At 50.6% G+C, this 50637-nt stretch carries 48 protein-coding genes and 1 riboswitch (1 of these 49 cut by a window edge); of the genes, 15 read left to right on the top strand and 33 right to left on the bottom strand.

What is annotated here, in order from left to right; all coding sequences use genetic code 11:
• Nucleotides 1-140: 140 nt before the first annotated feature.
• The 6 genes from apaH to lptD are packed head-to-tail and all read right to left on the bottom strand — an operon-like array spanning nucleotide 141 to nucleotide 6889.
• Entirely contained in the window at nucleotides 141-992 is an 852-nt protein-coding gene (gene apaH, locus M975_RS15590; RefSeq protein ID WP_064560839.1) for a bis(5'-nucleosyl)-tetraphosphatase (symmetrical) ApaH, read from the bottom strand.
• Between the two features lie 4 nt (nucleotides 993-996).
• The gene (apaG, locus tag M975_RS15585; protein ID WP_064560838.1) at nucleotides 997-1374 is read right to left on the bottom strand and encodes a Co2+/Mg2+ efflux protein ApaG; all 378 of its coding nucleotides are present in this window, start codon (nucleotides 1372-1374) and stop codon (nucleotides 997-999) included.
• A 2-nt stretch (nucleotides 1375-1376) separates the two neighbouring features.
• The gene (gene rsmA, locus M975_RS15580) at nucleotides 1377-2201 is read right to left on the bottom strand and encodes a 16S rRNA (adenine(1518)-N(6)/adenine(1519)-N(6))-dimethyltransferase RsmA (RefSeq protein ID WP_064560837.1); all 825 of its coding nucleotides are present in this window, start codon (nucleotides 2199-2201) and stop codon (nucleotides 1377-1379) included.
• On the bottom strand, nucleotides 2198-3187 hold the full coding sequence (gene pdxA, locus M975_RS15575) for a 4-hydroxythreonine-4-phosphate dehydrogenase PdxA (RefSeq protein ID WP_064560836.1): 990 nt from the start codon (nucleotides 3185-3187) through the stop codon (nucleotides 2198-2200). The genes rsmA and pdxA overlap by 4 nt, the downstream gene beginning before the upstream one ends.
• Nucleotides 3180-4472 (bottom strand): peptidylprolyl isomerase SurA, encoded by a 1293-nt coding sequence (surA, locus tag M975_RS15570; RefSeq protein ID WP_064560835.1) that lies wholly within the window; start codon nucleotides 4470-4472, stop codon nucleotides 3180-3182. The genes pdxA and surA overlap by 8 nt, the downstream gene beginning before the upstream one ends.
• A gap of 53 nt (nucleotides 4473-4525) precedes the next feature.
• Nucleotides 4526-6889 (bottom strand): LPS assembly protein LptD, encoded by a 2364-nt coding sequence (gene lptD / locus M975_RS15565; RefSeq protein WP_064560834.1) that lies wholly within the window; start codon nucleotides 6887-6889, stop codon nucleotides 4526-4528.
• 307 nt (nucleotides 6890-7196) lie between these two features.
• Here lptD and djlA point away from each other — a divergent pair, with 307 nt between their 5' ends.
• Nucleotides 7197-8006 carry a co-chaperone DjlA gene (gene djlA / locus M975_RS15560; RefSeq protein ID WP_064560833.1) on the top strand — a complete coding sequence of 270 codons (810 nt, stop codon included), beginning with the start codon at nucleotides 7197-7199 and terminating at the stop codon, nucleotides 8004-8006.
• A gap of 32 nt (nucleotides 8007-8038) precedes the next feature.
• On the opposite strand, the gene rluA is transcribed toward djlA, so the two are convergent.
• From rluA to araB, 8 genes are all read right to left on the bottom strand, one after another.
• A complete protein-coding gene (gene rluA / locus M975_RS15555) occupies nucleotides 8039-8698 on the bottom strand; it encodes a bifunctional tRNA pseudouridine(32) synthase/23S rRNA pseudouridine(746) synthase RluA (protein ID WP_064560832.1) in 660 nt (219 codons plus the stop codon).
• Complete coding sequence (rapA, locus tag M975_RS15550) at nucleotides 8698-11604, bottom strand: RNA polymerase-associated protein RapA (protein ID WP_064560831.1); 2907 nt, start codon at nucleotides 11602-11604, stop codon at nucleotides 8698-8700. The genes rluA and rapA overlap by 1 nt, the downstream gene beginning before the upstream one ends.
• Nucleotides 11605-11747: 143 nt before the next feature.
• Nucleotides 11748-14108: a DNA polymerase II gene (polB, locus tag M975_RS15545; protein ID WP_064560830.1), complete on the bottom strand. Its 2361-nt coding sequence runs from the start codon at nucleotides 14106-14108 to the stop codon at nucleotides 11748-11750.
• A gap of 529 nt (nucleotides 14109-14637) precedes the next feature.
• On the bottom strand, nucleotides 14638-15516 hold the full coding sequence (locus M975_RS15535; RefSeq protein WP_064560828.1) for a hypothetical protein: 879 nt from the start codon (nucleotides 15514-15516) through the stop codon (nucleotides 14638-14640).
• An 8-nt stretch (nucleotides 15517-15524) separates the two neighbouring features.
• Nucleotides 15525-16004: an Hcp family type VI secretion system effector gene (locus M975_RS15530; RefSeq protein WP_064560827.1), complete on the bottom strand. Its 480-nt coding sequence runs from the start codon at nucleotides 16002-16004 to the stop codon at nucleotides 15525-15527.
• A gap of 158 nt (nucleotides 16005-16162) precedes the next feature.
• Nucleotides 16163-16858: an L-ribulose-5-phosphate 4-epimerase gene (gene araD, locus M975_RS15525; protein WP_064560826.1), complete on the bottom strand. Its 696-nt coding sequence runs from the start codon at nucleotides 16856-16858 to the stop codon at nucleotides 16163-16165.
• Nucleotides 16859-16970: 112 nt separating this feature from the next.
• Nucleotides 16971-18473 carry an L-arabinose isomerase gene (araA, locus tag M975_RS15520; RefSeq protein ID WP_064560825.1) on the bottom strand — a complete coding sequence of 501 codons (1503 nt, stop codon included), beginning with the start codon at nucleotides 18471-18473 and terminating at the stop codon, nucleotides 16971-16973.
• A gap of 10 nt (nucleotides 18474-18483) precedes the next feature.
• Nucleotides 18484-20190 (bottom strand): ribulokinase, encoded by a 1707-nt coding sequence (gene araB, locus M975_RS15515; RefSeq protein ID WP_064560824.1) that lies wholly within the window; start codon nucleotides 20188-20190, stop codon nucleotides 18484-18486.
• Nucleotides 20191-20530: 340 nt separating this feature from the next.
• Between araB and araC the strand changes: the two genes are divergently transcribed.
• Together araC and M975_RS15500 are read left to right on the top strand one after the other, a co-directional pair.
• Nucleotides 20531-21376, top strand: coding sequence for an arabinose operon transcriptional regulator AraC (gene araC, locus M975_RS15505; RefSeq protein WP_064513725.1), 846 nt, complete (start codon nucleotides 20531-20533; stop codon nucleotides 21374-21376).
• Nucleotides 21377-21587: 211 nt separating this feature from the next.
• Nucleotides 21588-22361 carry a DedA family protein gene (locus M975_RS15500; RefSeq protein ID WP_064560822.1) on the top strand — a complete coding sequence of 258 codons (774 nt, stop codon included), beginning with the start codon at nucleotides 21588-21590 and terminating at the stop codon, nucleotides 22359-22361.
• On the opposite strand, the gene thiQ is transcribed toward M975_RS15500, so the two are convergent.
• The 4 genes from thiQ to sgrR all read right to left on the bottom strand — a co-directional run bounded on the left by thiQ (nucleotide 22345) and on the right by sgrR (nucleotide 27452).
• A complete protein-coding gene (gene thiQ, locus M975_RS15495) occupies nucleotides 22345-23049 on the bottom strand; it encodes a thiamine ABC transporter ATP-binding protein ThiQ (protein ID WP_064560821.1) in 705 nt (234 codons plus the stop codon). The genes M975_RS15500 and thiQ overlap by 17 nt on opposite strands.
• Nucleotides 23033-24643 (bottom strand): thiamine/thiamine pyrophosphate ABC transporter permease ThiP, encoded by a 1611-nt coding sequence (gene thiP, locus M975_RS15490; RefSeq protein WP_064560820.1) that lies wholly within the window; start codon nucleotides 24641-24643, stop codon nucleotides 23033-23035. Before thiP ends, thiQ begins: the two co-directional genes overlap by 17 nt.
• Nucleotides 24619-25602: a thiamine ABC transporter substrate binding subunit gene (thiB, locus tag M975_RS15485; RefSeq protein ID WP_064560819.1), complete on the bottom strand. Its 984-nt coding sequence runs from the start codon at nucleotides 25600-25602 to the stop codon at nucleotides 24619-24621. Before thiB ends, thiP begins: the two co-directional genes overlap by 25 nt.
• Before the next feature lie 36 nt (nucleotides 25603-25638).
• Nucleotides 25639-25738, bottom strand: a riboswitch (TPP riboswitch).
• Nucleotides 25739-25763: 25 nt separating this feature from the next.
• Nucleotides 25764-27452, bottom strand: a complete 1689-nt coding sequence (gene sgrR, locus M975_RS15480) for an HTH-type transcriptional regulator SgrR (RefSeq protein WP_064560818.1) — start codon at nucleotides 27450-27452, stop codon at nucleotides 25764-25766.
• Nucleotides 27453-27540: 88 nt separating this feature from the next.
• Here sgrR and sgrT point away from each other — a divergent pair, with 88 nt between their 5' ends.
• On the top strand, nucleotides 27541-27702 hold the full coding sequence (gene sgrT / locus M975_RS22510) for a glucose uptake inhibitor SgrT (protein ID WP_072011208.1): 162 nt from the start codon (nucleotides 27541-27543) through the stop codon (nucleotides 27700-27702).
• A gap of 141 nt (nucleotides 27703-27843) precedes the next feature.
• Nucleotides 27844-29022 carry a sugar efflux transporter gene (locus M975_RS15475; RefSeq protein WP_064560817.1) on the top strand — a complete coding sequence of 393 codons (1179 nt, stop codon included), beginning with the start codon at nucleotides 27844-27846 and terminating at the stop codon, nucleotides 29020-29022.
• A gap of 44 nt (nucleotides 29023-29066) precedes the next feature.
• On the opposite strand, the gene hemW is transcribed toward M975_RS15475, so the two are convergent.
• The 5 genes from hemW to M975_RS15450 are packed head-to-tail and all read right to left on the bottom strand — an operon-like array spanning nucleotide 29067 to nucleotide 32386.
• Nucleotides 29067-30203 (bottom strand): radical SAM family heme chaperone HemW, encoded by a 1137-nt coding sequence (gene hemW, locus M975_RS15470; RefSeq protein ID WP_064560816.1) that lies wholly within the window; start codon nucleotides 30201-30203, stop codon nucleotides 29067-29069.
• Nucleotides 30196-30789: an XTP/dITP diphosphatase gene (locus M975_RS15465; protein ID WP_064560815.1), complete on the bottom strand. Its 594-nt coding sequence runs from the start codon at nucleotides 30787-30789 to the stop codon at nucleotides 30196-30198. The genes hemW and M975_RS15465 overlap by 8 nt, the downstream gene beginning before the upstream one ends.
• Before the next feature lie 28 nt (nucleotides 30790-30817).
• Nucleotides 30818-31108, bottom strand: coding sequence for a DUF167 family protein YggU (gene yggU, locus M975_RS15460; RefSeq protein ID WP_064513708.1), 291 nt, complete (start codon nucleotides 31106-31108; stop codon nucleotides 30818-30820).
• Nucleotides 31105-31659: a YggT family protein gene (locus M975_RS15455; RefSeq protein ID WP_064513707.1), complete on the bottom strand. Its 555-nt coding sequence runs from the start codon at nucleotides 31657-31659 to the stop codon at nucleotides 31105-31107. The genes yggU and M975_RS15455 overlap by 4 nt, the downstream gene beginning before the upstream one ends.
• 22 nt (nucleotides 31660-31681) lie before the next feature.
• A complete protein-coding gene (locus M975_RS15450; protein ID WP_064560814.1) occupies nucleotides 31682-32386 on the bottom strand; it encodes a YggS family pyridoxal phosphate-dependent enzyme in 705 nt (234 codons plus the stop codon).
• A 15-nt stretch (nucleotides 32387-32401) separates the two neighbouring features.
• Between M975_RS15450 and M975_RS15445 the strand changes: the two genes are divergently transcribed.
• From M975_RS15445 to M975_RS15440, 3 genes are read left to right on the top strand one after another with little or no spacing between them, the layout of a single operon-like run.
• A complete protein-coding gene (locus tag M975_RS15445) occupies nucleotides 32402-33406 on the top strand; it encodes a type IV pilus twitching motility protein PilT (protein WP_064560813.1) in 1005 nt (334 codons plus the stop codon).
• Nucleotides 33407-33460: 54 nt separating this feature from the next.
• Nucleotides 33461-33643, top strand: a complete 183-nt coding sequence (locus tag M975_RS22505) for a type II toxin-antitoxin system HicA family toxin (RefSeq protein ID WP_074388385.1) — start codon at nucleotides 33461-33463, stop codon at nucleotides 33641-33643.
• A gap of 23 nt (nucleotides 33644-33666) precedes the next feature.
• Nucleotides 33667-34131 (top strand): type II toxin-antitoxin system HicB family antitoxin, encoded by a 465-nt coding sequence (locus tag M975_RS15440; RefSeq protein WP_064560812.1) that lies wholly within the window; start codon nucleotides 33667-33669, stop codon nucleotides 34129-34131.
• Here the strand turns inward: M975_RS15440 and ruvX are convergent.
• From ruvX to metK, 8 genes are all read right to left on the bottom strand, one after another.
• Nucleotides 34128-34547, bottom strand: coding sequence for a Holliday junction resolvase RuvX (gene ruvX, locus M975_RS15435; RefSeq protein ID WP_064513699.1), 420 nt, complete (start codon nucleotides 34545-34547; stop codon nucleotides 34128-34130). The two genes, M975_RS15440 and ruvX, sit on opposite strands and share 4 nt — an antisense overlap.
• The gene (locus M975_RS15430; protein WP_064560844.1) at nucleotides 34547-35110 is read right to left on the bottom strand and encodes a YqgE/AlgH family protein; all 564 of its coding nucleotides are present in this window, start codon (nucleotides 35108-35110) and stop codon (nucleotides 34547-34549) included. The genes ruvX and M975_RS15430 overlap by 1 nt, the downstream gene beginning before the upstream one ends.
• Before the next feature lie 128 nt (nucleotides 35111-35238).
• A complete protein-coding gene (gene gshB, locus M975_RS15425) occupies nucleotides 35239-36186 on the bottom strand; it encodes a glutathione synthase (RefSeq protein WP_064560811.1) in 948 nt (315 codons plus the stop codon).
• 15 nt (nucleotides 36187-36201) lie between these two features.
• The gene (rsmE, locus tag M975_RS15420; RefSeq protein WP_064560810.1) at nucleotides 36202-36933 is read right to left on the bottom strand and encodes a 16S rRNA (uracil(1498)-N(3))-methyltransferase; all 732 of its coding nucleotides are present in this window, start codon (nucleotides 36931-36933) and stop codon (nucleotides 36202-36204) included.
• A 97-nt stretch (nucleotides 36934-37030) separates the two neighbouring features.
• Nucleotides 37031-37738, bottom strand: coding sequence for a deoxyribonuclease I (endA, locus tag M975_RS15415; RefSeq protein ID WP_064560809.1), 708 nt, complete (start codon nucleotides 37736-37738; stop codon nucleotides 37031-37033).
• A gap of 92 nt (nucleotides 37739-37830) precedes the next feature.
• Nucleotides 37831-38346, bottom strand: coding sequence for a SprT family zinc-dependent metalloprotease (locus M975_RS15410; protein WP_074388386.1), 516 nt, complete (start codon nucleotides 38344-38346; stop codon nucleotides 37831-37833).
• Between the two features lie 71 nt (nucleotides 38347-38417).
• On the bottom strand, nucleotides 38418-39812 hold the full coding sequence (locus M975_RS15405) for a sugar porter family MFS transporter (protein WP_064560807.1): 1395 nt from the start codon (nucleotides 39810-39812) through the stop codon (nucleotides 38418-38420).
• Between the two features lie 397 nt (nucleotides 39813-40209).
• Nucleotides 40210-41364 (bottom strand): methionine adenosyltransferase, encoded by a 1155-nt coding sequence (gene metK / locus M975_RS15400; RefSeq protein ID WP_064560806.1) that lies wholly within the window; start codon nucleotides 41362-41364, stop codon nucleotides 40210-40212.
• A gap of 471 nt (nucleotides 41365-41835) precedes the next feature.
• On the opposite strand from metK, the gene M975_RS23605 reads away from it, so the two are divergent.
• The 3 genes from M975_RS23605 to speA all read left to right on the top strand — a co-directional run bounded on the left by M975_RS23605 (nucleotide 41836) and on the right by speA (nucleotide 44149).
• On the top strand, nucleotides 41836-41931 hold the full coding sequence (locus M975_RS23605) for a hypothetical protein (protein WP_420535598.1): 96 nt from the start codon (nucleotides 41836-41838) through the stop codon (nucleotides 41929-41931).
• A gap of 72 nt (nucleotides 41932-42003) precedes the next feature.
• The gene (gene yqgB / locus M975_RS23000) at nucleotides 42004-42180 is read left to right on the top strand and encodes an acid stress response protein YqgB (protein WP_374941792.1); all 177 of its coding nucleotides are present in this window, start codon (nucleotides 42004-42006) and stop codon (nucleotides 42178-42180) included.
• Nucleotides 42173-44149, top strand: a complete 1977-nt coding sequence (gene speA, locus M975_RS15395) for a biosynthetic arginine decarboxylase (protein ID WP_074388384.1) — start codon at nucleotides 42173-42175, stop codon at nucleotides 44147-44149. Before yqgB ends, speA begins: the two co-directional genes overlap by 8 nt.
• A 57-nt stretch (nucleotides 44150-44206) precedes the next feature.
• Here the strand turns inward: speA and M975_RS15390 are convergent, their stop codons facing one another.
• A complete protein-coding gene (locus M975_RS15390; protein WP_064560805.1) occupies nucleotides 44207-45082 on the bottom strand; it encodes a LysR family transcriptional regulator in 876 nt (291 codons plus the stop codon).
• 228 nt (nucleotides 45083-45310) lie between these two features.
• Between M975_RS15390 and M975_RS15385 the strand changes: the two genes are divergently transcribed.
• The 3 genes from M975_RS15385 to speB all read left to right on the top strand — a co-directional run bounded on the left by M975_RS15385 (nucleotide 45311) and on the right by speB (nucleotide 48224).
• On the top strand, nucleotides 45311-46180 hold the full coding sequence (locus M975_RS15385) for an esterase/lipase family protein (protein ID WP_064560804.1): 870 nt from the start codon (nucleotides 45311-45313) through the stop codon (nucleotides 46178-46180).
• A 56-nt stretch (nucleotides 46181-46236) separates the two neighbouring features.
• Entirely contained in the window at nucleotides 46237-47106 is an 870-nt protein-coding gene (locus tag M975_RS15380) for an esterase/lipase family protein (RefSeq protein ID WP_064560803.1), read from the top strand.
• Between the two features lie 197 nt (nucleotides 47107-47303).
• A complete protein-coding gene (speB, locus tag M975_RS15375; protein ID WP_064560802.1) occupies nucleotides 47304-48224 on the top strand; it encodes an agmatinase in 921 nt (306 codons plus the stop codon).
• 106 nt (nucleotides 48225-48330) lie between these two features.
• On the opposite strand, the gene loiP is transcribed toward speB, so the two are convergent.
• A complete protein-coding gene (gene loiP / locus M975_RS15370; protein WP_064560801.1) occupies nucleotides 48331-49089 on the bottom strand; it encodes a metalloprotease LoiP in 759 nt (252 codons plus the stop codon).
• A gap of 265 nt (nucleotides 49090-49354) precedes the next feature.
• On the opposite strand from loiP, the gene tkt reads away from it, so the two are divergent.
• Nucleotides 49355-50637, top strand: partial view of a transketolase gene (gene tkt / locus M975_RS15365; RefSeq protein ID WP_064560800.1) — the 5' portion only. The gene runs 709 nt beyond the window's last position; the window shows 1283 of its 1992 coding nt (coding positions 1-1283); its start codon is at nucleotides 49355-49357; its stop codon lies off the right edge, out of view.

The raw sequence follows: 50637 nt of genomic DNA, 5'->3' as shown, positions 1-50637 counted from the left end.
TATATCCAAAATAATTCGAGTTGCAGGAAGGCGGCAAAGGAGTGAATCCCCAGGAGCTTACTAACGTAAGTGACTGAGGTGAACGAGAGCAGCCAACGCTCATGCAACTTGAATTATGACGGATATAACCGGGCTTTTTATTATGAAGCGATAGCCGTTTCACCATCGCCAACATCTGGCTTGCGATTCGATGGCTGAACAAAATACTTTTTATCTTCCCAGCGCAGGCAGGTTAACCCGCCACCCCAGCAGCAACCGGTATCCAGTCCGTAAATCCCTTCCGGCGTACCTTTACCTTCCAGTGATGCCCAGTGCCCGAAGATAACCGAATACTCATCGGTCACCGGCCCTGAAATAGCAAACCAGGGTTTTAGCGGTGCAGGGGCGCTTTCTGGCGTGTCTTTGCAGTACATGTCCAGTTGCCCATTCGGGAAGCAATAACGCATGCGTGTCAGGGAATTGGTAATAAACCGCAGGCGGGCTAGCCCAGAAAGCTCTGGCGTCCAGTTATTCGGCATATCGCCATACATTGCGTCGAGGAACAACGGATAGCTGTCGCTTGATAACACCGCTTCGACATCACGGGCGCAGGCCATGGCGGTCGTTAAATCCCACTGTGGCGTGATACCAGCGTGTGCCATCACCAGTTTTTTCTCTTCATCAACCTGGAGTAGCGGCTGACGACGCAACCAGTTCAGCAGCTCGTCGACATCAGGCGCTTCCAGTAACGGTGAAACGCGATCTTTAGGTTTATTACGGCTGATGCCTGCATAAACCGCCAGCAGATGCAGATCGTGGTTACCGAGAACAATACGCACGCTATCGCCAAGCCCACGCACGTAGCGCAGAACTTCAAGCGAGCCGGGTCCACGTGCGACGAGATCGCCCGTAAGCCATAAAATATCTTTGCCAGGCGTAAACTCAACCTGTTGCAGTAAAGCGATCAGTTCATCGTAACAGCCGTGAACGTCGCCAATCAGGTATGTAGACATCGTATCAGTGAATGAAGGCTGGAATTGCCAAACGGAATACAGGAATGGCGACACGGAAGGCATCGCCCTGAGAGTCGACCATTTCGTAATGGCCTTGCATAGTGCCAAGCGGTGTTTCAATAACAGCACCGCTTGTATAGCTGTATTCGTTGCCCGGTTCAATATGCGGCTGGACGCCAATCACGCCTTCGCCCTGAACTTCAGTTTCATGGCCGTTTCCATTGGTTATTAGCCAATAACGGCCAAGCAATTGCACCGGTGTTCGCCCCAGATTACGGATGGTTACGGTATAAGCAAAGACGAAACGTTCGTTCTCCGGGGAGGACTGAGATTCGATATAAACGCTTTGTACCTGAATGCATACGCGGGGCGAATTTAACATCGTTAACTCTCCTTTGGCTGCTGCGGATTGTCAGCCAAATAGTTTGCCAGCTTGCAATACTGTGCGACTGAGATGTTCTCAGCGCGTAGGGTTGCGTCGATTCCCAGCTCCGCCATCACCTCAGGGCTAAACAGATGGCCCAGGCTGTTACGAATCGTTTTGCGACGCTTATTGAAGGCTTCAGTGGTGATGCGGCTTAACACACGCAACTCTTTCACTGGATTCGGTATTGTTGCATGTGGTACCAGACGCACAACGGCAGAATCAACTTTCGGCGCCGGGGTGAAGGCCGTTGGCGGCACTTCAAGTACTGGAATCACATTACAATAATACTGCGCCATGACTGATAAACGACCATACGCTTTACAGTTAGGGCCAGCAACTAAACGGTTTACCACCTCTTTTTGCAGCATAAAGTGCATGTCTGCAATGGCATCAGTATAGCTAAAGAGATGGAACATCAATGGCGTGGAGATGTTATACGGCAGGTTGCCAAATACGCGCAACGGCTTGCCGATTTTTTGCGACAGCTCTCCAAAATCCATCGTCATGGCATCTTGCTGATAAATCGTCAGCTTAGGTGCCAGGAATGGATGCGTCTGCAAACGGGCTGCAAGATCGCGGTCCAGTTCGATGACCGTCATTTCATCCAGGCGTTCACCCACAGGCTCGGTTAATGCGCCGAGGCCGGGGCCGATTTCAACCATCGCCTGGCCTTTCAGTGGATTAATAGCAGAGACAATACTGTCGATAACGAACTGGTCATTAAGGAAGTTTTGTCCAAAACGTTTACGGGCTAAATGGCCCTGGTGGACACGAGTATTCATTGAGTATTAACAATCATCTTGATGGCGAGATTAAGCGCCGTAGTAAAACTGCCGACATCGGCTTTCCCAAGACCCGCTAGTTCTAGCGCGGTTCCATGGTCAACCGAAGTGCGGATAAAAGGTAAGCCTAGTGTGATATTTACCGCGCGGCCAAATCCCTGGTATTTGAGTACCGGTAGGCCCTGATCGTGGTACATCGCCAGTACTGCGTCGGCGTTATTGAGATACTTAGGCTGAAACAGCGTATCTGCCGGTAGCGGGCCAGAAAGCTTCATTCCCAGACCACGCATTTCATTCAGCACTGGAATGATGGTATCAATTTCTTCAGTGCCCATGTGACCACCTTCCCCGGCATGGGGGTTCAGGCCACAAACCAGCACATGCGGCTGCGCAATACCAAACTTGGTTTGCAGGTCATGATACAGGATGGTGATTATCTGGCGTAATAAATCTGGCGTTATCGCGTCACTAATGGCTTTAAGCGGCAGATGCGTCGTCGCAAGCGCGACACGTAACTCTTCTGTCGCCAGCATCATCACAACTTTTTCGCTGTGCGATCGCTCTTCAAAAAACTCGGTATGGCCGATGAACGGGATGCCAGCATCATTGATGATGCCTTTGTGGACCGGCCCGGTTATCAACGCGGCAAATTCGCCGCTAATACAACCGTCACACGCACGAGCCAGCATCTCTATGACATACGCACTGTTTCTTACATCCAGTTGCCCTGGTACGGCTGGGGCGCGTAATTCGATGGGGAGAATGGTGATTGTGCCAGCAGCTTGCGGGCTTGCAGGTGAACCAGGTTGGTAAGTTTTAAGCTTGAGTGGAAGGCCAAGGAGGGCGGCACGTTCCTGGAGAAGTTCAGGCGAAGCGGCGACAACCAGTTCTAAGGGCCAGTCGCGGCTTGCCAGCGCGATGACCAGGTCGGGGCCAATCCCGGCGGGTTCGCCGGGAGTGATGACCACGCGATGGATATTAGCCATTGCTTCCTATAATTTTCACGTAGGCGGATGCACGTTGTTCCTGCATCCAGGTCTGTGCTTCTTCCGAGAACTTACGGTTGAACAGCATACGATAGGCACGATCTTTCTGTGCCGCATCGGTCTTATCAACGTTGCGGGTATCGAGAAGCTCAATCAGGTGCCAGCCAAATGAGGAGTGAACAGGTGCACTCAACTCGCCTTTATGCATTTTTGACAGGGCATCACGGAATGCTGGATCGTAGATATCGGTCGCCGCCCAACCCAAATCACCGCCCTGGTTGGCAGAACCTGGATCTTCAGAGAATGCTTTTGCTGCTTTATCGAAAGTGGTTTTGCCACTCTTAATGTCTGCTGCAATCTGTGTCAGCTTAGCGCGAGCCTGATCGTCACTCATAATTGGAGAGGATTTCAGTAAAATATGGCGCGCATGAACTTCCGTCACCGAAATGCTCTGGCTTTGGCCACGTAAGTCGTTAACTTTCAGAATGTGGAAACCTACACCTGAACGAATTGGGCCAATCACATCACCTTTTTTCGCGGTGCTTAAAGCCTGAGCGAAAATAGATGGCAGTTCCTGAATACGACCCCAACCCATTTGACCGCCTTTCAGTGCTTGTTGGTCAGCAGAATAGGTGATAGCCAGTTTGCCGAAATCACCACCGTTTTGCGCTTGTGAAACGATGTCACGCGCTTGTTTCTCCGCATCGTCTACCTGAGTAGAAGTTGGGTTTTCCGGCAGTGGAATCAGGATGTGGCTCATGTTCAGTTCGGTGCTGCTGTCATTTTGGCTACCCACCTGCTGCGCCAGGGCGTCAACTTCCTGCGGCAGAATGGACACGCGACGACGAACTTCGTTATTACGCACTTCCGAAATGGTCATTTCTTTGCGGATCTGAGCACGGTAAGTATTGTAATTAACGCCGTCATAGGCCAGACGACTACGCATCTGGTCCATGCTCATTTTGTTCTGAGCGGCGATATCGGCAATGGCTTTATCAATCTGCTCATCACTCACTTTAACGCCCATTTTTTGGCCCATCTGCAACAGGATTTGATCCATGATCAGACGTTCCAAAATTTGATGACGCAGGGTGTTGTCGTCAGGAAGTTGTTGCCCTGCTTGTTGGGCCCCTGTCTTCACTGACTGCATCATGCCGTCAACATCACTTTCCAGTACTACACCGTTGTTCACTACGGCTGCAACTTTATCGACCACTTGTGGGGCCGCGAAAGAGGTATTCGCCACCAGGGCGATACCGAGAAGCAGCGTTCTCCAATTCTTCATACTTTTTCCATTGTTTAGCCGCAAAGCGGACTGCTAATTCTAGTCAAAGTGAATTACATCGAGCTCTGATACGGCAGAATGTTTGAACGCAACATCTGCTGTGTGCCCAGGCCGTAGTTGGAACTCAGGCCACGTAACTCGATGTTAAAGCCAATTACGTTATCGTATTTGCTTTGGTCATTTTCCCAGCCGTTAATTTTGCGCTCGTAACCAACACGAATCGCATAACAGCAGGAGTTGTACTGCACGGCCAGCATGGAATCTGCGGCTTGTTGCGCTTTGGTGTCGTAGTAATAGGCACCAACGACAGACCAACGATCAACAATTGGCCAGCTTGCTGTCATCCCAACTTGTGAGATGCCATCTTTGTACTGGTCCGCATTGATGTTGATGTTAGAAATAGTCGCACCAATGTATTCAGGGCTTGCATAACGGTAGTTGAATTGCACCAGACGATCATTGTCTTTGCGATATTCAATCACGCCATTACCCGTCGCTACGTTATCGAGACGCGTATCGTACTGCAACCCGCCACGTAAACCCCAACGGTCGGTCATACGCCAATAGGTATCACCAGCCCATACAACAGAACCTGTTTCATCGCCTTTTTCACTGTTAAGCGTTTCATCACCAGTACGAGACTTGGTGAAGTAGTAGATTTGACCAACAGAAACATTAAAACGTTCAACGGCAGCATCATCATAAACGCGAGTGGTGACACCGGTTGTAACCTGATTTGCTGAAGCAATACGGTCAAGACCGCCATAAGTACGATCGCGGAACAAGCCGTTGTAGTCACTCTGCAACAGCGCGGAGTCGTAGTTATTGATATTGCTTTGGTCACGATACGGGACATACAGATATTGTACGCGCGGTTCTAGCGTCTGTTTCCAATCTGCGACTGAATCCATATCGCGGTCGAAAATCAGCTTCCCATCCATTTTGAACTGGGGCAGGGTGCGGTTCACTGTCGATTCTAGCTTACTGTCAGGATTGACGTTTTTTTCGTATTTCTCGAGGTTGTCCTGCTGATAATGCGTCGCCATCAATTTGGCTTCGGTATTCAGACTCGCCCAGCCATTGGACAATGGCAGACTAATAACCGGCTCAAGGTGCAGACGCGTTGCTTCCGGCATATTGTTGTTAAAGTTAGTGAATTTAACTGCCTGACCGTAAATGCGCGTATCAAACGGCCCAACATCATTCTGATAGAAGTTAACGTCCAGTTGCGGTTGAGCGCTGTATGAATTTGCACCACTATTACGTTGGGAATCGAAAATCTGGAACTGTTTCGTCGAAAGTGTGGCGTCGAAATTCTCGACGGCATAACCGACGCTAAATTTCTGTGTGGCATAGCCGTCAGTACTGGAACCGTATTGCGACGTAAAATCGTTGAAGTAGTTAGGATCGCTGACTTTGGTGTAGTCGATATTGAAACGCCACACCTGATCCATTACACCGCTATGATTCCAGTAGAACAACCAGCGGCGTTCATCCCCTTCAGGATTTTTGGCAGTATCGTCTTTATATTCGTCATCAGACAGCAGGTAATCGAACTCCATCACACCTGTACCCGCTTTGGTCAGGTAACGGAATTCGTTCTGCCATTGCGTGCCACGCTGCTCCATATAGTGGGGAGTGATCGTGGCATCAAAGTTCGGTGCGATGTTCCAGTAATACGGCAGAGAGAATTCCAGGCCGTTGTTGGTACTGTATTTCGCATTCGGGATCAGGAAGCCCGAGCGGCGTTTATCGCCAATCGGTAACTGCAAATAAGGGCTATAGAAGACCGGAACCGGGCCCAGTTTAAAACGGGCATTCCAGATTTCCGCGACTTCTTCTTCCCGGTCCTGAATAACTTCACTTCCCACAACGCTCCAGGTATTCGAACCCGGTAAACAGGAAGTAAATGTGCCATTTTCCAGAATGGTGTAGCGATTGTTCGCACGCTGTTTCATCAGGTCGGCAGTACCACGACCCTGGCGGTCTACCATTTGGTAGTCGCCTTCCCAGACGTTGGTATCTTTGGTATTCAGGTTTGACCAGGCTTTTGGCCCTTTAAGAATCACCTGATTATCGTCGTAGTGGACGTTACCGACCGCATCGACGGTGCGAACCGGGTCGGGCTGGCCTTCTACCTGTTTCTGGTGCAGCAGCACTTCGTCAGATTGCAGGCGGCTGTTGCCTTGCTGTATATCCACATTGCCACTAAACACCGCATCGTCAGGATAATTTCCTTTTGCGTGATCGGCATTTATAGTGACAGGCAGGTTGTTGGTATCCCCTTCAACCAATGGGCGGTTGTAACTTGGGATGCCAAGCATACACTGCGACGCGAGATCGGCCGCCATACCTTGTTGACTATATAGTGCTGCGCCAATCAAAGTGGCCAGCAAGGTGGGAATACGTTTTTTCATACGTGTTATTCGTTGTTCCGTCATCAATGGCTTATACCCATCATCATTAAGATGCAGAGGCGTTGGCGGCGCTTGGTTATGCCAGTCTTTTAGCCAACTGAGGGACTGGATATTCTCTTACTTGCCGCCTTGCTTCATATTGAATGCTATAGGGTATAGCGTCGGCAAACGGTCAGAGACTAACTTACTCATCACTACAGCGCTAGTGTTAATCCTGCCCGCTCAGTAGTCTGCCGTTAGGCACCGCTATCAATGACGGGTATGATAAAGCAAATTCTAGCTGACGGCATGACGATTTGGGGAGTATATGCAGTATTGGGGAAAAGTACTCGGTGTCGCAATAGCACTTATTATGGGTGGTGGCTTCTGGGGTGTGGTGTTGGGGCTATTGATTGGCCATGCCATCGACAAGGTACGCAGCCGTCGTCGGTCATGGTTTTCTAACCAACAACAGCGGCAGTCACTGTTTTTCAGCACCACTTTTGAAGTGATGGGCCATCTGACTAAGTCAAAAGGGCGCGTCACAGAAGCGGATATCCAGATTGCATCGCTCTTAATGGACCGTATGCAATTACATGGAGATGCGCGCAGTGCCGCACAACACGCATTTCGTGTAGGTAAAGAGAACGGTTATCCGCTACGTGAAAAAATGCGTCAGTTACGTAGTGTGTGCTTTGGCCGTTTTGACCTGATTCGGATGTTTCTTGAAATTCAAATCCAGGCGGCGTTTGCGGATGGCTCTTTGCATCCTAACGAGCGTGAAGTTTTGTACGTTATTGCGGAAGAGCTCGGCATTTCGCGCATACAGTTCGATCAGTTCTTACGCATGATGGAAGGCGGTCAGCAATTCGGTGGTGGATACAGCCAGTCGCAGGGCGGAGGTTTCCAGCAACAACGCGGTCCGACTCTCGAAGATGCGTGCAATGTACTCGGTGTTAAAAGCACTGATGATGCAACGGCCATTAAGCGTGCATACCGCAAATTAATGAGTGAGCATCACCCTGATAAGCTGGTTGCTAAAGGTTTACCACCAGAAATGATGGATATGGCCAAGCAGAAAGCGCAGGAAATACAGAAAGCGTACGATCTGATTAAGACGGCGAAAGGATTTAAGTAATAGAAAAGCCTCTCAATTTGAGAGGCTTTTTTTTAGAAGTCTGCCGGGGCGCGGAACGTCATGGGTGTTCCATACTCGGGATGGGTAATGGTCAGCATTTCAGCATGAAGCTGTAAACGTGGAGCCATTGCCAGGGCTTCTGGTGTCGCGTAAAAGCGATCGCCAAGAATGGGGTGACCCATTGCCAGCATATGCACGCGTAACTGATGTGAGCGTCCGGTAATCGGTTTTAACAGCACTCGAGCCGTGTTATCCGCTGCATAATCCAGAACCTGATATTCCGTCTGTGCCGCTTTGCCGGTTTCATAACACACTTTCTGCTTTGGCCGGTTCGGCCAGTCACAAATCAGCGGTAAATCCACCAGGCCTTCTTCCGGCTGAGGATGGCCCCAAACCCGCGCCACATACTGCTTCTTTGGCTCACGTTCACGGAACTGACGCTTCAGCTCACGTTCAGCTGCTTTCGTCAGCGCCACGGCAATGACGCCGCTGGTGGCCATATCCAGGCGATGCACTGATTCTGCCTGCGGGAAGTCGCGCTGAATGCGGGTCATCACGCTGTCTTTGTGCTCATCAAGACGTCCAGGTACAGACAACAAGCCCGAAGGTTTGTTGACCACCATAATATGTTCATCCTGATAAAGGATGACTAACCAGGGTTCGGTTGGCGGGTTATAGGGTTCCATAATCATTATTGGTGTGTCACCACGATCAGACGCAAAGCATCCAGACGCCAGTTGGCTTGCGCGAGGCTTTCCAACACTTGCTGACGGTTGCTTTCGATTGCTTCGAGTTCATCATCACGGATGTTCGGGTTCACCGCTTTCAGCGCTTCCAGACGGGAAAGCTCAGAGCTCAGTTTCTCATCAGCTTCTTCACGAGCAGCTTTGATCAACACTTGCGCTGCAGCTTCCACTTTCTCTTCTGCCAGTTGCAAAATTGCGTGGACATCTTGCTGCACCGCATTCACCAGTTTACTGCCGGTATGGCGATTCACTGTGCTGAGCTGGCGGTTAAAGCTTTCGAATTCCACCTGAGCGGCAAGGTTGGTGCCGTTTTTGTCCACCAGCATGCGTACAGGCGTTGGCGGCAGGAAGCGGTTGAGCTGCAATTGCTTCGGCGCTTTTGCCTCAACAACATAAATCAGCTCCAGCAATAATGTCCCCACAGGCAGCGCTTTGTTTTTCAACAAAGAGAGCGCACAGCTGCCGGTATCGCCAGACAGAATCAGATCCAGGCCATTACGGATGATCGGGTGTTCCCAGGTAACAAACTGCGCATCTTCACGCGACAGGGCCACTTCACGTTCAAAGGTGATAGTACAACCATCTTCCGGAAGCCCTGGGAAATCAGGCACCAGCATATGATCGCCAGGTGTCAGCACCACCATGTTATCGCCACGATCGTCCTGGTTGATGCCGACGATATCGAACAAGTTCAGGGCAAAACTCACCAGATTGGTGTCGTTGTCCTGCTCGGAAATGGACTGCGCCAACGCTTGTGATTTCTCACCGCCATTGGAGTGAATTTCCAGCAGGCGGTCACGACCCTGCTCGAGCTGAATCTTCAGCGCATCATGCTGCTCGCGGCACTGCTTGATCAGCGCATCAAAACCGTCGGTATTCTCAGGTGCTGCCAGATACTCAATCAGTTGTGGATAGACACTGTCGTAAATTGTGCGGCCGGTTGGGCAAGTGTGCTCGAAGGCATCCAGGCCTTCATGGAACCACTTAACCAGAACTGATTGCGCGGTTTTCTCAAGGTACGGAACGTGGACCTGAATATCGTGCGCCTGGCCGATACGGTCCAGACGGCCAATACGTTGTTCCAGCAGGTCCGGGTTAAACGGCAAATCGAACATGACCAACTGGCTTGCGAACTGGAAATTGCGGCCTTCGGAACCAATCTCGGAACACAGCAGCACCTGAGCACCGGTATCTTCTTCGGCAAACCATGCGGCTGCACGGTCACGTTCGATGATGGACATACCTTCATGGAACACGGCAGCACGAATGCCTTCACGCTCACGCAGAACTTGCTCGAGTTGCAATGCTGTCGCCGCTTTGGCACAAATCACCAGCACCTTCTGAGAGCGGTGGCTGGTCAGGTAACCCATCAGCCATTCTACACGCGGGTCGAAGTTCCACCACGTGCCGCTATCACCTTCAAATTCCTGATAAATCTGCTCCGGGTAGAGCATATCGCGTGCACGTTCTTCCACGGATTTACGTGCGGCCATGATGCCGGACACTTTAATCGCGGTTTGATACTGCAGCGGCAGTGGCAAACGAATGGTATGCAGTTCGCGTTTCGGGAAACCTTTCACGCCATTACGGGTGTTACGGAACAGCACACGGCTGGTGCCATGGCGGTCCATCAGCATGGAGATCAGCTCCTGGCGTGCCGCAGCGCTACCTTCACGGTCGCTGTTTGCGGTTTGCAGCAGAGGCTCGATATCCTGCTCGCCAATCAATTCACTCAGCATATTGAGTTGATCGTTGGTCAGGTGATTGCCTGCTAACAGCAATGCAACGGCATCGGCCACAGGGCGGTAGTGTTGCTGCTCTTCAACAAACTGCTCGAAATCGTGGAAACGGCTCGGGTCCAGCAAACGCAAACGTGCGAAGTGGCTTTCCATTCCCAACTGCTCAGGCGTTGCGGTTAACAGCAAGATACCCGGAATGTGTTCTGCCAGCTGTTCGATGGCCTGGTATTCACGACTCGGGGCATTTTCGCTCCACACCAAATGGTGGGCTTCATCGACCACCAACAAATCCCATTCGGCTTCACAAAGATGCTCAAGGCGTTGCTTGCTGCGGCGCACGAAATCAAGCGAACAGATAACCAGTTGTTCTGTTTCGAATGGGTTATCGCTGTCGTGCTGGGCTTCGGCGTAACGCTCATCATCAAAGAGAGAAAAACGCAGGTTAAAGCGGCGAAGCATCTCGACCAACCACTGGTGTTGCAGGGTTTCCGGCACTACGATCAGGACGCGTTCAGCGCTGCCAGCCAGCAGCTGTTGATGCAAAATCATGCCGGCTTCAATGGTTTTACCTAAACCGACTTCGTCCGCCAGCAACACGCGTGGTGCATGGCGACGACCCACGTCGTGAGCGATGTTCAACTGGTGCGGGATAAGGCTAGTGCGCATGCCGCGCAGGCCGCTCCACGGTTGGCGATACTGCTCGCTTTGGTAAACACGGGAACGGTAACGCAGGGCGAAGCGATCCATACGGTCAATTTGCCCGGCAAACAGTCTGTCTTGCGGCTTGCTGAACACCAGTTTGCTGTCGAGGAAAACTTCGCGCAGAGTCGTACCGGCTTCTTCGGTATCCAGACGAGTACCGATGTAGGCCAGTAAGCCGTTTTCTTCTATAACTTCATCAACTTTGAGTTGCCAGCCTTCATGGCTGGTGACGGTATCACCCGGGTTAAACATCACGCGCGTGATAGGTGAGTCATTTCTGGCGTACAGTCGATTTTCACCGGTGGCAGGGTAGAGCAGGGTTACCATGCGTGTGTCTAAAGCGACCACGGTTCCCAGTCCCAGTTCGCTTTCGGTATCGCTGATCCAACGTTGACCAAGTGTAAAAGGCATAAGATTTCGGCTCTATTATCAGTGACTAAGATTTGCAGGCAATAGTAAAACGACCGCGCGCAAAGGGGGCGGTAGTTCAAAAGTAGATTTAAGGATGATTCAGGAGGGCGCTATGGTACTGGAAGGAAACGCGTTCGTCACCGTCAAAATAACCCTAACTGTCCTGTCATCAGTGTAGCAAAGTCATCCTCAAGGAAGGGTAAAATTCCTTCAGCCACGGGTTGGAGCTGGCGGGTCAGGTAGTGATCGTAGTCCAGCGGCGATTCCTGATAATCCACAGGCTCAGGACCGTTAGTGGTAATCACATACTTGATTGTCCCGCGGTTCTGATATTGTGCAGCCCGCCCAAGCCGTTGATTATGCTCATCCGCAAGGCGTGCGGCACGGACATGCGGCGGCACATTTTTTTGATATTCGCTTAATGGCCGACGCAGGCGTTTACGGTAAATCAGCTGATCATCCAGTTCACCAGCCATCAAACTGGCGATAGTTTCGCGAATATAATCCTGATACGGCTCGTTGCGAAAAACCCGTAAATAAAGCGTTTTCTGGAACTCTTGCGCTAGTGGCGTCCAGTCAGTACGCACGGTTTCCAGCCCTTTAAACACCATCCGCTGCTTATCATTTTCCTGAATCATTCCGGCGTAGCGTTTTTTGGAACCTTCAACGGTGCCGCGAATGGTTGGCATCAGGAAGCGGCAAAAGTGGGACTCGTATTCCAGCTCAAGCTGGCTGTCCAGTTGCTGAGTCTGTTGCAGATGGGCTTTCCACCACGCATTAACGTGATTCACTAATTGCTGGCCGATACGCGCCGCATCTTCTTCTGAGTGGGCTTTTTTCAGCCAGACAAACGTAGAATCCGTGTCTCCGTAAATCACGTCATAGCCCTGAGATTCAATCAGCTCTCGGGTTTGCAGCATGATCTGGTGCCCTCGCATGGTGATCGACGAGGCAAGGCGAGGATCGAAGAAACGGCAGGCACTGGTGCCCAACACCCCGTAAAACGCATTCATAATGATCTTTAGCGCCTGGGACAAAGGCTTGTTGCCATGGCGTTTGGCTTCATCGCGCCCTGACCAGATTTGCCCGACGATTTCCGGCAGGCAATGTGTGGTTCGGGAAAAATGCGCACCGAGAAAACCCTCAACGGAATGCTCAGGTTCCGGGTGAGCCATCCCTTCAACCAGGCCTACTGGGTCGATAAGAAAAGTGCGGATAATCGACGGATAAAGGCTTTTGTAATCGAGCGCTAACACCGAGTCATAAAGGCCCGGGCGTGAGTCCATAACATAACCGCCGGGGCTCGCCTGCGGGGGGACGCTGCCAAGATTTGGGGCAACATAACCGGCGCGGTGCATACGCGGAATATAAAGGTGACCAAATGCGGCAACCGAACCACCATGCCTGTCCAACGGCAAACCGTTTACCGTTGCCCGTTCCAGTAAAAAGGGCATCAGCTCGGTTTTATGGAAAATACGTGTCACCAGCTCACAGTCTTTAAGGTTGTATTTCGCCAGTGCCGGTTTATCTTCCGCAAAACGCCGGTCAATTTCGTCCATCCGTTGCCACGGGTTATCAATCGCTTTGCCTTCACCAAGCAGTTCCCGGGACACTGTCTCTAGGGAAAACGAGGAGAAATTCCAGAATGCGGAACGCAGGGCTTCGATACCGTCGATAATTACGCGCCCAGCGGCCTGCGCGAAAAACACACCTTGTTTAAAACCGTGCTCACGCCATTCGAGCAAATTGTTCTCGCGCCCAAGGCGCAGCGGAACCTGATAACGATCGGCCATTTTTTGCAGCACACGCAAGTCGAACTGCACCACATTCCAGCCGATCAACACATCGGGATCGTGCTCGGCAAACCAGCTATTGAGTTTTTCGATAAGCAGTGGCCGGCTGGCGACGTATTCCAGCGTGAAATCCAGCCCGCTGGCGTCACCGTTTTCCGGTCCAAGCATGTAGACGACACGCTGCCCGCAACCTTCCAGGCCGATGCAATAGAGCTCACCGTGGCGATTTGTTTCGATATCCAGCGACACCCATTTCAGCGACGGGCGGTACTCCGGTGCGGGTTTCAGCTTCGTTTCAACCACCCGATTATTTTGCTGCTCGCCGCTAAACCAGACGGGAGCGGTAATAAAACGCTCCATCAAAAAACGTTCTGGCGGGCGAATATCGGCTTCGTAAACTGTTATTCCGCCATCACGCAGCACTTTTTCGATACGCATAAGCTGGCGATGCTGTCGGCAATAAAGGCCGCAAACAGGTTGGCGGTGGAAATCTTTGAGGGGCAGCGGTGTGAGCCGATACTGGCTTTCTTTCGCGAGCAAGCGAGCAACTTCGGATTGTTGCGACTGGGGGATAAACGCGACCGACTCCTGGCGCGGCAGACGCACCTTAACCGGGCCATCGTCCGTAGCCAGCCAAAACTCAACTTCAGTACCGAGCGGGGTATCTCGCCAGTGACGCGTTAGCAAAAAACCTTGGCGGGCTTGTGACACGCTGCATTCTCATAAAGGAAAAGTGGTCTGATTATAGACCACTTCATGCAAGTTTACTGCTTTTATATACAGTGCTTTGTGGACGAAGATAACTCTATCTTGTATAATTAATTATCTCGAGGCTAATTGTATGTTCGAAAGAAACAATGAGAAATTTCTCTTCTTTATTATTATCACTATTTAATTGTACACCCTGATTTGTTAAGTAAATCTCTAGTTTATTGCGCGCTGCAACAGTATCAATAACATCTTCCCATGTGACTTTATCTCGAGTAAATCCATAGTTATCATCGCCTTGTGAATAATATATTGCTTTATCAGATATGTAAGGTGTAGTTTTGATTATCGACGGCGTGAGGAAATAATAATCGAATAAATTATTCCTAGAATACTCTACTCCATCTAAAGTGTAGCTAGTTAAAAATATAAAAGAAAATGCCATTGAACATAACAATGTGAATATGAATGCAAAGAAAAGTATAAAATATTTACTGACTTTACTCATGGTTAATAGTCCATACATATAAAATTAGTAGTCATTATCAATAGTAAAATAATCAACTCTTAATGGTGTATGTTCTGACATATGGATGTTAGGTGGCATAAGAGTGTTTTTCTGGTTGTTAGTGACATCCCATCCACGCTTTCTTAACGATACGTATAGTTCTTGATTTATTCTGTTTGTATCAGTAAATAAATCCTTTAGAGGTTCGTTTTGATATCTATTAAGAATGTGGTTGTTTTCTAAATCAGATAAAGGCTTTATATAATTTAGCCATGAAGGCAAAAAACCTTTTCGTGGTGAACTTTTACTATGTGGTGAAGGAGAGGGAAATAGTAATGGTCTAAATTCTTTGTTTTTGAAAGTACCTATAGCCCCATAGTAATCCCAAATCCATAATGCATATTCTTTAGTTGTCGGTTGAGCAAGAATTACGGGATCAATACCCTCACCAAATATACGATAAAAGCCAACAAGATCAGACACCATATCTTCACCACTAAAACCGCTATCTGAACGCCAACTAAATAGCGAGGATTCTTGAAAAGCCTCAAATCTGTAAGCTGTCTTCATCATGATTGTGAGCGCTATTCTTCGCTTCACTTCCCAGGTAAGACATGACTTAACCATCAGAGGACTATGAACGCCAATTCTGCCTTCAAATTGGAGGCCAAAGATTTTCTCGTTTTTCCCCATTTCCTGATAGTAATCCACCGGGAAATACCAATCGTTGAACTCTGGGAAAAACTTGCGGCCTTGCTCTTCGAGTAATATTGATTTTAGCCTTCTCGCATCATTAGCCTGGGCGTGACCAAGGTCTATCCATCCTAATAATTTTGTATATATTAAGCCGTTATCCATGGATAATGCCATCGAAGCATCTCTAATATCTTCTCTTTTGCTCATCATTCCCCCTAATAAACATTATCTTCCCAAAAACTATAACCTGAAGTCCCAGCAACATGATGATTCCATGTAATACTTTTAAAACTGAGGAGGAGAGTTTCTTCTGGTTGGGCATCGTTATGATCTATCGAATGAGGAATATTAATAGAAACGTCAGCCAAGAATGCGTCCCTGAGCTCAATGGAATAATATTTCCTGTTAAAGCCTGTTTTATCGGTACTGTAGACATCAATAACACACTGAAGCTTTTCATTATTTACGATGGCAACGCCAAATAATGGCGACGATTTATCGATTAGTTTAGTAATGCTAAGGGGTTGGTGATTGATATGTTGTTGCCGATGAGTGCTGTGTGTGAGTGCCAAAACAAATATTTGATCCAGATGATTGATTTGGCATTTATTTCCTAGGGAGTCGTAGGCTCCGCATCCTTGAGAGATGTAACCTTGTTTTTCACCTGTTGTTGTCATGTAAACTAAGTTAGCCATATAAACTCTCCTTTTTAACTGAGTTATATGCCTATGTTTTAATAAATACAAATGCTAAAAATGTATTGTATCAGATTAAGTAATTTACGAGATTAATACCAAAAAATTAACCTGGAGTTTATTTAGAAAGATGTGACGCTTATTAGCGCCACTTTTAACTACTGCCCGTAATAAGCCTTCGCGCCATGCTTACGCAAATAATGTTTATCCAGCAGCGTTTGTTGCATATCCGGTAATTCAGGGGAAAGATGTCGACAGAATATTCCCATATAGGCCACTTCTTCCAGCACGATCGCGTTATGAACCGCATCAACCGGATCTTTTCCCCAGGCAAATGGGCCGTGAGAATGCACCAGCACCCCGGGCATTTGTGCGGCATCGATCCCTCGTTCAGCAAAGGTTTTCACGATGACTTCACCGGTTTGCCATTCGTAATCACCGTTGATCTCTTCATCGGTCATTTTGCGAGTGCAAGGGATGGTGCCGTAAAAGTAATCCGCGTGAGTGGTGCCCGTTGCGGGAATGGATTTCCCGGCCTGCGCCCAAATGGTCGCGTGGCGCGAGTGGGTGTGGACGATGCCGCCGATGTGCGGAAATTGCAGATACAGCAGGCGATGGGTTGGTGTATCTGACGAAGGTTTTTTATTGCCTTCAACCACTTCGCCGGTTTCGAGGCTCACCACTACCATGTCTTCAGCCGTCATGATGCTGTAATCGACGCCGGACGGTTTGATGACCAGCACCCCCCGTTCACGATCGACGGCGCTGACGTTACCCCAGGTCAGCGTCACCAGGTTGTGTTTTGGCAGCGCGAGATTCGCTTCGAGCACCTGACGTTTGAGATCTTCTAACATGTTTGATCCTTAGTTTGTCAAACAATCCTCACCCCGACCCTCTCCCTGAGGGCTAGGGGGAAAAGGAAATCCCCTCTCCTGGGGGAGAGGGTTAGGGTGAGGGCCAAAGAAACTAGCGTTTGAAGCTGTAATAAACCTCGTTCCAGCGCAGCGAATCTTTAAACGCAGGCAGGCGGGTATCGTTGTCGATAACCGACAGTTCGATGCCATGCAATTCGCTGAACAAGCGCATATCGTCAAGCGTCAGAGACTGGCTGAACACCGTGTGGTGCGCGCCACCGGCCAGGATCCACGCTTCAGAAGCGGTTGGTAGATCGGGTTGTGCTTTCCACAGAGCATTAGCCACCGGAAGTTTCGGCAACTGGTGCGGGGCTTCAACGGTATCAACGCAGTTCACCAGCAGGCGGAAACGATCGCCAAGATCGATAAGGCTTGCGTTCAGAGCAGGGCCAGTTTGCGTTGAGAAGATCAAGCGGGCAGGATCGTCTTTGCCACCGATCCCTAAATGCTGCACATCGAGAATCGCTTTTTCAGCCAGTGCGATCGAAGGGCAGACTTCCAGCATGTGGGAGCCGAGCACCATATCGTTGCCATTTTCGAAGTGATAGGTGTAGTCCTCCATGAAAGAGGTGCCGCCTTGCAGACCGGTTGACATCACCTTCATGATGCGAAGCAAAGCGGCAGTTTTCCAGTCGCCTTCGCCCGCAAAGCCGTAGCCTTGCTGCATCAGGCGTTGCACTGCAAGGCCCGGAAGTTGTTTCAGGCCATGCAGGTCTTCAAAGGTAGTGGTAAAGGCGTTGAAACCGCCATGTTCGAGGAACTGTTTCATCCCCAATTCAATGCGCGCGGCATCAATGACATTCTGGCGTTTTTCACCATTGATTTGCGCAACGGCGGTCAGGCGGTAACTGCTTTCGTATTCATCGACCAGCGCGTTGACATCCCCTTCGCTGACAGCGTTAACCACTTCAACTAGGTCGCCGACCGCATAGGTATTAACGGAGAAGCCGAATTTCATCTGCGCGGCAACTTTGTCGCCATCGGTCACGGCAACTTCACGCATGTTGTCACCAAAACGCACCACTTTTAGCTGACGAGTATCTTGTTTGGACACCGCCTGGCGCATCCAGGAACCAATGCGTTGATGGGCTTGTGGATCTTGCCAATGACCGGTCACCACGGTGTGCTGCTGGCGCATACGTGCGCCGATAAAACCGAACTCACGGCCGCCATGCGCGGTCTGGTTCAGGTTCATAAAGTCCATATCAATACTGCCCCATGGGATTTGCGCATTGAACTGGGTATGGAATTGCAGCAGCGGCTTGGTCAGGATGCTCAGGCCGTTGATCCACATTTTTGCCGGCGAGAAGGTGTGCAGCCACACTACCATTCCGGCACATTTATCGCTGTAGCTGGCATCGCGGCAGATAGCGGTAATTTCATCCGGCGACGTACCCAAAGGTTTCAACACCAGTTTGCACGGCAGTTTGGCTTCTTTGTTGAGCGCATTCACAACCTGTTCGGCGTGTTGATTTACCTGACGCAACGTTTCCGCACCGTAGAGATGCTGGCTGCCAATTACAAACCACACTTCATATTGTTCAAAAATGTTCATCGTCATGTCCTTAATGGGTCACAGTGGCCTGAGCTACACGAGTAACCGCAGCTGGGGCAGAAGGGAGATAGTGTTGTTCCGCGCTAACCGCCCATTGCTGGTAACGGCGATAGAGCTGTTCAAAGCGCTCGGCGCGTTGGGAATCAGGTTGCAGGGTGCTTTCAATCTGGCTGGCCATAGCGAGCTGGGCGCGGGAAATATCCGCGTGAATGCCCGCCGCAACGGCGGCAAAAATGGCGGCGCCTAATGCGCAGCACTGGTCAGAGGCAACAATCTGCAATGGACGATTTAGTACGTCAGAGCAAACCTGCATGATGACCGGGGATTTTCGTGCAATTCCGCCAAGCGCCATCACGTGAGTGACGGGGATACCTTGTTCGGTGAAGCACTCCATAATGGCGCGGGCACCAAAGGCGGTTGCGGCAATCAGCCCACCGAACAGCGCGGGTGCATCGGTCGCCAGGTTTAAATCGGTGATCACCCCTTTCAGGCGCTGGTTGGCATTCGGGGTGCGACGGCCGTTAAACCAGTCGAGTACGACCGGCAGATGCTCAAGAGAGGGGTTCTTAGCCCAGGCTTCCGTCAGCGCCGGCAGCAGTTGTTTCTTGCTGGCATTGATTTGCTCACGCAGTTCCGGATGTGCAAGCGCCAGTTGTTCCAGCGGCCAGCCAAGGACACGGCCAAACCAGGCGTAGATATCGCCGAATGCCGATTGCCCGGCTTCGAGGCCGATAAAATCAGGGATCACGCTACCATCAACCTGCCCACAAATGCCTTTTACTGCGCGGTCGCCAACGGTGGGTTTGTCGGCAATCAAAATGTCGCAAGTGGAGGTGCCGATAACTTTCACCAGCGTGTTCGGCTGTGCACCAGCGCCAACAGCGCCCATATGGCAGTCAAACGCGCCACCGGAAATCACCACGTTTTGCGGCAGACCGAGGCGTTCAGACCATTCGGGGGAAAGTGTCCCAACCGGAACATCAGCAGTCCAGGTTTCGGTAAACATCGGGTAAGCCAGATTCTGGTTAATAACCGGATCTAACTCGTCGAAGAAACTGGCCGGAGGAAGACCGCCCCAGCTTTCATGCCACAAAGACTTATGCCCGGCGCTACAGCGGCCACGGCGAATATCCTGCGGTTGGGTGGTGCCGGAAAGCAGTGCGGGAACCCAGTCACACAATTCAATCCACGACACAGCTGCTTTGGCCACTTTTGGGTCAGCGCGGGTCACGTGCAGGATTTTTGCCCAGAACCATTCGCTCGAGTAGATGCCGCCGATATAACGGGAGTAGTCATCTTTCCCAGACTGATGGCACAAGCGGGTAATGGCTTCGGCTTCTTCTACTGCGGTGTGATCTTTCCACAACACAAACATGGCGTTCGGGTTGTCGGCAAACTCTGGCGTCAGAGCCAGCACATTCCCTTGGGCATCAATTGGCGCGGGAGTTGAACCGGTGCTGTCAACGCCAATACCACAAACCCGGGCGCGCTGTTCAGCCGTCAGTTCGGCGAGAACGGTTTTTACTGCCCGTTCCATGGACTCAATATAGTCTCGTGGGTGATGGCGAAACTGGTTGTTTGGGGCGTCGCAATATTGGCCTTCCTGCCAGCGTGGATACCATTCCACACTGGTCGCAAGCTCTGCACCATTTTCACAATCAACGGCTAAAGCGCGAACAGAATCGCTACCAAAATCGAGGCCCAGCGCAATCGACATTTTTAAACTCCCTGACCTGTTATCTATGGAAATGACATTAGTTTTTATGCAGAAAAACAGTCAGGTCGTATTCGCTGTAGTTATGGAGAAATGTGCTGTGCCTTTGAGAAGTGTGACGCCCCGCAAATAATCGATGTGGATATTTCTGCTACTTTTATAAACACATTGGTTATCTTCTTAAAACCTCCTGGTTGTCAGATAAAAAGCATAGGTGCAGGTAAATTGCGGCTTTATGATGAGAATCGGACGGTTTACGGTTCAGACAGTGTTGCCCTGGCAAGGCATAGCACGGATATGGACAAATTGTTTCTGTAATCCCTCTTGAATAGCGAGCTTGTTGATGGCTGAAATGCAAAATGACCCTCTGTTACCGGGGTACTCTTTTAATGCCCATTTAGTCGCGGGATTAACGCCGATTGAAGCCGAAGGGCCGCTGGATTTTTTCATCGACCGTCCGTTAGGAATGAAAGGTTACATCCTTAATTTAACGGTGAAGGGTGAAGGGGTTATCAATAATCAGGGGAAAAACTACGTCTGCCGTCCTGGCGATATTCTGCTTTTCCCTCCGGGTGAAGTGCATCACTATGGCCGCGCCCCGGACAGTAAAGAGTGGTATCACCAGTGGGTTTACTTCCGTCCGCGTGCGTACTGGCAGGAGTGGTTAAACTGGGACCCTATCTTTGCGCATACCGGTTTCTTCCGACCTGATGACGCCCATCAGCAGAATTTTTCACAGTTGTTTGGCCAGATAATTGAAGCCGGGCAGGCAGAAGGGCGCTACGCTGAATTGCTGGCGATTAACCTGTTAGAGCAGTTGTTGTTGCGGCGCATGGAGGTGCTGAATGCCTCCCTCAATCCACCGCTTGATAACCGTGTCCGCGATGCCTGCCAGTATATCAGCGACCACTTGGCCGATAACCATTTTGATATTGCAGGGGTGGCGCAGCATGTCTGTTTATCGCCTTCACGCCTGTCGCATCTGTTCCGCCAGCAGCTTGGTGTCAGCGTTTTAAGCTGGCGTGAAGACCAACGCATTCTCCAGGCAAAACTGTTGCTCAGCACCACCCGCATGCCGATTGCCAGCGTCGGGCGCAACGTCGGTTTTGAAGACCAGCTCTATTTTTCACGCGTCTTTAAGAAATGTACCGGTGCCAGCCCGAGTGAGTTTCGTGCAGGCTGCGAGTAGCTTTACCCTTCGTACTTCACGCTGTCTCTTTGTTGGCTGCGTTTACTCACCCGAATCACTTACTTGAGTAAGCTCATCGGGACTCGTTCTCTTGCCGCCGCGATACAGCCCGAATTACTTTGGGTAACTATAATTGGATGACACAAATCATGGCTTGACGGTTATCCCATCTCTCAGGAGAATCGCCCACTCGTTTCTCGACGGACGCTTTATGGAAGCTTTGCTGGAACACTTTATTACTCAGTCAGTGGCGTATTCGCTTTTTGCGGTGATGCTGGTGGCCTTTCTGGAATCTCTGGCGCTGGTGGGGCTTATCCTTCCAGGCACAGTAATGATGGCGGGGCTTGGCGCGCTGATTGGTGGCGGTCAGGTGGGTTTTTATCACGCCTGGGCTGCCGGGATTGTCGGTTGCCTGTTGGGCGACTGGATTTCGTTCTGGCTGGGAGGCCGCTTTAAAGGGCCGCTGCATCGCTGGTCGTTTATGAAAAAGAACAAAGCGCTGCTGGATAAAACCGAGCATGCGCTGCATCAGCACAGCATGTTTACCATCCTGGTCGGCCGCTTTGTTGGCCCAACGCGCCCACTGGTGCCGATGGTCGCGGGCATGTTAGATCTTCCGGTTTCTAAATTTATCGTCCCGAACATTATTGGCTGCATTTTCTGGCCGCCCATCTACTTCTTGCCGGGGATTCTGGCGGGTGCCGCAATTGATATTCCTGCCGATATGCAAAGCAGCAGCTTTAAATGGTTGTTGCTGCTGGTGGCATTGGCTCTGTGGCTTGCAGGGTGGTTGTGCTGGCGCTGGTGGCGTAGCGGTAAAGCAAGTGCTGACCGTTTGACACCTTATTTGCCGCGTGCCCGTTTACACTGGTTAGCACCTTCAATGGCGGTACTGGCAGTGGCGAGTTTTGTCGCCATTCAGATGCACCCGATGATGCCGATTTACCGCAGCATTCTTTGGAAAGTGCTCACCGGGCACCACTAATGCCCAACAGTGCTGATGCACTGGCTTCTCCGCTCAATAAGGTTGCCGTATCGCCATCCCAGGCGATACGGCCATCGACCACCACCAGACTTCTTTCGGCAATTCGCGCTGCATCTTCAATACTGTGTGACACCATCAATAGCGTCAGCTGCTGCTGGCGACACAGGTTATCGAGCAGTTGCAGCATCTCCTGGCGTAGCGCCGGGTCGAGTGCTGAAAATGGCTCATCAAGCAGCAAAATCGGTTGTTCACGCACCAGGCAACGGGCGAGAGCGACACGCTGGCGCTGGCCGCCGGAAAGCTGCGCTGGCAGCCTGTCGAGTAAATCACTTATCGCCATCTGGCTGGCAATCGTCGCCAGGCGTTCCTGTTGTGCCGCGCTGAGCTTAAGGCCGGGGTTTAGCCCCAGGCCAATGTTCTGGCGCACCGTCAGGTGGTTGAAAAGATTGTTCTCCTGGAACAGCATCGACACCGGGCGCTGTGCGGGTGCCGTCGCCGTATGGTCGTTGCCATTCAGCATAATCTGCCCGCTGGCAGGGGTGAGAAAACCGGCAATCAAACTCAGCAGCGTACTTTTCCCCGCCCCGCTTGGCCCCAGCACCGCAACGCGTTCTCCAGCGGTTATCTTCATCGAAAAGCGCATCGGTAAATGGTGATAGAGCCAGGTTACATCAGTTAGCGTTAGCATGGCGTCCCGGAAGTTTTTCAATCAATGTGAATAAAGCAAAGCACAGTATCAGCAGGATAAGCGCAGTAACCGCACCATCCTGGCTGCGATATGAACCAATTTGCTGATAAAGATAAAACGGCAGCGTGCGGAAATCTTCATTACCGAACAGCGCCACTACGCCAAAATCACCAATCGACAGCACACAGGCAAACGCCAGCGCTTGCGCCAGAGGCGGTTTTAGCGCGCGTAATTCGATATAACGCAGGCGGTTTAAGCCGCTGATATTCAGCGACTGGCACAGCTTGTTGTAGCGTTCCGCCACATCCAGCATCGGGTTTTCCAGCACTTTTAGGGCGTATGGAACCGCCATTAATGCATTGGTGAAAATCACAATGCCATCGGCGGATTGCGGCAAACCTACCGTGTTATTAAGCAACAGGAAAAAGCCGGTCGCCAGCACGATGCCCGGCATGGCGAGAATTAACATGCCGCTCAACTCCAGCGCTTGCCCGGCAAATGCGCGGTTGCGCAGGCGCAATTCACGTGAACTCCACAGCAGCATTACCGTAATGACGACGCTTATCAGCCCCGCGCCGACTGCAATTCTTAACGAGGTGAATAATGCCTGCCAGAGAATTGGCTGGGAAAGCACGCTGTTAAAACCGCTGTTGATGCCATCAATGATGACCGCCAGCAGCGGGGGCAACAGCAGCAACATTGCGAGTGAAATTAACAACCCGTCGCACAGTTTGCGGCGCAGGTTATCTTGCGGGTCACGCCAGCCTTGCATTTGGCTGATTCCCACCGGAATCGCTTTGCTCAACCGCTGGCTCATCAAAACGAGGCCAAGGCAGCAAACCATTTGTACTATTGCGAGCAGTGCCGCACGTGCGGGATCGTAGTCGTAACTGAGGGCCTGGAAGATAGCCAGTTCAATGGTGGTTGCCTGCGGCCCGCCACCCAGTGAAAGCACGGTGGCAAAACTTGCGAAGCAGAGCATAAAAATCAGTGCGGCGGCAGGAAGGATCTGGCGCCGTAACCACGGCCATTCGACAAAGCGGAAGAAATTCCAGCCCTGCATACCAAGCTGTGCGGCGACCTGGCGCTGTTCGCTGGGGATATTTTCCAGTGCCTGCAGCAGCAGGCGGGTTGCCATCGGCAAGTTGAAAAAGACGTGTGCCAGCAAAATGCCTTTCAGGCCATACGGTGAGAACCCCCATTCGATGCCAAGTCTGGCGCACAATGAGGCCAGCCAGCCTTCACGGCCATACACCGTCAGAATGCCGAATACCGCCACTAACACCGGCAACACCAGCGTCATGGCGCACAGACGTAACAGTGCTAATCGCCCTGGGAAACGGCGTCGGTAAAGCGCCCGGGCCAGAAAAATGGCCGGGAGCACCGAAAGGGCAGCCGAGAGAAATGCCTGCCAGAAAGAGAAGCGCAGCACGTGCCACAAATAACTATCCTGCACCAATGCGCGGATATCGGTTTGCGGCGCGTTAAACCACAACGCCAGAAATGCCGCCAGGGCGACGGCGACCACCAGCGTGGCGGCGCATAGCCCTGGAATCAGCCAGCCGGGGATCAGCGGCTGACGGAGCGTTGCCATTCACTGATCCAGCTGGCGCGATGGGATGAAACGTCTTGCGGGCTAAACTCCAGCGTGGTCTGTGGTTTGACCAGGCCGTTAAAGCCTTCCGGCAATTTCACATCTGTTACCGGATACATCCAGTTGCCGGTTGGAATGGTGTTCTGGAATTCAGGCGTTGTGATGAATTTCATGAACTTTTGCGCCAGCTCAGGCTGTTTGCTGGAGGCCAGGCGGCCCGCTACTTCGACCTGCAAATAGTGCCCTTCGCTGAAATTGGCTGCCGCGTAGTTATCTTTTTTCTCTTCAATAATGTGATATGCCGGAGAAGTGGTGTAGCTCATCACCAGATCGCCTTCACCTTTCAGGAACAGGCCGTAGGCTTCAGACCATCCTTTGGTGACGGTGACGGTTTTTTTCACCAGTTTCGTCCAGGCTTCAGGCGTTTTGTCGCCATACACTTTTTGCATCCATAACAGCAGGCCGAGACCTGGCGTGCTGGTGCGTGGATCCTGGTAAATCACTTTCCATTTCTGGTCGCTTTCAACCAATTCTTTCAGGCTTTTCGGCGGGTTTTTGAGTTTGTTTTTGTCATACACAAAAGCGAAATAGCCGTAATCGAACGGCACAAACGTATCGTTATTCCAGCCACCTGGGATTTTTAGTTTGCTGCTATCGATATTGCTCGTGGCAAACAGTTTGGTTTGCGCGGCAGCTTCCAGCAGGTTGTTATCCAGCCCCAGAACCACGTCAGCTTTGCTGTTTTTGCCTTCCATGCGAAGGCGATTAAGTAAGGATACACCATCTTCGAGTGCGACGAATTTCAGCTCGCAATTGCAGTCCGCTTCAAAGGCTTTTTTTACCGCAGGGCCTGGGCCCCAGTCGGCAGCAAAGGAGTCGTAGGTGTAAACAGTCAGCAGGGGTTTGGCGAAAACAGGGGCTGCGATGAGCGCCAGTAACGGCAGGAATTTTTTGAACACTTTGCACCTCTTGGAATTAGGGGTGGCAAAGGACTTTGAGAATTGAGCCTCAAATCCCTTCGCCGGCGTTATCCGGATCAGGTTCGACGGGTATTATCTCAGCCAGACTTTCGTCTTAGCACCCCGTTGAGAACGCGAGCATTGTAATGATTTTGTGAAACTTACGAAAGCTCTTTACCCGTACTCACAGTTTGCGGTTCCGGTGGTGCAAACCATGCCGATTTAAAATCAAACCAGCCCAATGTGTTCATTCGCACGCCGCGCATACTGCGTTGCCCTTCAATGCGCAGCCAGTGGTGGATTAACGGCAAAATATCATTATTTTCAACGCGACTCTGGCACCATTCCGGGAGCGAAAGCTCACCGTTATGCCATTTTCGGGTATCCGTTTCCCAGTCATTCGCAATGCATTTCTGAATCAACGGCACTTCATAAAGATGCGAATAGAGTGAAAATTCCAGCGGCAGCGTGAAGTTGGCACTGTTCAGCCAGATATCACTTTCTGCCTCACCCTGGTGCCACTCTTCATAGCTGACTTCCTGCACCACCAGTTTTACCCCCACGCGGGCCAGCAACTCTTCCATCACTTTGCTGATCATGCGGTGTTCTACGTGATCGCGATAAAACGTCAGTGTTACGGACTCCAGCCCGGCAGGTTTTTCGAGCACCGGTTGAGGGCGGGTGTGATGCCAGCGTGGTAACAAACCATACGCCGGGAACCAGTACTGCTGATTTTGTTCACCTGCGCTATACAGCAGATGAATCGGTGCCAGAACATGGCTCAGCCAGCGGCGCACCTCTTTATTGCTGCCCAAATCTGAGCGGCTATCAAATAGAATGTAATAACAACCTTCTTCCAGACGGCTTTCGACGGCTTTTTCGCTATCAGGCATTCCCGATAATTGCACCGCACAACTGAGCTCTTCACCGATTTCCGGCAGCACCCAGAAATTGACCTCGTCAATCAATGCGCGATAACCAAAGTAATCATCGTAGGCCTGAATCTTCAATTGGTTGTTATTGTTGCGCACCACCGAATAGGGGCCTGACCCAACAGGCTGACGGGCAAAGTTACTTAAGGTCTGCCATTCACGCGGCAGGATCATCGCGTTAACGCTGCCCAGTAACCAGGGTAGCCATTGGTCGGGTTGCGAGAGTGTGATATCCAGCGTCCATGTGGTTGGCGAGCTAATTTGCGTAATGTGTGCGTAGAGTGGCAACACATTAATTCGTTGCAAAGATGCCATGACATCCAGCATGTCCAGTTCGCGGCCATGGTGAAAATGAATGCCGGGGCGAAGATAAAAACGCCAGTGTAATGGGGAAATTTGCTGCCAGTGATGAGCAATATCTGCTTCCAGTTCCCCATTTTCCTCATTTATGCGGATTAAACCGCTGAAAATTTGCCGGGCAATATGGGTTTCCGAGCGGCGTAAAGCCGAGCCGGGTAACAGGTTTAGCAGTGGGCGGTAATAGAGAACGCGCAGGATATGCCGCCCCTGGCGGAAGCTGCGGCCCAGATGGGAGATCAACATCTGGCGTACTGCGGCTTTGTCACCGACGATCTGCACCAGTTGATCAATTCTGTCCTGCTCGAGAAGATCTTCTGCCCGCTGTTGTTGCAACGCAAGGCCGGTATACAGGAATTCCAGCTGTGAACGCTTGCCGCGCCCGACCTCCGCTTTCCAGCTGAGCCAGCCCTTTTCCTGCATCGCGCTCAGTAACGTACGCATATGGCGGCGGGAGCAATTCAGCAGATCTGCCAGCTCATTAAGCGTGGTTTCCTGCGGCTTACCTTCAAAGTTTTGCCATAAACGTATGAACTGTTGTTGCAGACGACTGCTGGACATAAAAGAGGAACTCCCGTCAGAAACTCATCAATTTAACTTTCCTCATATTACGCCAATAATCATCAACGTTGAAAGCGAGGAGGTAAATATGAAACGGTCGCCAGTGGTTAAGTTCTATCAACAGTATTTTACCGCAACCCAAAGTGTTTCCGCTGGATGGCTGGCTCGCCTGACAGCATCGCAACGTCTAAGGATGCTTGAGGACTTAATGCAGTGGGAGGTGACAACTTCAGTGACCGTGAAGTACTGACTCGTTGATACATGTGTGACTGAGAATTGGTGAATTTCACCTGGCCAGCAGATTGTTCCTGCTGGCTTTTTTATACCCGTCATTAGGGTATAGTTTACGTTTTGCACACCCAGTGAGCGCTCGAACAAAAGGAATTTCTGCATGCTGTGGTTTTTGACACGAGGACGCCGCCTCAATCCGGTATATGCCGCATTTATGGTTGTGGCTTTTATGATGGGGATTGCGGGGGCACTTCAGGCGCCCACACTTAGCCTGTTTTTAACGCGTGAAGTGCAGGTGCGACCGTTCTGGGTCGGGCTGTTTTATACCGTCAATGCGATAGCCGGGATACTCGTCAGCCTGGCGCTGGCAAAACGTTCCGATAGCCGGGGCGACCGTCGCAAACTGATTATGGTTTGTTGCGTAATGGCCGTGGCAAACTGCGTGTTGTTTGCTTTTAACCGCCATTACCTGACGTTAATTACCGTTGGCGTTATGTTCGCGTCTATTGCCAACACGGCGATGCCACAAATCTTCGCTCTTGCCCGCGAGTATGCAGATAACTCAGCACGTGAAGTCGTGATGTTCAGCTCAATCATGCGTGCGCAGCTCTCGCTTGCCTGGGTTATCGGGCCGCCACTGTCGTTTATGTTGGCGCTAAACTACGGTTTCACCACCATGTTCCTGATCGCGGCCGGGATTTTCGTTATCTCGCTGGCGCTCATTTTCTTTGCACTCCCCTCAGTGAGCAGGATTGAACAACCCGCAGATGTTGCCCTCACGCAGATCAGCGGCTGGAAAGACAAAAACGTTCGCATGCTGTTTATCGCCTCCATGCTGATGTGGACCTGCAACACCATGTACATCATTGATATGCCGTTATGGGTCAGCACTGATTTAGGGCTGCCTGAATCGCTGGCGGGGCTTCTGATGGGCACCGCTGCGGGCCTGGAGATCCCGGCGATGATACTTGCAGGCTATTACGTTAAGCGTTTTGGTAAACGCCGTATGATGGTGATTGCTGTGGCGGCGGGTGTGTTGTTTTACGTTGGGTTGATTCTGTTCCATAGCCGCACGGCGTTGCTGTTACTTCAGCTTTTTAACGCGGTGTTTATCGGGATTGTCGCCGGTATTGGGATGTTGTGGTTCCAGGATTTGATGCCGGGCAGGCCGGGGTCGGCGACCACTTTATTTACTAACAGTATTTCGACGGGCGTGATTCTGGCGGGCGTGTTACAGGGAGCGCTGGCGGAGAGCTTCGGGCACCATTCAGTGTATTGGCTGATTGCGGGGTTGTCGGTGTTGGCGTTGATTCTGACCAGTCGGGTAAAGAATATTTAAGCTGAAATAATGTCGGATGACGCTGCGCGTCATCCGACAGATAATCAATCGGCCAGAAAAATCTCTAATAGCGAATTCAAAAACAGCTTACCGTGTTCGGTAATCTGCCAAAACTCTTCTGTCTCAACCAAATAATCTTTAGCCATTGCCTCGTCTAACTGCGCACGAATCACCGACTCATCAAGCCCGGTATACAGGCTAAATTCGTTGCGTGGCGCGGCTTCCAGCAGGCGGAAACGGTTCATAAAGAACTCGAATGGTTTGTCGGCTTGTTCAACATCGTGCTGCTTATCGAGGTATTTGCCTTCCATGTAACCGCGTGGATGTCGAGTTTTGGCGGTACGCATAATGCGTCCGTCTTCAAATGTCACCTTGCCGTGGGCACCGCAGCCAATCCCCAGATAATCACCAAAGCGCCAGTAGTTCAGGTTGTGCTGGCACTGGTAGCCTGGTTTCGCATAGGCCGAGGTTTCATATTGCTGGTAACCGGCAGCCGTCAGCAGTTTGTCGCCCTGCTCGAAAATATCCCACAGCGCGTCGTCGTCCGGCAGTTTTGGCGGGCGTGAGCTAAACAAAGTATTCGGCTCAATCGTCAGCTGATACCACGAAAGATGCGGCGGGTTCAGTTCAATCGCCTGGCGCAAATCGTCGAGCGCTTCTTCCAGAGTCTGATCCGGCAGGCCGTGCATGAGATCCAGGTTAAAGCTGCGCAAGCCAAGCCCGTTTGCCAGATGTGCTGCACGCTTTGCTTCGCCAGAATCGTGAATACGCCCCAGGCGCTTGAGTTTCGGTTCGCTGAAACTCTGCACGCCGATAGAAATGCGGTTCACGCCAGCGCGCTGGTAACTCACGAAACGGTCTGCTTCAACCGTCCCGGGGTTCGCTTCCATGGTAATTTCCGCATCCGCTGCCAATGGCAGGCGTGCACGCACACCGTCGAGCAGGTTTTGCATCGCCTCGCCTGAAAGCAGACTCGGCGTACCGCCACCAATAAAGATGGTCTTTATTTCACGTCCTTGTGCCATTGGCGCGTCATTTTCCAGATCGCGCAACAGGTGGGCGACGTACTCATCGTGCGGTACGTCGCCTTTGAGTGCATGAGAGTTGAAGTCACAGTAGGGGCACTTCTGCACGCACCACGGGATATGAATATAGAGACTCAGAGGTGGCAAATTAGCCATTTTTCATTGCTTCCAGTAACAGTTTCAGTGCTCGCCCACGGTGGGAGATCGCACGTTTTTCATCACGAGTAAGCTCAGCGGCAGTTTTGCCTTCACTCGGGACAAAGAAAATAGGGTCGTAGCCGAAGCCACCCTGGCCTGCGGCTTCATGGGTAATCTGGCCTTCCCAACTGCCGTGGCAAACCAGCGGCGTGGGGTCTTCTGCATGGCGCATATAGACCAGCACGCAATGGAATCGTGCTTTGCGCTGATCGTCCGGCACATCTTTCAGTGTAGTCAGTAACTTTTCCAGGTTCTGCTGGTCGGATGCATCCATGCCTGCGTAGCGTGCGGAGTAAATCCCCGGAGCACCACCCAGCACATCAACAGCCAGACCGGAGTCATCGGCGATGGCAGGCAGGCCGGTAACCTGTGCCGCATGGCGCGCTTTCAGAATGGCATTCTCGATAAACGTCAGCCCGGTTTCTTCGGCTGACTCAACGCCCAGCTCAGTTTGCGCCACGACATCCAGACCAAAATCGCCCAGTAAATCGGCGAGTTCACGCACTTTACCGGCGTTACCGGTTGCGAGGACAACTTTTTGCATAGTGAGAAAATCCTGTGAAATTGGCTAATTATTCGAGCAAAGCCGCGACTTCCGTCGGGATGTGTTGCGGGTCGATAATCTTAATTTGTTTATGGCGGCCCAGTTCGCCTTTCTCAAGCAACACCTGGCTTTTGGCAACTTTGAACTGCTTAGCCAGGTATTTTACCAGATGAGCGTTGGCTTTGCCGTCTATCGGCGGGGCGGTGATGGCGACTTTAAGCTCGTCGCCATGCAGCCCGATAATGCTATCCCGGCTGGCTTTAGGCTGAATATACAGCCGTAAAACCAGCCCGTCGGAGTTAAGGCTCACTGCACTCACAGCAAATACCAAAGCCCCGGGAACAAGTCCATGCCGAGGTAATTCAGCGCGTAGAGAATCAAAATGACGATCATCGCTGAAAAATCGATGCCACCCATGGCCGGAAGCACGCGGCGAATGGGCGCCATCATTGGCTCAGTGAGCTGCATCAACACGTATTCAATTGGGCTGCGGCCCTGGCTTATCCAGCTCATCAGCGAGCGGATAATGATCACCCAGAACACCAGCGTACCGGCGGATTTGAGCAGTGATAACAAACCCACCAGCAGGTTCATCGGGTCAAGCGATAACGCGCCAACCTGAATGAGCAGCAAAACCGGGTACTTCAATGTGGTGAGAATAAACGCCACCAGCAAAGAGGCGGTATCAATTGGCCCAATCGACGGAATGATCCGGCGCAGCGGCCCGACAATCGGCTGGGTAATCTTGACGATAAACTGCGCAAAAGGGTTGTAAAAGTCACAACGCGACCACTGCATCCAAATGCGAATCAGCAGCACCATCACATACAGTTCAATCAGTGTTTTGACCAGGAAAGTCAACGTCAGCATGGCGTTCCTCAAAATTTAGTGATTAACGTGCGGAATAATCCCGCGCGCCGAAAATAGCGGTTCCAATGCGCACCATGGTGCTGCCTGCGGCAATCGCGGCGTCCATGTCATCGGTCATGCCCAGGGACAACGTATCAACCGTTGGGTAACGGTTTTTGAGCGATTCGAAAGCTGCTGCCATTTTCTGGCAAACCGCTAACTGACGCTCGTAATCAGGTTCAGGGGCAGGAATTGCCATCAAACCTCGTAACACCAGACCCGGCAGAGCGGCAATATCAGACGCGAGTGTTTCAAGCTCACTTATCGCAATGCCAGATTTGCTTTGTTCATCACTGATATTGATTTGAATCAGCACGTTAAGCGGAGCCATTTCGTCCGGGCGTTGTTCGCTCAGACGGCTGGCAATGCGCAACCGATCAACGGTGTGGCACCAGTCAAAATGCTCTGCAACCAGACGGCTTTTGTTCGACTGCAACGGGCCGATAAAGTGCCACTCAAGGGGTTCTTCGCCGTTTTCGGCAAAGTAACGAATTTTATCCACGCCTTCCTGCACGTAGTTTTCACCAAACGCGCGTTGCCCGGCAGCAACGGCTTCTGCGATGGCGCCCGCAGGCTTTGTTTTGCTCACTGCAAGCAAAGTCACTTCTTCTGGAGCACGGCCGCAGCGTTCAGTTGCCGCTAAGATTTTATTCTGAACCTGTGCCAGATTGTGCGCTATCTCGTTCATAGGTTGGAAAGTGATATGGATATCGAAGAAATTGTGGCCCTTAGTGTAAAGCATAATGTCTCTGATCTACACCTGTGTACGCAGCTTCCTGCTCGCTGGCGCAGGCAAGGGCGGCTTGAACCTCTGCCCGAAAGCGCGCCAACACCCGCAACGTTGCTGAGCATCTGGCTGACAAACGGACAACGAGAAGAATTAGAGCAACACGGGCAACTGGATTTTGCCGTTACCCTGGCAAGTGGTACCCGGCTGCGTGCCAACGCCTTTCGCCAGATGCAAGGAGACTCGCTCGCTTTGCGGATACTCACCTCCCACAGCCCAAAACTTGAATCGCTAAACATTCCCGCCATCATTCCGGAATTACTGAAATCTTCCGATGGCTTAATTCTGGTCACCGGGGCCACGGGCAGCGGTAAATCCACTACGCTTGCGGCGATGGTGGATTATCTCAACCATCATCTCGACGGGCATATTCTCACCCTGGAAGATCCTATCGAGTTTGTTCATCAGCCGAAGCGCTGTTTGATTCAGCAACGAGAGCCGGGGCAGCATTGCCGATCGTTTGCCGCAGGTTTACGTGCGGCACTGCGTGAAGATCCTGATGTCATTTTGTTGGGTGAATTGCGTGACAGCGAAACCATCCGCCTTGCACTCACCGCCGCAGAAACCGGGCATTTAGTTCTCGCAACGCTCCACACCCGCGGGGCGGCACAAGCAGTAGAGCGGCTGGTGGATGTGTTTCCCGCAGAAGAAAAAAACATGGTGCGTAGCCAACTGGCGGGCAGTTTAAAAGCGGTGTTGGCACAGAAATTATTGCCCGATAGCTGTGGCGGAAGGGCGGCTCTGTTCGAGTTACTGGTCAATACACCTGCCGTAGCGAGCCTTATCCGTGAAGGAAAAACCCACCAATTACCGGGGCAAATACAAACCGGACAGCAATATGGCATGCAAAGTTTTGCTCAAGGTGAAGCGGTGTTACGTGCGGAAGGTCGTATTGCCGATGGGGAAAAAAGTGATGGTTAAAATAATTGCTTCTGTGTGTATTGGTGTGTATTGTTTTTCCATCAGGAGAAAACCATGAATTCTTCTGACCTGATTAAGGAACTGAAGGCCGCAGGATGCGAACCCGCCCGAAATTCGGGAGGCAGCCACTGGATTTGGTGGTCGCCAAATACCGGAAATACTTTTCCGGTTCCGCATCCAAAGAAAGATCTTCCCATCGGTACTGTCAGATCCATTCGTAAACGCGTGGGAATATGATTCCCAACTCACGGAGATTACCTATGTTTTTTTCTGTTGGCGTGGAGATGCCTGCAAATAAGAACGAAGCGTTCGGTCTGGTTGTACCGGCGTTGTGCAATGATGATTTTGGCTGTGTATCAGCGGCAGATTATCAGGATGAAATCGCAGAAATGGCACGCGAGGCAATTTTGTTAATCGCGGATGAAATGGTAAAGCGTGGCGTCGACATTACGCAGATTAAAGATGCCGGGCCATTCGTCTACGCGGCAAATCCAGAATATGCGTATTGTAATCAGTGGCTGCTAGTTGATGTTGATTTGTCGACCCTGGAAGGAAAACAACAGCGGATAAACATTACTCTGCCGGATACGCTACTTATGCGAATTGATAACCGTGTAAAACAGCCATCATCGGGTTACCGGGATCGCAGCCATTTTCTGGCAGTCGCAGCAAGGCATGAGCTGACTGGAGAGACTTCAGACATGCCTGACAGTAAAAAAGGCTAAGGGTTGTAGTCAAACCAACTTTCAAGAATCACAACGGCTGAGGCGGAATCAATGCTGCCTTTATTGAGGGCGCGGAAACCGCCGTGCTCGAATAACCCAGCGCGTGCTTCCACGGTGCTCAGGCGTTCATCTTGCAAAGAGACTTTTACGCCAAAGCGGCCATGCAGGCGGTTGGCAAATTTACGTGCACGTGCGGTGAGTGGCTGCTCGGTACCATCCATATTCAGTGGCAAGCCTACGACGACTTCATCGGGTTGCCACTCTTTGAGGATTTTCTCGATAACGTTCCAGTCGGGTGTGCCGTCCTGTGCTTTCAGGGCGGTTAAAGGGCGTGCTGTTCTGGTAATGCGTTGGCCAATGGCGACACCAATACTTTTGGTGCCGAAATCAAAGGCTAATAAAGTCCCACTGCTCATCAGGCGTGTCCCGCTTCACTTGGCATGTTATGGATATCAATGCCGATTAATTTTGCGGCTTCTCGCCAGCGTTCAGAAATCGGGGTGTGGAAAATAATCGATGCATCTGCTGGAGCGGTTAGCCACGCGTTATCCAGAATTTCTTGTTCCAGTTGGCCTTTTTCCCACGAGGAGTAGCCGAGCGCGACAATCACATCCGTAGGTTGTTTTGCCGTGCCAATGGTTTCCAGCACATCGCGAGATGTGGTGATCACGGTGTCGTCCGAAATACGGATACTGGAGGCGAAACAATCTGGAGGGGAGTGCAAAATAAAACCGCGGTCTTCCGCCAGCGGGCCGCCAATAAAAACAGGTTTATCAAGGCGAATGGCTGGGGCACGGGGTTCTGGTTCGATTTTTAATTTTTGTAGAACACCATCAACCTGAAGGTTTTCAAGGGGTTTATTAATGATTATCCCCATTGCACCTTCGTCGTTGTATTCGCAGATATAAACGACGGCTCGCTTAAACAGAGGATCCTGGAGCGCCGGCATGGCAATTAGAAAGTGATGCTGTAAATTCATTGTCAGAGGTTTTGGTTCCGGTTGAATAAGCGACATTTTATGCGCAGGGAATAGTCAGTTTATCATTATTGAACTGCTCTGGACACTCGGCCCATCCTTGGGCCATACCCCTGAAAAAGGGCGCCGGACTATTTCGCCAGGCGTTGTTCGATAGCGTCAAACAACATGCCAGTAATAGAAACCGGGAATTCGGCTTCGATTTCACGAATGCACGTTGGGCTGGTGACGTTAATCTCGGTCAGACGGTCGCCGATGATATCCAGACCAACAAAAATCAGCCCTTTCGCTTTAAGCGTTGGGCCAACACGGCGGGCAATTTCCCAGTCGCTTTCGGTCAATGGGCGCGGCTCGCCACGTCCACCAGCTGCCAGGTTGCCACGGGTTTCACCGCCCTGGGGAATACGCGCCAGGCAGTAAGGAACAGGTTCGCCATCAACCACCAGAACACGCTTGTCGCCATCGACAATGGCAGGCAGGTAATTCTGCGCCATGCAGTAACGGTTGCCGAGTTCAGTCAGCGTTTCAGCGATGACGCCAATGTTTGGATCACCTTCTTTAACGCGGAAAATTGAAGCGCCACCCATGCCGTCTAACGGCTTGAGGATGATGTCGCCGTGCTTTTGCCAGAATGCTTTAAGTTGTGCTTTGTTGCGCGTCACCAGTGTTTCTGGCGTCAAATCAGCAAACCAGGCGGTGAACAGCTTTTCGTTACAGTCGCGCAGGCTTTGCGGTTTGTTAACGATCAAAGTGCCTTGTTCTTCGGCGCGCTCAAGAATATACGTCGCGTAGATAAATTCGGTATCAAACGGAGGATCTTTACGCATCAGGATGACGTCGAGATCGGCAAGCTGGATGTCTTGCTCACTACCAAATTCGTACCATTTATCGTAGTTCTGCTCGACACTGACCAGGCGGGTGCGTGCGTGTGCTTCACCGTTGATCAAATACAGATCGGCCATTTCCATGTAATGCAGTTCATAACCGCGACGCTGGGCTTCCAGCAGCATGGCAAAGCTAGAGTCTTTCTTGATGTTAATGTTTGCGATGGGGTCCATCACGATGCCGAGCTTAATCATTGTTTTTCTCCGTTTTTAGCCCAGGTCGCCAAAACGCACTTGCAGTGCGGTTATAGCAGTGAGCGCGGTAGTCTCAGTACGCAGAACGCGAGGTCCCAACAGAATATCAGTAAACTGATGACGTGCGGTCATGGCAATTTCATCCGCCGTTAAACCGCCTTCCGGGCCAATTAGCAGGCGCACACGTTCAACAGGTTGCGGCAAGGTATTAATACTGGCATTAGCGCGAGGATGCAGGTTGAGCTTCAGACTTGCATCTTCTTCAGCGCACCACACTTCAAGATCCATCGCCGGGCGCACTTCTGGCACGACATTGCGACCGCATTGCTCGCAGGCGGCAATCGCAATTTTCTGCCACTGTCCCAGTTTCTTGTTCAGGCGCTCGGCATCCAGTTTTACGCCACAGCGTTCAGAAAACAAAGGCGTAATCACGTTCACGCCGAGTTCGACGGCTTTCTGAATCGTGAATTCCATCTTCTCACCGCGCGACATGACTTGGCCAAGATGCAGGTGAAGCGGGGATTCACGGTCATCAACGTTTGCGCTCAGGACTTTTACCCGCACGCTTTTTTTATCGGCCTGAACGATTTCAGCATCAAAAACCTGATTGCTGCCATCAAACAATTGCAGCGCGTGGCCTGCACTCATGCGCAATACGCGGCCAACATGATTTGCTGCGTCTTCGCAAAGCGCGATTTCCTGGCCTGCGGCGAGAAGTTCCGGGTGATGAATGCGGGGTATGCGCATGGTTTTTATGATCCAAAATCAAAGGCGTCTGTCTTTCGCCCTCTCCTGGGGAGAGGGCGAAAGACAGCGCTGAATTAACAATTCCCGCTAGTGTAGGTTAGCTGTTTTGTGCCTGGCAAGCCCGCAGCACATAAGGGTTATGATTGCCCTGAACTTTAGCAATGCGCTCATCACGCTCACACTCCCAGGCGGTGACCGGATATTGTTTATTCCACGCCTCAAACAATTGGGTCTGCTGGCGCGAAAGATTAAGCTGGTATTGGTCGCGCATATAGAAGTAGGTGCGGGCGATTGCACCACGCGCACGCGCTGGTGGCTCGGCAACCTTTTCTTTGAAGTCCACTTTCATTGCACATTGGCCATACTGACCTTCGCCGCCATTCCACTGGCTGTACATGAAGTTGTTACGGTCAGCATTCACTTCACCTACAGCGGGTTGCAGGTTGTGCATATCGCTTTCCATCTTGCGGTATTCGGGGTCTTTAGCGCAATTTTTCCGCCCGCCATCTTGCCAGCACTGGCGCTGGTGGCCGAATTGCCAGGCGGGAACAACATGCTCCCATTCGATTCGCGACGCGCGGTTTTCATTTTTACGCACTTTGTAGCCGCATGACTCCAGATCGGGAACACCCTTTTTGCCTTCCCAGTTAATTTTACACCCGCAATAGAAATCACCCGGCGCGTCAGCATTCACTTTGACGCCCGCTGTTTTGGCCTGTGAGAAGTTATTAATGCCGGTGCTTAATGCGGAAAAAGAAGAGAGGGCTGCAACAAGTGCAACAGCCAAATAAATTTTGCGAGACATTTCCAGAATCCTTACTAAATCGAGCCCGCACACTACCGCACGATTTATTGGGATTCAATCAGCAAAATCAGGAAACTTTATGGATAATATTTTTAATTACAGGAGGTTGTAACATCAGGCTTTAACAGGTCGCCACATTGCACACAGCGGTATTCCGATTCACCTCGAACCACACGATTATGGCGCCTGATGGTGAGTTGATGCAGCTGGCAGCGGCAACGGTAGGGGAAGGTATTTTTGCGAACAGATTGCACTTCAAACTTATGTGTCCGGCGGGCAGGAACGCCAAGCACGGTTTCCATCATCCATTTCCACTCTTTGCCGTGTGGCGCCACGCGGCCAAAGTGTTTCCACACCAACAGGTGAGCCAGCTCGTGCGGCACCACCTCATCAATAAAGGTCTGCTGGTTTTCCATCAACAATACGGGGTTGAGGCGAATTTCATAGCTATCCATCCACGCAGTACCTGCGGCGGTTCCACGCTGCTGATAAATCAGTTTCGGTTCCGGATAGTTACGGCCTAAGTGCAAATTGGCCTGTTGAAGTTTTTCTCGCAGGCAACGCATAACGGCTTGTTGGAGTGCGATGGGGAGTCTTGGGGATTTCATAGCGGCCAAGAATAGTGCGAGGCGAGGCAGGGTGCAAGCCCCTCTCCGTAGCGGAAAGGGGCTGGTGACACTTAGTTGTGAGCGCCAATCTCACGTAAACGGCGGCCTTTCATCAGGTTACGTTCGATGTGCTCCAGGGAAACGTGTTTAGTTTCCGGAACCAGCCACACAGTGAGAACAATAAAGAACAGGTTCAACGCAGCGTATACCCAGAAGGTATTCGCATTGCCCAGTGTATTAAGCATGGTCAGGAACGTTGCCCCCACAATCATGTTCGCAATCCAGTTGGTGGCGGTTGAGCATGTGATACCGAAATCACGCCCTTTCAGTGGCTGGATTTCAGAACACAGTACCCAAATCAGCGGACCGGCGCTCATTGCAAAACCAACGATAAACATCAGCAGCATGGCGATAGCGAAGTATTGCGCCCCCTGGGAATGAATGCCGACGTGTAGCATCGTACCGAGAATGCCCATACCTACAGCCATAACCATGAAGCCCAGCACCAGTGTAGGTTTACGGCCCCAACGGTCTACCAGGCCAATCGCAATGAACGTTGCCAGTACGTTGATAAGACCTACGATAACGGTGCCCCACATTTGCTGGGTGGTATTGGTGAAGCCGGCAATTTCGAAGATTTTCGGTGCGTAATACATGATGACGTTCATCCCGGTGAACTGTTGCATCACCTGAAGCAGAACACCAAGGAACACCGCACGACGGAAATGGCTGTTTTCTTTAAACAGTGACCAGCCACTTTGTTTTACCTTTAGGCTTTCACGGATTTCTTCCAGTTCACGCTTTGCTTCGGCACTGGTATCACGCAGGCGCATCAGTACGCGTTCTGCGTCGTGGAAGCGGCGTTTTGCGGCGAACCAACGTGGGCTGTCCGGTAGGAAGAAAACGCCAACCAGTAAGATCAATGCAGGAATGGTGATAACGCCCAGCATCCAGCGCCATGAGCCGTTGTAGCTAAATGCGGTATCGGAAAGGTACGCACCAAGAATACCGATGGTAATCATCAACTGGTACATGGAGATCATGCTGCCACGGATTTTTTCTGGTGCAATCTCAGACAGGTAAAGTGGGGCGGTATAAGACGCAACACCCACAGCCAGGCCAAGCAGCACACGGGAAATAATCAGGATTTCAGTATTGGGTGCGAAAGCTGAACACAGTGAGCCGGCAACAAAAAGCACTGCGCCAATCATCAGGCTGTATTTACGCCCGATACGGAAAGAGAGCCAGCCACTCCCAACGGCACCGACTGCCGCACCGAACATCATCGAACTGACAACCCACTCTTGTTGATGCGCGGTTATCTGGAAATCTTTAGCAATAAACGGTAATGCACCTGCAATAACACCGATATCAAGACCAAACAACAAACCAGCCAGGGCAGCCAGGAAACAGACAAAAAAGGTCATGCTTTTGTTCGAGCGCCCTTGTTTTTTTATGTCAGGCATAATGCTCTCCAGTTGAATTATTAATTTTACCTGTATTTAAGAGTAGGTTAATGGCACGTAAAATTTTGTGATTCAACTCACATTGGTGTAATCGGTTACACTAGTGTCAGGAAGTGTAAGTGTAATTTTTTTATTAAAAACAAAGCGTTAAAGTTGTAAAATAAATCAAAAAAATCACTCACAAGATTAATCTGAAATGTTTTGTAACTAGCGCAGCAACAAACTGTTGTCATGAAGATTAGTCTTAATTAATGCTTTATCAACATGAGTGTAACCGCTTACATTTAATATTGAGGTCTGTGTGAGTGATTTGATGAAGGAGAAGAGAGTGTGCGGATGACTGAAATGAAAAAGGCCAGCTGAGCGCTGGCCTTTGAATTTGGTGAACTGGTGGGGCTTATTTCAGGCCAGCAGCTTCACGCAGCATTTCTGCTTTGTCGGTTTTTTCCCAAGGGAAATGTTCACGACCAAAGTGACCGTATGCTGCGGTCTCTTTGTAGATTGGGTGCAGCAGATCCAGCATCTGAATCAGGCCGTACGGACGCAGGTCGAAGAACTCACGTACCAGCAGGGTCAATTGCTCGGTAGAGATTTTCTCTGTACCGAAGGTTTCAACCATGATGGAAGTTGGCTCAGCAACGCCGATGGCGTAAGAGACCTGAATTTCACAGCGGTCAGCAAGGCCCGCAGCAACGATGTTTTTCGCCACATAACGTGCCGCATACGCCGCAGAACGGTCCACTTTAGATGGATCTTTACCAGAGAACGCGCCGCCACCGTGACGAGCCATGCCGCCGTAGGTATCAACGATAATTTTACGACCGGTCAGACCGCAGTCACCCATTGGGCCACCGATAACAAAACGGCCTGTTGGGTTGATGTGGTATTTAGTGGATGCATTCAACCATTCTGCTGGCAGAACTGGCTTGATGATCTCTTCCATCACGGCTTCTTGCAGCGTTTTCAGTGCAACATCTTCTGAATGCTGAGTAGACAAAACGACCGCATCGATACCAACGATTTTACCGTCGTCATACTGGAAAGTGATCTGGCTTTTTGCATCCGGACGCAACCATGGCAGAGAGCCATTCTTACGAACTTCAGCCTGGCGTTGAACCAGACGGTGTGCGTAAGTGATTGGTGCAGGCATCAGCACTTCGGTTTCGTTGGTTGCATAGCCAAACATCAGGCCCTGGTCACCCGCGCCTTGCTCAAGCGGATCGGTACGGTCAACGCCCTGGTTGATGTCCGGAGACTGCTTGCCGATAGCACTCAGTACTGCGCAAGAGTTGGCATCAAAGCCCATATCAGAATGCACGTAGCCGATTTCACGAATCGTTTGGCGAGTGATCTCTTCGATATCAACCCAGGCGCTGGTGGTGATTTCACCGCCAACCAGAACCATGCCGGTTTTAACGTAAGTCTCACAAGCTACGCGTGCTTTTGGATCCTGTTCCAGGATCGCATCGAGGACCGCATCGGAGATTTGGTCAGCGATTTTATCGGGATGCCCTTCTGATACAGACTCGGACGTAAAGAGGTGCTTGGCCATATTTTATTCACCCTAAGAGAATTAGGTTAGTGCAGACTGCCGATAGTTGGCCTTCATATCAGTCGCATGTACTGATTTATGGAGTTTTCGCCGCAGGTTTCATTTCAGGCAGTCTAACAGTTAATCGGTATAGATGGATTAACATCTGGACGGCTATTCTAGGTTATCCATTAATCAGATTACCAGTGATTTTTACGCTCGCAAGTCGGTTCGGTGAATCTCAGGTGGCAAATTTTACTGACAGTTCCGCAAACCCAGGATTTTTGCTTTGCAATTGTCGCCGGTTATCGGTATAAAGCGGCGCGCGCGGCTCATTCAACAAGCACACAGTTTTTGTGTTGCCCACTTCCAGCCGGGTTGAGCAAATTTCTGAGCTTTGGCTTGTCGCATACCCAAACCGTATGCGTGGAGGTGATACGATTGAAAAAACGCTTTAATTCGCAAACTCTGGCGACCGTCCAGGTCGTGCATATGCTCCTCGCATCCAGCAACTCTTTGCTACAACTGCATTCCTGCCGATGTTATACCCATCTTGGCGCATCGATGGATTCTCGGGCCGGTTTTTAAACCCGCAAAATTCAGAACTTGGGCTCTCTTGTCATCGATAAGAGTATTCTCGTGGTTTCGCCGCTCCGCTCTATGGAGTTCGGTTACGTGTTTTACAATGATATGAAAAAGAAACCGGTCGCACAGTTAGTCTGTCAGCGTCTTATGCTGCTTCTACGCGCTGTTAATGGGTTGTTATTGCGGGATACCCCTGCGATAGTAGTCAACTGTTTTGCACATTCGTTTAAATTTGAGGTTCGCCATGTCTGACAAAATCTCTTCTGTTTCGGGTTCGTCAGTGGGCGAGCAGGATGTACACCGCTCCATGCAGGAGGTTGCCATGAGTTCCCAGGAAGCCAGCAAGATGCTGCGTACTTACAATATTGCCTGGTGGGGCAATAATTATTACGACGTTAACGAGTTGGGCCACATCACCGTTTGCCCGGATCCTGATGTCCCGGAAGCGCGTGTTGATCTTGCTGAGCTGGTAAAAGCCCGTGAAGCACAGGGGCAGCGTTTACCTGCACTGTTCTGCTTCCCGCAGATTTTGCAGCACCGCCTGCGTTCTATCAATGCAGCGTTCAAACGTGCTCGTGAATCCTACGGCTACAAAGGCGACTATTTCCTCGTTTACCCAATCAAAGTGAACCAGCATCGCCGCGTCATTGAATCACTGATTCATTCCGGTGAACCACTGGGTCTGGAAGCGGGTTCTAAAGCGGAACTGATGGCAGTTCTGGCGCACGCTGGTATGACGCGTTCCGTGATTGTGTGTAACGGCTATAAAGACCGCGAATACATCCGCCTGGCGTTGATTGGCGAGAAGATGGGCCACAAGGTTTATCTGGTCATCGAGAAGATGTCAGAAATCCGCATTGTGCTGGAAGAAGCTGAGCGCCTGAATGTGGTTCCACGCCTCGGTGTGCGTGCGCGTCTGGCGTCACAAGGCTCCGGCAAATGGCAGTCTTCGGGCGGCGAGAAATCCAAATTTGGTCTGGCGGCGACGCAGGTTCTGCAACTGGTTGAAATGTTGCGTGAAGCTGGTCGTATCGACAGCCTGCAATTGCTGCACTTCCACCTTGGTTCGCAAATGGCGAACATTCGCGATATCGCTACTGGCGTTCGTGAATCCTCTCGCTTCTACGTTGAACTGCACAAGATGGGCGTTAACATCGAATGCTTCGATGTGGGCGGTGGTCTGGGTGTTGACTATGAAGGGACGCGTTCTCAGTCCGATTGTTCGGTCAACTATGGCCTGAACGAATATGCGAACAACATTATTTGGGCGATTGGCGACGCGTGTGAAGAAAACGGCCTGCCACACCCAACGGTTATCACTGAGTCTGGTCGTGCGGTAACCGCGCACCACACCGTGTTGGTTTCCAACATCATCGGTGTTGAGCGTAACGAATACACCACGCCAACGGCTCCGGCTGCAGACGCGTCCCGTGCGCTGCAAAGCATGTGGGAAACCTGGGGCGAAATGCACGAGCCGAACAACCGTCGCTCGCTGCGTGAATGGCTGCACGATAGCCAGAATGATTTGCATGATATCCATACCGGCTACTCAGCGGGGAGTTTCTCCTTACAAGAACGTGCCTGGGCGGAGCAGCTTTATCTGAGCATGTGCCACGAAATTCAGCGCCTGCTCGACCCAAGCAACCGCGCACACCGTCCGATCATCGACGAGCTGCAAGAGCGTATGGCGGATAAGATTTACGTCAACTTCTCGCTGTTCCAGTCAATGCCGGATGCGTGGGGTATCGACCAGTTGTTCCCGGTACTGCCGCTTGAAGGGCTGAACCAGGTTCCTGAACGTCGTGCGGTACTGCTGGATATCACTTGTGACTCGGACGGTGCTATCGATCACTACATCGACGGTGACGGCATTGCGACGACCATGCCGATGCCAGAATATGATGCAGAAAACCCACCACTGTTGGGCTTCTTCATGGTTGGCGCATACCAGGAAATTCTGGGCAACATGCACAACCTGTTCGGTGATACAGAAGCGGTAGACGTGTTTGTCTTCCCTGACGGCAGCGTAGAGGTCGAGCTTTCTGACGAAGGCGATACCGTGGCGGACATGCTGGAATATGTTCAGCTTGATCCAAAAACCTTGCTGAAACATTTCCGTGATCAGGTTAAACAGACCGATCTGGATGCTGGTTTGCAGCAGCAGTTCCTCGAAGAGTTCGAGGCTGGGTTGTATGGCTATACTTATTTAGAAGACGAGTAATTAGCGCAAAGAGGTTGAGTACCGATAAGGTGCTCAACCTCATTTTTTAATGACCAATTATAAAGCGGCAGATAGCGTTTTCTTGATTATCTGAATTTCCTGGTTTGTTTTTAAATTAGCATTAAACAATATGATATTTTTATAAGTCGCTCCTTTTATCGGTACTCTTGTAATTGATGCTGATGAATGCAGTTCGGCAAATTTACGAGGAAGCAATAACATTCCTTTTTTTTGTATTACCGAATAAAACATGGTTGTAATGTCGGCATCTACTTCTTTAAAGAAAATAAGCGGTAGCGTATTGCCTAACAGCACACTCACCCGCGATTTAATTTCCTCAACATAACTGCATGGCCGTATAAATAAAGGCAATGCCTTCATCGTTTCAATGTCATGAAGATCATCCCTGGTCACTGATGTAGCCATAATTAGCTCCATAGAATCCTCATTGATTGTTTCTTTAGTGATCCCTTCGATTACGTTAAAATCCCTCATGGATATAATAGTGATATGCTTGTTGTTTTTTACGCGCAATATTGTTTCTTGGTTGACCAATATTCTGGAGTGCGTGAAGTTTAGATGTTCACCCTGAAGAGAATAAACAATATATTTGTAGTAGTTATAAGGAACGGAAATATCAAAGATGAGTTCGGACGTTTTTTTATTTCCATACATATGGAATTTGTTTTCTACGGATGAAAGAATTTCATAAAGAGGCTTTAACTGGTTGTAAAATTCAATGGCAATATTTGTTGGGATTAATTCATTGTAATTGCGATTGAAAAGTTTGCTGCCGATTAAATTTTCCAATTCACTAATGATTTTGATCAGCGGTGAACGTGTAATGAATAACTTCTCTGCTGCGCTATTAATACATCGTTCCTCCATTGTCACTATAAAATACTTCATTTTTTTCGATAATAAAAAATTCATTAAACTTCCTTTCCCTGTCCTTAAGTAATGATGACAACAAGAGCATTACGCTTTCTTTTTGCCGTGATGTATCACCTGTTTTCTAACACCTACAGCCGTTTACACAAAGACTATAAATTAACCAGCAAACCTTCACTTTATAGATAATATTTAATAAATAACCCGGTAGATTCATAAAGGCCAGCTAATGGTAGCCAGCAAATAACTGAAATTTACTACGGAGTTATTATGTGCACGAAATATCCAGTCGTATTGGTTCATGGGGTTTTAGGTTTTGATCAGATTTTGGGCTACCCGTATTTCTTCGGGGTTAAAGAGGCTCTGGAACGTATGGGTGCGGATGTTTATACCGCTTCCCTTTCCGGTGTTAATTCTGATGCGGTCAGGGGTGAACAACTTTGGGATTTTATTCAGGATGTAAAACGCAAAAGTCGCAAAGATAAAGTTAACTTAATTGGCCACAGCCAGGGTGCTCTGGACAGCCGCTATGTCGCTGCTACTTATCCTGGCAGCGTTGCCTCTGTGACATCTGTTGACGGTGTTAATCACGGCTCGGAATCGGCAGATGCATTACGGGCAGCGCTTGAGCCGGGAAGCTGTAAAGAAGGTGCGGTTGCATTGGCTTTTGAAGCATTTGAAAAAGCCATCGCTTTTCTAACTGGCCACCCATTCGAGCCGGAAGATGCTGTTGCTGCGCTAGATGCATTAACCACTGCGGGCGTTGAGGAATTTAACAAGAAGTATCCACAAGCATTGCCGGAAGTATGGGGTGGTGAAGGTGCCGAAATCGTCAATGGTATTAACTACTATTCCTGGAGCGGTATTATTAAAGATGGTCTTTGTGAGCAGGGTTTGAATGAACTGGACCCGCTGCATTTGTGGATGAAGCATAGTGCTAAAACTTTTGTTAAGGAAGCCGATCAGAATGATGGGTTAGTTGGTCGCTACAGTTCGCACTTAGGCAAGGTTATCTGTTCAGATTATTCCATGGATCACCTGGATGCCATTAATCAGATTGCCGGAATTCGAACAAATACGGTTGACCCCATCGAAATCTATACTGACCATATTGAGTTTTTACGCTCAAAAGGCTTGTAATTCGCCATCATTAAATTTGATGAGTCATAATCAATATATTTATTACGGAAAATAATATGTGTACTAAATATCCTGTTGTATTAGTTCATGGATGGTCCGGTTTTTCTACTATCTTAGGTTACCCTTATTATTTTGGCGTGAAAGAAGCGCTGGAGAAAAAAGGGGCCGATGTTTATACCGCTTCACTTTCTGGCGTAAATACTGACGACGTTCGGGGTGAACAGCTCTGGGATTTCATTCAGGACGTAAAACGCAAAAGCGGCAAAGATAAAGTTAACTTAATTGGTCACAGCCAGGGTGCTCTTGATTGCCGCTATGTTGCAGCAGTCTACCCGCACAGTGTGGCTTCCGTGACTTCTGTTGATGGTGCAAACCATGGCTCGGAATCGGCAGATGCCTTGCGGGCGGCTTATGAACCTGGTAGTTGCAAAGAAGGTTTTGTCGCGCTGGCCGTGAATGCGTTTGAAAAAGCCATTGCCTTTCTCAGCGGTCATCCTTTTGAGCCGGAGGATTTTATTGCTTCGTTGAATTCACTCACTACTGAAGGTGTTCAGGCATTCAATGAAAAATATCCTCAGGGTTTGCCGGAAGTTTGGGGTGGAGAAGGTCCTGAAGTGGTTAATGGTATTTATTATTATTCATGGAGCGGCATTATTAAAGACGGAATTTGTGAACAGGGATTAAATGAACTGGATCCTCTCCATCTGTGGATGAAACACGGTGCAAAGACATTCGTTAATGAGGTGGATCAAAATGACGGACTTGTGGGGCGATATAGCTCTCATCTTGGTAAGGTTATTTGCTCGGATTATTCTATGGATCACCTCGATGCTATTAACCAGCTAGCAGGTATCCGGACAAATACGGTCAATGTGATCGACCTTTATACGGACCACCTGGATTTTTTGCGTTCTAAAGGTGTGTAACCTTTATGCGTTGAGTGGTTTTAGCTGATTTGTTCTATACTGCCTGGTATGAAGTACAGACTATTGAACCTGAGCGAAATTACGGCGATAATCCGCCCACAAGCAGTCTGAATGAATCCAGTCCCTTCCTCGTCGGGTTTAACGACGCGGAGGGGACTTTTTTTTGCTAATAATTACCATCATCGTGAGGTCAAACCATGAGCACCTTAGGCCATCAGTACGACAATTCCCTGGTATCCAATGCCTTCGGTTTTTTACGTTTTCCGCTGAACTTCATGCCATACGACAGCGATGCCGATTGGGTGATCACGGGTGTTCCATTTGATGCGGCAACGTCTGGCCGTGCGGGTGGACGTCATGGTCCTGCGGCAATTCGTCAGGTTTCTACTAACCTGGCATGGGAAGGCAACCGCTTCCCGTGGAATTTCGACATGCGTGAACGCCTGAACGTTGTTGATTGTGGCGACCTGGTTTACGCTTTCGGTGATGCGCGCGATATGAGCGAACGTCTGCAAGCCCACGCAGAAAAATTGCTGTCTGCCGGTAAGCGTATGCTCTCTTTCGGTGGTGACCACTTTGTGACTTTGCCACTGTTGCGTGCCCACGCGAAGCACTTCGGTAAAATGGCGCTGGTGCATTTCGATGCCCACACTGATACCTACGCAAATGGCTGCGAGTTCGACCACGGCACCATGTTCTACACCGCACCTAAAGAAGGTTTGATCGACCCGAACCACTCGGTGCAAATTGGTATTCGTACCGAATTCGACAAAGACAACGGTTTTACCGTGTTGGATGCAGGCCAGGTTAACGACCGCACTGTTGACGACGTGTTGGCTCAGGTGAAGCAGATTGTTGGCGATATGCCGGTTTACCTGACCTTTGATATCGATTGTATCGACCCTGCTTTCGCACCAGGTACCGGCACGCCGGTTATCGGTGGTTTGACTACCGATCGTGCGCTGAAACTGGTTCGTGGTTTGAAAGACCTGAACATCGTAGGTATGGACGTTGTGGAAGTGTCTCCGGCTTACGACCAGTCTGAAATTACTGCACTGGCGGGCGCAACTCTCGCGCTAGAAATGCTGTATATCCAGGCGGCTAAGAAAGGCGAGTAATCGCCTTTATTGAGTGTTGCCCCCTCACCCTAACCCTCTCCCAAAGGAGAGGGGATGGTACGGTTTCTCCTTCTCCTGGGGGAGAAGGTCGGGATGAGGGGTAATTTTACTTCAACCCATCTGCCGCCATACGGTCACGAATATGCTGAGCACGTTCGGCTGAAGCAGGGTGGTCGTCTAGCATCGAGCTTTGGCGGCCTTCTTCTGCCTTCGCTAACTTCTCAAAACTGGTCGCCAGGCCAATTGGATTGATTCCACGTTTTCTCAACAAATCATATGAGTAGTCATCGGCTTCAGACTCCTGACGCTGTGAGAACTGCGCATTCACCAGTTTCTCGCCTAAATCACCCAGTTGCGACTGCGACAAACTGCCAATCACACCGCCTGCTGAGGCTGCTGCAACACGAGCCGCGTTAGTCCCCAACGCAACCTGCATACCTTTCTTCACATGACCGAGTGCAACGTGGCCCATTTCATGGCCGATAACCGCTTCCACTTCGTTATCGTTCATCATGTCCATCAGACCGCTATAAACACGGATACAGCCGTTAGCCATGGCAAATGCGTTCACGTCTTTAGTGACGTACACCTTGTAGTTCACCGGCATGCCGTTGATGTTGTCGCCGAGAGCTGAGGAAATCTTGCTGAGACGTTGAGCGTATTCGCTACTGGCTGGGGCGATGCTGGCTTTGCTATCGAGCTCAGTACAGGATTTATCACTCAACTCTTTTACTTGCGCATCACTTAATGTGTACGCCTGAAATGCTTCCGCACCGGAAGTGAGCAGACCGTTAGAGTCCATGTTCTGGCAGCCGCTCAGAAGGGCAGCAACGCTCAGGCTTAATAAAATTGGGCGCAATTTCATGCCAATATCCTTAATTAGTGATAACTGCTCAGAGGTGTTTCAGCCACAAACCGCTGGCTAGTCGCTTCAGTATAAAGAAGTTACTTAAACTCGCGCAGTAACTTGCGCAACATGCGAGCAGCTTCCAGAGATTTCTTAACAGGACAAAAGGATGCTCCATGTACATGGCACACGGCTTGCGGTACATTGATGGCAATTTTTTGGGCGTAGCCCATAACGCATAGTAGTCAAGGCCTGACCTTCAACCATCCGATCTGGAGTCAAAATGTCCTCTCGTAAAGAGCTTGCCAATGCTATTCGTGCACTCAGCATGGACGCAGTACAAAAAGCCAAATCCGGTCACCCGGGTGCCCCTATGGGTATGGCCGACATTGCCGAAGTCCTGTGGCGCGATTTCCTGAACCATAACCCGCAGAACCCTGCATGGGCTGACCGTGACCGCTTCGTGCTGTCTAACGGCCATGGCTCAATGCTGATTTACAGCTTGCTGCATCTCACAGGTTATGACCTGCCGATTGAAGAACTGAAAAACTTCCGTCAGCTGCATTCTAAAACTCCGGGTCACCCGGAAGTGGGCTACACCGCGGGTGTTGAAACCACAACTGGCCCGCTGGGTCAGGGTGTTGCGAACGCAGTGGGTATGGCAATTGCTGAACGCACCATGGCAGCACAGTTCAACCGTCCAGGTCACGACATCGTTGACCACTTCACCTACACCTTTATGGGTGATGGCTGCATGATGGAAGGTATCTCCCATGAAGTTTGCTCTCTGGCGGGTACGCTGGGTCTGGGTAAACTGGTTGCCTTCTATGATGACAACGGTATCTCCATCGACGGCCACGTTGAAGGCTGGTTCACTGACGATACTGCTAAACGCTTTGAAGCCTACGGCTGGCATGTAGTGCGCGGCGTTGACGGCCATGATGCAGACGCTATCAAACGCGCTGTTGAAGAAGCTAAAGCCGTTACTGACAAACCTTCACTGCTGATGTGCAAAACCATCATCGGTTTCGGTTCGCCAAACAAAGCCGGTACGCACGATTCCCACGGCGCACCTTTGGGTGACGCGGAAATCGCACTGACCCGTGAAGCTCTGGGCTGGAAACACGCGCCATTCGAAATCCCGTCTGAGATTTATGCTCAGTGGGACGCGAAAGAAGCAGGTCAGGCGAAAGAAGCGGCATGGAACGAGAAGTTCGCGGCATATGCTAAAGCCTTCCCGCAAGAGGCTGCTGAATTTACCCGTCGTATGAAAGGCGACATGCCTGCTGAGTTTGCGGCGAAAGCGCAGGAGTTCATCAAGAACCTGCAAGCGAACCCGGCTAAAATCGCCAGCCGTAAAGCATCCCAGAACACCATCGAAGCGTTCGGCCACCTGCTGCCAGAATTCCTCGGCGGCTCTGCAGATCTCGCACCTTCTAACCTGACTATCTGGTCTGGCTCTAAGGCTATCAACGAAGATCTGGCCGGTAACTACATCCATTACGGTGTACGTGAATTCGGTATGACCGCGATTGCCAACGGTATCGCGCTGCACGGTGGTTTCCT

Origin of the sequence: Buttiauxella brennerae ATCC 51605, from assembly GCF_001654925.1 — a bacterium.
Lineage (GTDB): Bacteria > Pseudomonadota > Gammaproteobacteria > Enterobacterales > Enterobacteriaceae > Buttiauxella > Buttiauxella brennerae.
The sequence above is the reverse complement of the archived record's forward strand: the minus strand, read 5'-3'. Positions and strand labels throughout refer to the sequence as shown.

Coding starts and splice junctions, on each gene's coding strand:
- apaH (WP_064560839.1), bottom strand. CDS start 992: ATGTCTACATACCTGATTGGCGACGTTCACGGCTGTTACGATGAACTG.
- apaG (WP_064560838.1), bottom strand. CDS start 1,374: ATGTTAAATTCGCCCCGCGTATGCATTCAGGTACAAAGCGTTTATATC.
- rsmA (WP_064560837.1), bottom strand. CDS start 2,201: ATGAATACTCGTGTCCACCAGGGCCATTTAGCCCGTAAACGTTTTGGA.
- pdxA (WP_064560836.1), bottom strand. CDS start 3,187: ATGGCTAATATCCATCGCGTGGTCATCACTCCCGGCGAACCCGCCGGG.
- surA (WP_064560835.1), bottom strand. CDS start 4,472: ATGAAGAATTGGAGAACGCTGCTTCTCGGTATCGCCCTGGTGGCGAAT.
- lptD (WP_064560834.1), bottom strand. CDS start 6,889: ATGAAAAAACGTATTCCCACCTTGCTGGCCACTTTGATTGGCGCAGCA.
- djlA (WP_064560833.1), top strand. CDS start 7,197: ATGCAGTATTGGGGAAAAGTACTCGGTGTCGCAATAGCACTTATTATG.
- rluA (WP_064560832.1), bottom strand. CDS start 8,698: ATGATTATGGAACCCTATAACCCGCCAACCGAACCCTGGTTAGTCATC.
- rapA (WP_064560831.1), bottom strand. CDS start 11,604: ATGCCTTTTACACTTGGTCAACGTTGGATCAGCGATACCGAAAGCGAA.
- M975_RS15535 (WP_064560828.1), bottom strand. CDS start 15,516: ATGAGCAAAAGAGAAGATATTAGAGATGCTTCGATGGCATTATCCATG.
- M975_RS15530 (WP_064560827.1), bottom strand. CDS start 16,004: ATGGCTAACTTAGTTTACATGACAACAACAGGTGAAAAACAAGGTTAC.
- araD (WP_064560826.1), bottom strand. CDS start 16,858: ATGTTAGAAGATCTCAAACGTCAGGTGCTCGAAGCGAATCTCGCGCTG.
- araA (WP_064560825.1), bottom strand. CDS start 18,473: ATGAACATTTTTGAACAATATGAAGTGTGGTTTGTAATTGGCAGCCAG.
- araB (WP_064560824.1), bottom strand. CDS start 20,190: ATGTCGATTGCGCTGGGCCTCGATTTTGGTAGCGATTCTGTTCGCGCT.
- araC (WP_064513725.1), top strand. CDS start 20,531: ATGGCTGAAATGCAAAATGACCCTCTGTTACCGGGGTACTCTTTTAAT.
- M975_RS15500 (WP_064560822.1), top strand. CDS start 21,588: ATGGAAGCTTTGCTGGAACACTTTATTACTCAGTCAGTGGCGTATTCG.
- thiQ (WP_064560821.1), bottom strand. CDS start 23,049: ATGCTAACGCTAACTGATGTAACCTGGCTCTATCACCATTTACCGATG.
- thiP (WP_064560820.1), bottom strand. CDS start 24,643: ATGGCAACGCTCCGTCAGCCGCTGATCCCCGGCTGGCTGATTCCAGGG.
- sgrR (WP_064560818.1), bottom strand. CDS start 27,452: ATGTCCAGCAGTCGTCTGCAACAACAGTTCATACGTTTATGGCAAAAC.
- sgrT (WP_072011208.1), top strand. CDS start 27,541: ATGAAACGGTCGCCAGTGGTTAAGTTCTATCAACAGTATTTTACCGCA.
- M975_RS15475 (WP_064560817.1), top strand. CDS start 27,844: ATGCTGTGGTTTTTGACACGAGGACGCCGCCTCAATCCGGTATATGCC.
- hemW (WP_064560816.1), bottom strand. CDS start 30,203: ATGGCTAATTTGCCACCTCTGAGTCTCTATATTCATATCCCGTGGTGC.
- M975_RS15465 (WP_064560815.1), bottom strand. CDS start 30,789: ATGCAAAAAGTTGTCCTCGCAACCGGTAACGCCGGTAAAGTGCGTGAA.
- M975_RS15455 (WP_064513707.1), bottom strand. CDS start 31,659: ATGCTGACGTTGACTTTCCTGGTCAAAACACTGATTGAACTGTATGTG.
- M975_RS15450 (WP_064560814.1), bottom strand. CDS start 32,386: ATGAACGAGATAGCGCACAATCTGGCACAGGTTCAGAATAAAATCTTA.
- M975_RS15445 (WP_064560813.1), top strand. CDS start 32,402: ATGGATATCGAAGAAATTGTGGCCCTTAGTGTAAAGCATAATGTCTCT.
- M975_RS22505 (WP_074388385.1), top strand. CDS start 33,461: ATGAATTCTTCTGACCTGATTAAGGAACTGAAGGCCGCAGGATGCGAA.
- M975_RS15440 (WP_064560812.1), top strand. CDS start 33,667: ATGTTTTTTTCTGTTGGCGTGGAGATGCCTGCAAATAAGAACGAAGCG.
- ruvX (WP_064513699.1), bottom strand. CDS start 34,547: ATGAGCAGTGGGACTTTATTAGCCTTTGATTTCGGCACCAAAAGTATT.
- M975_RS15430 (WP_064560844.1), bottom strand. CDS start 35,110: ATGAATTTACAGCATCACTTTCTAATTGCCATGCCGGCGCTCCAGGAT.
- gshB (WP_064560811.1), bottom strand. CDS start 36,186: ATGATTAAGCTCGGCATCGTGATGGACCCCATCGCAAACATTAACATC.
- rsmE (WP_064560810.1), bottom strand. CDS start 36,933: ATGCGCATACCCCGCATTCATCACCCGGAACTTCTCGCCGCAGGCCAG.
- endA (WP_064560809.1), bottom strand. CDS start 37,738: ATGTCTCGCAAAATTTATTTGGCTGTTGCACTTGTTGCAGCCCTCTCT.
- M975_RS15410 (WP_074388386.1), bottom strand. CDS start 38,346: ATGAAATCCCCAAGACTCCCCATCGCACTCCAACAAGCCGTTATGCGT.
- M975_RS15405 (WP_064560807.1), bottom strand. CDS start 39,812: ATGCCTGACATAAAAAAACAAGGGCGCTCGAACAAAAGCATGACCTTT.
- metK (WP_064560806.1), bottom strand. CDS start 41,364: ATGGCCAAGCACCTCTTTACGTCCGAGTCTGTATCAGAAGGGCATCCC.
- M975_RS23605 (WP_420535598.1), top strand. CDS start 41,836: ATGCTCCTCGCATCCAGCAACTCTTTGCTACAACTGCATTCCTGCCGA.
- yqgB (WP_374941792.1), top strand. CDS start 42,004: ATGGAGTTCGGTTACGTGTTTTACAATGATATGAAAAAGAAACCGGTC.
- speA (WP_074388384.1), top strand. CDS start 42,173: ATGTCTGACAAAATCTCTTCTGTTTCGGGTTCGTCAGTGGGCGAGCAG.
- M975_RS15390 (WP_064560805.1), bottom strand. CDS start 45,082: ATGAATTTTTTATTATCGAAAAAAATGAAGTATTTTATAGTGACAATG.
- M975_RS15385 (WP_064560804.1), top strand. CDS start 45,311: ATGTGCACGAAATATCCAGTCGTATTGGTTCATGGGGTTTTAGGTTTT.
- M975_RS15380 (WP_064560803.1), top strand. CDS start 46,237: ATGTGTACTAAATATCCTGTTGTATTAGTTCATGGATGGTCCGGTTTT.
- speB (WP_064560802.1), top strand. CDS start 47,304: ATGAGCACCTTAGGCCATCAGTACGACAATTCCCTGGTATCCAATGCC.
- loiP (WP_064560801.1), bottom strand. CDS start 49,089: ATGAAATTGCGCCCAATTTTATTAAGCCTGAGCGTTGCTGCCCTTCTG.